The 57,671-nt window shown below is 56.5% G+C and carries 53 protein-coding genes and 2 tRNA genes (2 of these 55 only partly in view); 30 read left to right on the top strand and 25 right to left on the bottom strand.

The window, feature by feature from the left end; all coding sequences use genetic code 11:
* The 3 genes from ACAM27_RS10280 to ACAM27_RS10270 form a co-directional block, all read right to left on the bottom strand.
* On the bottom strand, positions 1-1,220 hold the 5' portion of the coding sequence (locus tag ACAM27_RS10280; protein WP_222533642.1) for an HD-GYP domain-containing protein. The gene continues 88 nt to the left of window position 1, outside the view; 1,220 of the gene's 1,308 nt are visible here — the first part of the coding sequence; the start codon lies at positions 1,218-1,220; its stop codon lies off the left edge, out of view.
* A 177-nt stretch (positions 1,221-1,397) separates the two neighbouring features.
* A complete protein-coding gene (locus ACAM27_RS10275) occupies positions 1,398-1,994 on the bottom strand; it encodes a hypothetical protein (RefSeq protein WP_222533641.1) in 597 nt (198 codons plus the stop codon).
* Positions 1,995-2,056: 62 nt separating this feature from the next.
* Positions 2,057-2,335: a PilZ domain-containing protein gene (locus ACAM27_RS10270; protein ID WP_011784602.1), complete on the bottom strand. Its 279-nt coding sequence runs from the start codon at positions 2,333-2,335 to the stop codon at positions 2,057-2,059.
* A gap of 194 nt (positions 2,336-2,529) precedes the next feature.
* On the opposite strand from ACAM27_RS10270, the gene ACAM27_RS10265 reads away from it, so the two are divergent.
* On the top strand, positions 2,530-3,543 hold the full coding sequence (locus tag ACAM27_RS10265) for a Fe(3+) ABC transporter substrate-binding protein (RefSeq protein WP_014421765.1): 1,014 nt from the start codon (positions 2,530-2,532) through the stop codon (positions 3,541-3,543).
* A 150-nt stretch (positions 3,544-3,693) separates the two neighbouring features.
* Positions 3,694-5,382 (top strand): iron ABC transporter permease, encoded by a 1,689-nt coding sequence (locus ACAM27_RS10260; protein ID WP_121206343.1) that lies wholly within the window; start codon positions 3,694-3,696, stop codon positions 5,380-5,382.
* Positions 5,383-5,466: 84 nt separating this feature from the next.
* Here the strand turns inward: ACAM27_RS10260 and ACAM27_RS10255 are convergent, their stop codons facing one another.
* On the bottom strand, positions 5,467-7,134 hold the full coding sequence (locus ACAM27_RS10255) for an AMP-binding protein (protein ID WP_369611905.1): 1,668 nt from the start codon (positions 7,132-7,134) through the stop codon (positions 5,467-5,469).
* Positions 7,135-7,402: 268 nt separating this feature from the next.
* On the opposite strand from ACAM27_RS10255, the gene ACAM27_RS10250 reads away from it, so the two are divergent.
* From ACAM27_RS10250 to ACAM27_RS10240, 3 genes are all read left to right on the top strand, one after another.
* Positions 7,403-8,377, top strand: a complete 975-nt coding sequence (locus ACAM27_RS10250; protein ID WP_014421768.1) for an ABC transporter substrate-binding protein — start codon at positions 7,403-7,405, stop codon at positions 8,375-8,377.
* 66 nt (positions 8,378-8,443) lie between these two features.
* Positions 8,444-9,346, top strand: coding sequence for an ABC transporter permease (locus ACAM27_RS10245; protein ID WP_014421769.1), 903 nt, complete (start codon positions 8,444-8,446; stop codon positions 9,344-9,346).
* 9 nt (positions 9,347-9,355) lie between these two features.
* A complete protein-coding gene (locus ACAM27_RS10240; protein ID WP_011784596.1) occupies positions 9,356-10,150 on the top strand; it encodes an ABC transporter ATP-binding protein in 795 nt (264 codons plus the stop codon).
* A 48-nt stretch (positions 10,151-10,198) separates the two neighbouring features.
* Here the strand turns inward: ACAM27_RS10240 and ACAM27_RS10235 are convergent, their stop codons facing one another.
* Together ACAM27_RS10235 and ACAM27_RS10230 are read right to left on the bottom strand one after the other, a co-directional pair.
* Complete coding sequence (locus tag ACAM27_RS10235; protein WP_222533640.1) at positions 10,199-11,014, bottom strand: DUF6160 family protein; 816 nt, start codon at positions 11,012-11,014, stop codon at positions 10,199-10,201.
* Between the two features lie 64 nt (positions 11,015-11,078).
* Entirely contained in the window at positions 11,079-11,285 is a 207-nt protein-coding gene (locus ACAM27_RS10230) for a hypothetical protein (protein WP_222533639.1), read from the bottom strand.
* Between the two features lie 286 nt (positions 11,286-11,571).
* Here ACAM27_RS10230 and ACAM27_RS10225 point away from each other — a divergent pair, with 286 nt between their 5' ends.
* From ACAM27_RS10225 to ACAM27_RS10190, 8 genes are all read left to right on the top strand, one after another.
* A complete protein-coding gene (locus tag ACAM27_RS10225) occupies positions 11,572-13,710 on the top strand; it encodes an adenosylcobalamin-dependent ribonucleoside-diphosphate reductase (protein WP_222533638.1) in 2,139 nt (712 codons plus the stop codon).
* Between the two features lie 30 nt (positions 13,711-13,740).
* Positions 13,741-14,439 (top strand): NrdJb, encoded by a 699-nt coding sequence (locus ACAM27_RS10220; RefSeq protein WP_022992522.1) that lies wholly within the window; start codon positions 13,741-13,743, stop codon positions 14,437-14,439.
* A 389-nt stretch (positions 14,440-14,828) separates the two neighbouring features.
* Positions 14,829-15,383: a hypothetical protein gene (locus ACAM27_RS10215; protein ID WP_022992524.1), complete on the top strand. Its 555-nt coding sequence runs from the start codon at positions 14,829-14,831 to the stop codon at positions 15,381-15,383.
* A gap of 52 nt (positions 15,384-15,435) precedes the next feature.
* The gene (locus ACAM27_RS10210) at positions 15,436-16,338 is read left to right on the top strand and encodes a glycosyltransferase (protein ID WP_226538108.1); all 903 of its coding nucleotides are present in this window, start codon (positions 15,436-15,438) and stop codon (positions 16,336-16,338) included.
* Positions 16,339-16,383: 45 nt separating this feature from the next.
* Complete coding sequence (locus tag ACAM27_RS10205; protein ID WP_022992526.1) at positions 16,384-16,920, top strand: zf-TFIIB domain-containing protein; 537 nt, start codon at positions 16,384-16,386, stop codon at positions 16,918-16,920.
* A gap of 46 nt (positions 16,921-16,966) precedes the next feature.
* Complete coding sequence (locus ACAM27_RS10200) at positions 16,967-17,773, top strand: tetratricopeptide repeat protein (protein WP_022992527.1); 807 nt, start codon at positions 16,967-16,969, stop codon at positions 17,771-17,773.
* 131 nt (positions 17,774-17,904) lie between these two features.
* Complete coding sequence (locus ACAM27_RS10195; protein ID WP_222533637.1) at positions 17,905-18,399, top strand: hypothetical protein; 495 nt, start codon at positions 17,905-17,907, stop codon at positions 18,397-18,399.
* A 60-nt stretch (positions 18,400-18,459) separates the two neighbouring features.
* Positions 18,460-18,867 (top strand): hypothetical protein, encoded by a 408-nt coding sequence (locus tag ACAM27_RS10190; protein WP_369611904.1) that lies wholly within the window; start codon positions 18,460-18,462, stop codon positions 18,865-18,867.
* Between the two features lie 38 nt (positions 18,868-18,905).
* Here ACAM27_RS10190 and ACAM27_RS10185 read toward each other — a convergent pair whose 3' ends face one another.
* Both ACAM27_RS10185 and ACAM27_RS10180 read right to left on the bottom strand, forming a co-directional pair.
* Complete coding sequence (locus tag ACAM27_RS10185) at positions 18,906-19,067, bottom strand: CCGSCS motif protein (protein WP_022992530.1); 162 nt, start codon at positions 19,065-19,067, stop codon at positions 18,906-18,908.
* A 223-nt stretch (positions 19,068-19,290) separates the two neighbouring features.
* Positions 19,291-20,441, bottom strand: a protein-coding gene (locus tag ACAM27_RS10180; protein WP_374730284.1) for an IS3 family transposase whose coding sequence is annotated in 2 segments (ribosomal slippage) — positions 19,291-20,204 and positions 20,204-20,441 — 1,152 coding nt in all. Because the reading frame shifts where the segments join, the coding sequence is not laid out codon by codon here.
* Positions 20,442-20,558: 117 nt separating this feature from the next.
* Between ACAM27_RS10180 and ACAM27_RS10175 the strand changes: the two genes are divergently transcribed.
* The 3 genes from ACAM27_RS10175 to ACAM27_RS10165 all read left to right on the top strand — a co-directional run bounded on the left by ACAM27_RS10175 (position 20,559) and on the right by ACAM27_RS10165 (position 22,145).
* Entirely contained in the window at positions 20,559-21,248 is a 690-nt protein-coding gene (locus ACAM27_RS10175; RefSeq protein WP_369611903.1) for an aspartate/glutamate racemase family protein, read from the top strand.
* A gap of 72 nt (positions 21,249-21,320) precedes the next feature.
* Complete coding sequence (locus ACAM27_RS10170; RefSeq protein ID WP_041656235.1) at positions 21,321-21,653, top strand: SMR family transporter; 333 nt, start codon at positions 21,321-21,323, stop codon at positions 21,651-21,653.
* A gap of 6 nt (positions 21,654-21,659) precedes the next feature.
* Positions 21,660-22,145: a GNAT family N-acetyltransferase gene (locus tag ACAM27_RS10165; protein WP_014421789.1), complete on the top strand. Its 486-nt coding sequence runs from the start codon at positions 21,660-21,662 to the stop codon at positions 22,143-22,145.
* A gap of 7 nt (positions 22,146-22,152) precedes the next feature.
* Here the strand turns inward: ACAM27_RS10165 and ACAM27_RS10160 are convergent, their stop codons facing one another.
* Complete coding sequence (locus tag ACAM27_RS10160) at positions 22,153-24,195, bottom strand: dehydrogenase (protein ID WP_369611902.1); 2,043 nt, start codon at positions 24,193-24,195, stop codon at positions 22,153-22,155.
* A gap of 150 nt (positions 24,196-24,345) precedes the next feature.
* Here ACAM27_RS10160 and ACAM27_RS10155 point away from each other — a divergent pair, with 150 nt between their 5' ends.
* A complete protein-coding gene (locus tag ACAM27_RS10155) occupies positions 24,346-25,365 on the top strand; it encodes a class I fructose-bisphosphate aldolase (RefSeq protein ID WP_369611901.1) in 1,020 nt (339 codons plus the stop codon).
* On the opposite strand, the gene ACAM27_RS10150 is transcribed toward ACAM27_RS10155, so the two are convergent.
* The 7 genes from ACAM27_RS10150 to ACAM27_RS10120 form a co-directional block, all read right to left on the bottom strand.
* Complete coding sequence (locus ACAM27_RS10150; RefSeq protein WP_369611900.1) at positions 25,362-26,339, bottom strand: tRNA dihydrouridine synthase; 978 nt, start codon at positions 26,337-26,339, stop codon at positions 25,362-25,364. The genes ACAM27_RS10155 and ACAM27_RS10150 overlap by 4 nt on opposite strands.
* Before the next feature lie 135 nt (positions 26,340-26,474).
* The gene (gene katG / locus ACAM27_RS10145; protein ID WP_369611899.1) at positions 26,475-28,646 is read right to left on the bottom strand and encodes a catalase/peroxidase HPI; all 2,172 of its coding nucleotides are present in this window, start codon (positions 28,644-28,646) and stop codon (positions 26,475-26,477) included.
* A gap of 349 nt (positions 28,647-28,995) precedes the next feature.
* Positions 28,996-29,214, bottom strand: coding sequence for a DUF2835 domain-containing protein (locus ACAM27_RS10140; protein ID WP_014421794.1), 219 nt, complete (start codon positions 29,212-29,214; stop codon positions 28,996-28,998).
* Positions 29,215-29,227: 13 nt separating this feature from the next.
* A complete protein-coding gene (gene htpG / locus ACAM27_RS10135) occupies positions 29,228-31,120 on the bottom strand; it encodes a molecular chaperone HtpG (protein WP_369611898.1) in 1,893 nt (630 codons plus the stop codon).
* Between the two features lie 101 nt (positions 31,121-31,221).
* The gene (locus ACAM27_RS10130) at positions 31,222-31,656 is read right to left on the bottom strand and encodes a PaaI family thioesterase (RefSeq protein ID WP_369611897.1); all 435 of its coding nucleotides are present in this window, start codon (positions 31,654-31,656) and stop codon (positions 31,222-31,224) included.
* A complete protein-coding gene (locus ACAM27_RS10125; RefSeq protein ID WP_369611896.1) occupies positions 31,653-32,123 on the bottom strand; it encodes a PaaI family thioesterase in 471 nt (156 codons plus the stop codon). The genes ACAM27_RS10130 and ACAM27_RS10125 overlap by 4 nt, the downstream gene beginning before the upstream one ends.
* A gap of 18 nt (positions 32,124-32,141) precedes the next feature.
* On the bottom strand, positions 32,142-32,882 hold the full coding sequence (locus ACAM27_RS10120; RefSeq protein WP_014421798.1) for a DUF599 domain-containing protein: 741 nt from the start codon (positions 32,880-32,882) through the stop codon (positions 32,142-32,144).
* A 167-nt stretch (positions 32,883-33,049) separates the two neighbouring features.
* Between ACAM27_RS10120 and ACAM27_RS10115 the strand changes: the two genes are divergently transcribed.
* The 4 genes from ACAM27_RS10115 to ACAM27_RS10100 all read left to right on the top strand — a co-directional run bounded on the left by ACAM27_RS10115 (position 33,050) and on the right by ACAM27_RS10100 (position 37,161).
* Positions 33,050-34,324, top strand: a complete 1,275-nt coding sequence (locus tag ACAM27_RS10115; RefSeq protein ID WP_041654787.1) for a M48 family metalloprotease — start codon at positions 33,050-33,052, stop codon at positions 34,322-34,324.
* A 159-nt stretch (positions 34,325-34,483) separates the two neighbouring features.
* Positions 34,484-35,029, top strand: a complete 546-nt coding sequence (locus ACAM27_RS10110) for a hypothetical protein (RefSeq protein WP_014421800.1) — start codon at positions 34,484-34,486, stop codon at positions 35,027-35,029.
* The gene (locus ACAM27_RS10105) at positions 35,029-36,216 is read left to right on the top strand and encodes an iron-containing alcohol dehydrogenase (protein WP_199451798.1); all 1,188 of its coding nucleotides are present in this window, start codon (positions 35,029-35,031) and stop codon (positions 36,214-36,216) included. Before ACAM27_RS10110 ends, ACAM27_RS10105 begins: the two co-directional genes overlap by 1 nt.
* Before the next feature lie 174 nt (positions 36,217-36,390).
* Positions 36,391-37,161 carry an ABC transporter substrate-binding protein gene (locus ACAM27_RS10100; RefSeq protein WP_011784557.1) on the top strand — a complete coding sequence of 257 codons (771 nt, stop codon included), beginning with the start codon at positions 36,391-36,393 and terminating at the stop codon, positions 37,159-37,161.
* A 7-nt stretch (positions 37,162-37,168) separates the two neighbouring features.
* Here ACAM27_RS10100 and ACAM27_RS10095 read toward each other — a convergent pair whose 3' ends face one another.
* Both ACAM27_RS10095 and ACAM27_RS10090 read right to left on the bottom strand, forming a co-directional pair.
* Positions 37,169-39,655 (bottom strand): ABC transporter permease, encoded by a 2,487-nt coding sequence (locus tag ACAM27_RS10095; RefSeq protein WP_369611895.1) that lies wholly within the window; start codon positions 39,653-39,655, stop codon positions 37,169-37,171.
* A complete protein-coding gene (locus ACAM27_RS10090; protein ID WP_369612875.1) occupies positions 39,655-40,374 on the bottom strand; it encodes an ABC transporter ATP-binding protein in 720 nt (239 codons plus the stop codon). Before ACAM27_RS10090 ends, ACAM27_RS10095 begins: the two co-directional genes overlap by 1 nt.
* Positions 40,375-40,435: 61 nt before the next feature.
* On the opposite strand from ACAM27_RS10090, the gene ACAM27_RS10085 reads away from it, so the two are divergent.
* Positions 40,436-41,077, top strand: coding sequence for an arylesterase (locus ACAM27_RS10085; protein WP_369611894.1), 642 nt, complete (start codon positions 40,436-40,438; stop codon positions 41,075-41,077).
* 4 nt (positions 41,078-41,081) lie between these two features.
* Here the strand turns inward: ACAM27_RS10085 and ACAM27_RS10080 are convergent, their stop codons facing one another.
* Entirely contained in the window at positions 41,082-42,047 is a 966-nt protein-coding gene (locus ACAM27_RS10080) for a YheT family hydrolase (protein WP_369611893.1), read from the bottom strand.
* A 73-nt stretch (positions 42,048-42,120) separates the two neighbouring features.
* Here ACAM27_RS10080 and ACAM27_RS10075 point away from each other — a divergent pair.
* Positions 42,121-42,196, top strand: a tRNA-Asn gene (locus ACAM27_RS10075).
* Between the two features lie 51 nt (positions 42,197-42,247).
* Here the strand turns inward: ACAM27_RS10075 and ACAM27_RS10070 are convergent.
* On the bottom strand, positions 42,248-43,537 hold the full coding sequence (locus ACAM27_RS10070; RefSeq protein ID WP_369611892.1) for a M18 family aminopeptidase: 1,290 nt from the start codon (positions 43,535-43,537) through the stop codon (positions 42,248-42,250).
* Positions 43,538-43,651: 114 nt separating this feature from the next.
* Between ACAM27_RS10070 and ACAM27_RS10065 the strand changes: the two genes are divergently transcribed.
* Positions 43,652-44,134 (top strand): hypothetical protein, encoded by a 483-nt coding sequence (locus ACAM27_RS10065; protein WP_369611891.1) that lies wholly within the window; start codon positions 43,652-43,654, stop codon positions 44,132-44,134.
* Positions 44,135-44,241: 107 nt separating this feature from the next.
* A complete protein-coding gene (locus ACAM27_RS10060; protein WP_369611890.1) occupies positions 44,242-44,844 on the top strand; it encodes an outer membrane beta-barrel protein in 603 nt (200 codons plus the stop codon).
* On the opposite strand, the gene rlmKL is transcribed toward ACAM27_RS10060, so the two are convergent.
* Positions 44,832-47,012 carry a bifunctional 23S rRNA (guanine(2069)-N(7))-methyltransferase RlmK/23S rRNA (guanine(2445)-N(2))-methyltransferase RlmL gene (rlmKL, locus tag ACAM27_RS10055; RefSeq protein ID WP_374730306.1) on the bottom strand — a complete coding sequence of 727 codons (2,181 nt, stop codon included), beginning with the start codon at positions 47,010-47,012 and terminating at the stop codon, positions 44,832-44,834. The genes ACAM27_RS10060 and rlmKL overlap by 13 nt on opposite strands.
* Positions 47,013-47,330: 318 nt before the next feature.
* Here rlmKL and rmf point away from each other — a divergent pair, with 318 nt between their 5' ends.
* Positions 47,331-47,543 (top strand): ribosome modulation factor, encoded by a 213-nt coding sequence (rmf, locus tag ACAM27_RS10050; RefSeq protein ID WP_011784548.1) that lies wholly within the window; start codon positions 47,331-47,333, stop codon positions 47,541-47,543.
* A 173-nt stretch (positions 47,544-47,716) separates the two neighbouring features.
* Here rmf and ACAM27_RS10045 read toward each other — a convergent pair whose 3' ends face one another.
* Positions 47,717-48,739: a quinone-dependent dihydroorotate dehydrogenase gene (locus ACAM27_RS10045; protein WP_014421811.1), complete on the bottom strand. Its 1,023-nt coding sequence runs from the start codon at positions 48,737-48,739 to the stop codon at positions 47,717-47,719.
* Positions 48,740-49,143: 404 nt separating this feature from the next.
* Between ACAM27_RS10045 and ACAM27_RS10040 the strand changes: the two genes are divergently transcribed.
* Positions 49,144-50,307: a cation diffusion facilitator family transporter gene (locus tag ACAM27_RS10040; protein ID WP_022992551.1), complete on the top strand. Its 1,164-nt coding sequence runs from the start codon at positions 49,144-49,146 to the stop codon at positions 50,305-50,307.
* Between the two features lie 9 nt (positions 50,308-50,316).
* Here the strand turns inward: ACAM27_RS10040 and ACAM27_RS10035 are convergent, their stop codons facing one another.
* Positions 50,317-51,816: a RimK family protein gene (locus ACAM27_RS10035; RefSeq protein ID WP_369611888.1), complete on the bottom strand. Its 1,500-nt coding sequence runs from the start codon at positions 51,814-51,816 to the stop codon at positions 50,317-50,319.
* A gap of 202 nt (positions 51,817-52,018) precedes the next feature.
* On the opposite strand from ACAM27_RS10035, the gene rimI reads away from it, so the two are divergent.
* A complete protein-coding gene (gene rimI, locus ACAM27_RS10030; RefSeq protein ID WP_031211292.1) occupies positions 52,019-53,134 on the top strand; it encodes a ribosomal protein S18-alanine N-acetyltransferase in 1,116 nt (371 codons plus the stop codon).
* On the opposite strand, the gene uvrB is transcribed toward rimI, so the two are convergent.
* Positions 53,135-55,192, bottom strand: a complete 2,058-nt coding sequence (uvrB, locus tag ACAM27_RS10025) for an excinuclease ABC subunit UvrB (RefSeq protein ID WP_369611887.1) — start codon at positions 55,190-55,192, stop codon at positions 53,135-53,137.
* Between the two features lie 193 nt (positions 55,193-55,385).
* On the opposite strand from uvrB, the gene ACAM27_RS10020 reads away from it, so the two are divergent.
* Entirely contained in the window at positions 55,386-56,570 is a 1,185-nt protein-coding gene (locus ACAM27_RS10020; RefSeq protein WP_023008149.1) for a pyridoxal phosphate-dependent aminotransferase, read from the top strand.
* Positions 56,571-56,640: 70 nt separating this feature from the next.
* A tRNA-Asn gene (locus ACAM27_RS10015) sits at positions 56,641-56,716 on the top strand.
* 510 nt (positions 56,717-57,226) lie between these two features.
* Here ACAM27_RS10015 and pyrF read toward each other — a convergent pair.
* Positions 57,227-57,671 carry the 3' portion of an orotidine-5'-phosphate decarboxylase gene (gene pyrF / locus ACAM27_RS10010; protein ID WP_014421818.1) on the bottom strand. Its footprint extends 266 nt past the window's final position, so the window shows 445 of its 711 coding nt (coding positions 267-711); its start codon lies beyond the right edge, outside the window; it ends in the stop codon at positions 57,227-57,229.

Genomic DNA, 57,671 nt, shown 5'->3' with positions numbered 1-57,671 from the left:
GGCAAACACTCGCGCACGGTCAGTAACTCCGAGGCGCCTCGGGACTCATTGTGCCGGGCCAGATCAACAATCTTTGCGGATTTCAGCGGCCGATGCTCGGCGTCCTGCATGACCATCACGCTGGGCCATAGCCTCCTTCCCGGTGAGTGGGATACCACAATGCCACGCTGGCCATCAGAAAGCTCCACCAGAGTACCGGTCGGATACACGCCCACACCCTGGATAAAAGCCTCAACAAGATCTTCCTGAAATTCGATATTGCGCATATCGTACAACAGCGATACCGCTTTTGCCGGTGTCATGGGATCCTGATCATCCCTGGGCGCAATCAAAGACTCAAAGTATTCTGCAATACCTGCAACTTTTGCCAGCAGCGGGATACGGTCGCCACGAATTCCCTGTGGAAAGCCGGAACCATTGTGCCGCTCGCGGTGCCCCTGAACCACGCTCATAACGGCTCTGGAGAGACCCGCGCCTTCCAGCATCTGACAACCACGTTCCACATAGGTGCGATAAGTCGCGTATTCTTCAGTGGATAGACGGTGCTCTCGGGCCAGCATCTCTTTAGGCAATGCGGTCTTACCCACCTGCGACAAAAGACACCCCACTCCCAGATGGTTCAGGAGCCCTTCGTTCAATCCTAGCTGCCGGCCACACACCAGAGCCCATACTGCGGTATTCAGGGCATGCCGATACACAAAATCATCATACTGGCGGGTGCGGCTCAGCCACAAAAGCGCATTCGGCTGGCGAACAACGCTCTCTACCATGCGACGGGTGACCTCCGCAGCCGGACGCAGATCCGGCACCTGATCTTCCTGAACCGTCTCAAACATCCGGCTTAACGCCAATTCCGCATCGTTGAGAAGCTTGCGGGATACTTTAAGTTCCTTTCGGAGGGGGACATCGTTCTTGTAAACAACCGGTTCACGAATACTCAGTGGCGCCAGCTGCAACTCCTCCCGGCCACCCGAACGGGCATTGGAACGTCGAGCAAAAGGGCGAACCTTGTCCGTCCCGAGGGTGATTTCCTCGCGGGTTTCAGCAACATCGATCATCACCCACTTACAGTGGGAAACAACGGCTTTCAGGTCGTTTTCAGAACGGAGGTAAAAACCCTGGATGGGAAACGGTGTTTGGTGCCAGGGGCGATCAAGATCCGACACGAACATGCCGATCTCAAGATCATGTACCGCGATTTTTTTCTGACGAACGCCCACTAAACACCTCGGGAACATAGATTCTTTGACTGTTCCCAGTTTGCCACGTTGGCGGCAAGACTCCATTACGATTTGGTAGCCAAGCGTCACCAAACCGCAACAAGCCGTAACTCAGATTTTCATTCGGCAACGGAATGTATCACTGTGACCAAGCTCACAGGGAAAAGCAGACAGGCTTCAATCTTCCAGACACTGATTCTCGTCAAAATCCGGCAGACGCGCATTCAGAGAGCCCCGGGGCACCTTCCTGGCGTAAACCGTATAGGCGACTGCAGACGGGCGGATGTAATCTACATTCACCTCTTCCCCGTCCTTCATCAGGGTCGGCTTTGCAGGCTGGCAGGAAACCAGAAGCTCAAAGCGGCTGCCGACATCGGCAACCCGGCTTTTCCCTTGAGGCATTTTCACCGTCAAACAGGCAGCCTGCTCTGTGGCCGGCGCACCGGTTGCCGCCAGAACGTCCAGCGACGGATCTCCACAAGCACGAATGCCATCACCACAATCACCAGCACTGTCATGGCTGCTGTCGGCAATACGCCAGACCCGTTCACTGCACTGGGTTTCCAGTTTCATGGTGGTAGCCTGATTACTGCCTGGCCACCACTCTGGATATTCCGCGCTTTGCCAGTTCACTCGCACCTGCCGGGTTTCACCCGCAGAGTTCTCCGCAGGGAACATCGCATAGTGGGTATAGTAGCTGGCACAGCCCGATAGCATTACCACCGGCACAGCAAGCACCGAGGCCATCAATCTCAGGTAAGTGGGTGAACTCATCAGGCAAGACCTTTTCTTTTAACTGCGTCCATTATCGCCATCATGGAATCCACTTCCGCCAACTATTCGGCAGTATCGGCAAACTGCAACCCAAAGCCATCAATAGTACGGCGCACCACCACCATATCCAGAATGGGTGCCGGCACAGGAAGCCCCTGCACCTGAACGGTCACGCAATCGCCTATGGAGGGCTCAAACACCTGTTCCCCCAACACAATGAACACACCGCCATCTGAGATGTCACGGGTAGAGAAAACGAATTCTCCCAGCTGCTCATGGACCAACTTCACTTTTGCACTCATTGCCGTGCGGCTATGCTCTCTGCGATCACTACCGACCATGCTCGGAAACCCTGCCATTTGCTGCTTTCTTATAGTGTTATGAAGCATAACACTATTTTCTGAAAAATATCCCCGAAGGGTTATTGACTCATTCGCGGTTAGCAATGAGAATAGTTGTCGTTTTTAACTGCCTGTCACATTCGATTACAGGCGTACGTTCACCTTTTAGCAACGCGACAGAAAGGATCACCACTATGCGAATGAAACTTGCCGCAACTGCCGCCATCGCTCTGGCCGCCATGCCGCTGTCCGCCTCTGCCGACGGCGAGGTCAACATCTACTCCTACCGTCAGGCTTACCTGCTGGAACCGCTGCTCAACGCCTTCACCGAAGAAACCGGCATTGAAGCGAACGTTGTCTTTGCCAAGCAGGGTCTGGCCGAGCGCCTTGAGCGTGAAGGCCGCAACAGCCCGGCAGACGTGGTGATGACGGTCGACATTTCACGCATCAACGAACTGGTTGAGAAAGACCTCGTTGCCGGCGTTGAGACCGACACGCTGCAGGAGAACATTCCGGAGAACCTGCGCCACCCGGAAGGTAAGTGGTACGCCCTGACCACTCGTGGTCGCCTGATCTTCGCATCCAAAGATCGCGTTGAAGAGGGTGAGATCACCACATACGAGCAACTGGCTGATGACAAGTGGGAAGGCCGCATCTGTACCCGCAGCGGCAAGCACCCGTACAACATCGCCCTGATCTCCTCCATGATCGCCCACCACGGTGAAGAAAAGACCGAAGAGTGGCTGCAAGGCGTCAAAGAAAACCTGGCACGCAAACCCCAGGGTGGCGATCGCGACCAGATCAAAGCCATCGCTGAAGGCGTCTGCGACATTTCCATTGGCAACAGCTACTACTACGGCAACATGCTGATGGACGAAAACCAGCGCCCGATCGCCGAACAGGTTAACCTGGTATTCCCGAATGCCGAAGGTCGTGGCACTCACGTAAACATCAGTGGCATTTCCCTCACCAAGAGCGCGCCGAACAAGGACAATGCCATCAAGCTGATGGAATTCCTGTCCTCACCGGAAGCCCAGCGCATCTACGCGGAAGCCAACACCGAGTACCCGGCGAACCCGGAAGTGAAGCCTTCTGGCCTGGTAGCCGAGTGGGGTGAGATCAACCCGGACGATCTGTCACTGCAGGAAATCGCCAACAACCGCGAAGCGGCTGTGAAGCTGGTTGACCGCGTTGACTATGACGGCTGATCAGCCTCACACCAACCGGTAAACCGAAGGGTGTCCTGTCCAGGGCACCCTTTTTTGTTGGCCACAAACATGACCGCAGTCATTGCAGGGAAGCAACGCACTATCTAAAATCGCAACACTTCTCATCACCACTACGCTAACAGGATCACCATGACCGAGGTCGTTTCCAGTGCAAACCCGGGGCTCTCGCAACCGCTACTGGCAAAACGCACCTCAAAACGGTGGCTGATCAGCGCCGTCCTTACCACCGCTATTGTCGCGCTTCCAGTACTGTCGGTGATCTTCCTGGCCCTGTTCCCGGACGAGAACATCTGGCCTCATCTGATTGAAACCACCCTGCCCCGCTACCTGACCACCACCATCAAGTTGATGATCGGTGTGGGCGCACTAACCCTGTTGATCGGACTGGCCACCGCCTGGGCCGTGACCATGTGCGAGTTCCCGGGCCGGAAATTCTTTGAATGGGCCCTGCTGCTACCTTTTGCCGTACCGGCCTACGTGATTGCCTATGTCTACACCAGCCTGCTGGATTACGCCGGCCCCGTGCAGCGAGGCCTGCGTGAGTGGTTTGGCTGGCAGAACGCCAGCGATTACTGGTTTCCGGAAATCCGCAGCCTAGAAGGCGCCATCCTGATGATCGGCCTGGTACTCTACCCCTATGTGTACCTGCTGGGGCGAGCTGCCTTTCTTGAACAATCACCCTCACTGTTTGCCGTCAGCCGCAGCCTGGGTCATTCCGCACTGAGCACTTTCTTTCGGGTGGTTCTGCCCATTGCCCGGCCAGCCATTGCCGTGGGCCTGTCCCTGGTGCTGATGGAAACCCTGAACGATTTCGGCACCGTCGATTTCTTTGCCGTGCAAACCCTCACTCGCGGCCTGTTCGATACCTGGATGAACCTGGGTAATCTGGGCGGCGCGGCCCAGATCGCGACCACCATGCTCATTTTCGTGGTGATCCTGGTAACCCTGGAACGTTATTCACGGCGCCGCCAGCAACAATACGCGGCCCGCGACAACCGCGACCCGATTCATCGCTTCACCATGTCTTTCCCGCGCCAGATGATCTGTGTCGTCGTCTGCGCCGTGCCACTGATATTTGGCTTCATAATCCCCGGAGCCACCCTGGGCTATTACGCCTGGGAATACTTTGATGTCAGCTGGAACCCGGATTTTATTCAGAACACTTTTAACAGCCTGTTCCTGTCCAGCGCGGCAGCGCTCACCACCCTGATCATCGGCGTTACGCTGGCCTATAGCCGCCGTCTGCACAACACCCGTGGCATGCAGATCCTGATGCGCCTATCCAGTCTCGGTTACGCCATGCCCGGCGCAGTGCTGGCCGTGGGCGTCATCGTACCGCTGGCCGGCTTCGACAACTGGCTGGATTCCCTGATGCGGGATTATCTTGGCGTGAGTACCGGCCTGCTGCTGAGTGGAACGGCCTTTGCGCTGATTTTTGCCTACACCGTGCGTTTTCTGGCGGTATCTGCCGGCAGCGTGGAAAGTGCCCTTCAGAAAATCACCCCCAGCATGGACATGGCCTCCCGCTCCCTGGGCCACACTCCGGGCAAAACCCTGATCAACGTACACCTGCCGATGCTGCGTGGAACCCTGGTCACCGCTGCCCTGGTAGTGTTTGTCGACTGCATGAAGGAACTGCCGGCCACCCTGATTCTTCGGCCCTTTAATTACGAGACCCTGGCCACCTACGTGTACCAGTTTGCCTCAGACGAACAGCTCTATCACAGCGCCCTTCCCGCCCTGATCATTGTGGTCGCCGGTATCATCCCCATCATTCTGATGAACCGGTCCATCTCCAATTCCAGAACCATGGCCTGACGGCCAGAAATATCGGAATGCCAGAAACAAGAAGGCCCGGCAGTTTGCCGGGCCTTCTTGTCCTTACCGTGTAAGCCGTCGCCTTTACTGCCAGATAACCGGCTGCTTCTTGGCGTACCAGCTGTCCACTTTCGCCTGATAGGCGTCTTCCACCACGTTACGCTTAAGCTTGAGCGTCGGCGTCAGGAAGCTGTTCTCGATGGACCACTCATCGCTGACCACCGTAATGAAAGCCAACTGTTCGTGGGGATCTACAGTTTTGTTTACGTCCTGAATCAGCTGCCTGAAGCTTTCTTCCAACTCCTTGCGGAAGCTCTCGTCAGCAGCTTTCGGGCGAATCTCCTCACCCAGAACCACCAACGCGTGGGGCTGGGTCTGGTTGGCACCAGACACACACACCATTTCGATAGCATCGTGAGACATCAGGCGATTCTCGATCGGCGCCGGCGCAATGTACTTGCCCTTGCTGGTCTTGAAGATCTCCTTGATTCGGCCGGTCAGCTTGAGGCGGCCCATCTCGTCAATCTCGCCCTTGTCACCCGTACGCAGGAAGCCGTCCTCGGTGAAAGCTTCAGCGGTTTTCTCCTCGTCCTTGTAATACCCCATCATGGTAGCGGGGCTCTTGACCAATACCTCTCCCTGTTCGCTGATCTTCACCTCAACACCCGGCAGGGCTTCACCGACATAACCGGTACGGGTACGGCCCGGTTTGTTCATGTGAGAGTAGGCAAAGTTCTCGGACATGCCATAACCTTCCAGCAGTTCCAGGCCGAGATTGCGGTACCAGTCCAATACATCGTTGGACAACGGTGCGGAACCGGAACCGGCCAGCTTCACCTTGTCCAGGCCCAGGCCTTTCAGCACCTTCTTCTTGATCAGCTTGCTCACTACCGGAATCTTCAGCAGGCGATCCAGCTTCTGCTTGGGCACTTTCTGCAAAACACCATGCTGGAACTTCACCCACAGGCGCGGAACCGAGAGGAAGAGCGTTGGCCGTGCCCGCTGAAGATCCTGAACGAAGGTGTCCAGAGACTCTGCAAAATAAAGCTGGAAGCCGGAATACAAAGAGCCCAGCTCCACAAAGGTGCGCTCAAATACATGAGCCAGCGGCAGGTAGGACAACATGCGCTCACCTGGCCCTACGCCCAGAGTCTCGATACCGCCAACAGCGGCGAACGCCATGTTATTGAAGCTGAGCATAACGCCTTTCGGTCGACCGGTACTGCCAGAGGTATACACGATGGTGGCCAGCTCTTCCGGATCACGCCTGGTTTTGCCTTCCAGTGGCGGGTACTTGGCAACAATGTCGTCCCAGGTCTCGAAATCGTTGGGCGGGCTCAGCGGATAGGAAATGCAGCGAACCGATTCCGGCACACCGGATTTCATACTGTCCCAGTCATCCAGTTTACCCACGAACAACACGTCGCACTCGGCGTGGTTGAGGATGTAGTTCACGGTATCGGCGTTCAGGGTGGGATACAGCGGCACGGAAATGTGCCCGGCCATCCAGATGGCCCAGTCTGTCATTACCCACTGGGCGCAGTTCTTGGAAATCAGACCAATCCGGCTTTTCTCCGGCAGGTTCAGGGATTTCAGGTACGCCGCCATCCGGCGTGCCTCATCCACGGCACGGCCCCAGGTGTACTCAACCACCTTACCGTCGCCAATGGGCTGCGTCATATAAAGGGAATTAGGGCTGGTGGCCTCCCAGTGGTAGACCATATCCAGGGGGAGCTTTTTCGTTGTGTCCATGGACCTTCCTGATTTGTCGTTATAGTTTCGGATTCGCTTTTTCGCGTTCTCGTATTATTAGACTTTAGTAGCCTATTTCAACACACCAGAGCCCGTCAAAACGTGATCCGTGCAAAATAATTTGCATCTGCAACCACTCAAACGATCGTCGCAACAAACTGCGCCTTCCCCTACACCGATTGTCGCATGGCTGTGTTAAACTTGCGCACCTTGAATTTTTGCCCCCGGTTTCACGGGAAAAAACAGTAACTGACTCGGAGATGGGCATATGGCCAAGAAATCCCTGCGCACGCTGATCGGCGCCTCGCTGCTTGCCGCAGCAAGCCTGGTTCAAGCGGACGACCCCCGTGTTGTTGCCATCACACAGATTGTTGAACACCCGGCACTGGATGCCGTACATGAGGGCGTTAAGGACGAACTGGCCGAGCGCGGCTATCGCGAAGGCGAAAACCTGCGCCTGATGCACGAAAGTGCCCAGGGCAACTCAGCCATTGCCTCTCAGATTGCCCGCAAGTTTGTGGGTGAAAACCCGGATGTAATCGTGGCCATTGCCACACCGTCCGCACAAACCGTTGCCGCTGCAGCCCGTAACGTGCCCGTGGTCTTCTCTGCCGTGACCGATCCGGTTGCCGCCAAACTGGTACAAAGCTGGGAAGCCCCTGGTGCCAACATCACCGGGGTAAGCGATATGCTGCCCATCGAGAAGCACCTGGACATGCTGCAGCGTGCAATGCCCGACGCCAAGCGCATCGGTACCGTTTACAACCCTGGCGAAGCCAACGCCGCCGCGCTGATTGAACTGCTGGAAGAACGCCTGCAGGCCCGCGGTCTGGAGCTGGTTAAAGGTGCGGCCACCAAGACTTCGGAAGTGCTGGGCGCAGCCCGCTCCCTGGTAGGCAAGGCCGACGCCATCTACCTGACCACCGATAACACCGTGATCAGTGCCGCCGAAGCGGTTATTTCCGTTGGCGAACGGGCCAAGATCCCGGTTTTTGCTGCCGACACTGCCACCGTTGAGCGTGGCGCGGTAGCCGCTTTGGGCTTCAACTATTACAACCACGGCCGCCAGACCGGCGCCATGGTCGCACGCGTACTGGAAGGTGCCGGCACAGCCGACATGCCGGTTGAAACCATGGAAGAACTGGATCTGTACGTGAACCCCGAGGCCGCCGAACGCATGGGCGTCACTCTGCCCGAAGACCTCATCCAGGAAGCCGTCAAAGTCGTCAAAAACGACAAGTAACGCCTGACCAACACGGGCGGACCCCAAAAGGGCCCGCCCGTTTTCTTTCACGGTGAAAAACTACCCATGCTCAGTGAAATCGCATTCTACGGTGCTCTCGAAACCGGCCTGATCTACGGCCTGGTTGCCTTTGGTATCTATCTCTCTTTCCGTGTTCTCGACTTCCCCGACCTGACGGTGGATGGCAGCTTCCCCCTGGGCGCCGCCGTTGCCGCCATGTTGATTATTGAAGGCTGGAATCCCTGGCTGGCAACTGGCTGTGCGGTACTGGCCGGCATGGCCGCCGGTGCCGTAACCGCCATCCTGAATGTCAAACTCAACATTCTGAACCTGCTGGCCTCCATCCTTACCATGATCGCGCTCTACTCCGTGAACCTGCGCATCATGGGCCGGCCGAACGTGGCCTTGCTCACAGAAGAAACGGTACTGACTCCCTGGTACGACCTGGGCCTGGCTTTCCATCAGGTGCCGGTGTTGCTGTTTACCCTGGTCGCTATTGTGTCCCTGATTCTGTTATGGCGTTTCATGAAATCCGAGACTGGCCTGGCCATGCGCGCCACTGGCGCCAACGCCCGCATGGCTCGCGCCCAGGGCATTGCGACCGGCGGCATGATCATACTGGGGGTTGCTCTGTCCAACGGTCTGGTGGGTCTGGCCGGTGCTCTGTTTGCCCAGAGCCAGGGCGCAGCAGACGTCACCATGGGTGTAGGCGTAATCGTGATCGGCCTCGCCTCACTGATTGGCGGTGAAGCCGTTATCACCCCCTCCACCGTGGTACGCGCCCTGTTGGCGTGTGTGGTGGGCGCCATCATCTACCGACTGGCCATTGCCTTTGCCCTGAATGCCGATGTCCTCGGCCTGCAGGCACAGGATCTGAATCTGATTACCGCGGTTCTGGTTACCCTGGCCATCGTACTGCCTGGCGTTCGCACCAAGATCGCCAGTCGTTTCACCAGCAAAAAGGCCTGAGGAGGCACTATGATCAGCGCAACCGATCTGCGGCTTACCTTTGGCAAAGGCACCCCGCTGGAAAACCCGGCCCTTCGGGGCATGAGCCTGACGGTAAACCAGGGCGAATTCGTGACGGTCATCGGCAGCAACGGCGCCGGAAAATCCACCTTCCTGAACGCCCTCGCCGGCGAAGTCATGGTGGACAGCGGCCAGATTATCGTCGACAACCTGGACGTTACCCGGCTGCCCACCCATAAACGGGCGGCGCGGGTTGCCCGGGTGTTCCAGGACCCCTTGGCCGGCACCTGCGAAAACCTGTCCATTGAAGAAAACTTGGCACTGGCCATCAAACGTGGCCAAAGCCGAGGTCTGACCAGTGCGGTGAAAAAGCAGTATCTCGGGCAGTTCCGGGAAAGCCTTGCCACGCTGAAACTGGGCCTGGAAAACCGCCTGGGTGACAAAATGGGCCTGCTTTCGGGCGGCCAGCGCCAGGCCGTCAGCCTGCTGATGGCCAGCCTGACGCCCTCCAGCATACTGCTGCTGGATGAGCACACTGCCGCACTGGACCCGAAAACCGCCAACTTCGTGCTGGAACTCACCCAGCAGATCATCGAGGAGCAGAAGCTCACCGCCCTGATGGTCACTCACAGCATGAAACAGGCACTGGAAGTCGGCAGCCGTACGGTGATGCTGCACCAGGGCCAGGTGGTATTCGATATTGCCGGCAAAGACCGGGATGGACTGGAGGTGAAGGACCTGCTGGGCCTATTCGAGAAACAACGCGGCCTGGAAGTGGACGACGACAGCCTGCTGTTGGGGTGAGAAAGAACAGCGGGAGCATACTGCTCCCGCTTTTTACTATACTTGGTGTCAGTGTCCGTAGATCCGCATGGCGGTATTGTTTACCGCCAGATCGTCCATGAATACCTGTCCAATTGAATGCTGGCCCACAATCACCTCTTCAATTCCAACATCCGCCCGAAACACCGGCATATCGATAGCAAGCGCATCGCCACCGCCAGCTTGCCGAGTATCCTTGTAGACATCGAGTTCCACTTCTGCAAAAAGATCCAGAGGGCTTGGACGGCGAAGGTCATAGTCTGCGCCGGTAATCTGAAGCCCTCTTATCCCGATGGCCAGGAAGGGCACATCAAAGTCCATCACTTCAATAGCAAAAGCACCCCGGAAATTCAGGACATCGGTGGCCGCATCGATTTCGATTGACGAACGCCCTATAACACCCTCAGCGAAGAAGTTGTCCATCAAGGTGGTTTGGTTGTTACTGCCATCACTGCTCAGCAATTCCCAGCTGCCAGTGGTAACACGAAAATCCACAGCGGCGAACTGAATGGGTAATAGATTGATCACCGCGTCACCATCAGAGTAAACGTCGATATCAATCTTGATGTTATCCAGACGGTCGCTAGCAGTATTACCAGCTAAACCATTGTAACCGAAGAAATCAGTACGCTCGGCACCGCCAATACTGATATCACTGATGGCCAGTGAGCCTTCATCAGTATAGGTAAAACGGCCGATATCAACTTTAGTCTCCAGCTCAATGGTCACACCCGCCTGGCCGGTGATGTTTCCCATTGTGGTTTCGTCCAACGGTTGAAACGCCAGGGCCGCAGAGGGCACCCCGGCAATACACAGCGCAAGAACGGTAGGTTTCAGGCCTTTCATTGTTCTTTTCCTTTTATAGTCGTTATCACTTCCTGTGGGCCACTGCAGTATTACGACGCCACTCTCATACTCTACCGACACGTCGTTTTTGGATACGTGCAGAAGTCACAAAAACCTGCATTCCGAAACTTTTAAGGCGCACACTTTTTAACCACAACATGTAGTAATCTGCAGAGAAACCGGCAATGGCGCGGCTTCCCGCAGATTCAAGAACTTTTCCATTGATTTTCTTTGCCCACAGGCGCCAATCAATAGTTGCTCTCTTATTCACAGAACACTATATCCTGTTATACTTCCCAACAAATAAGCCCATATATAGGGTCAGCTAAGCCAACACCTACTGAATGTCAAGCAGTAGAAATGCCAGCAGACACAAGGCTGGCAGCAGTGATCAACACAAAATTCCGGTTATGGAAGGCAGCCTTCCCGGCCAGGCACGAACACCATATATAGTGATTCTGCTGGCGCGATAACCAATGCAGTACCAGAAACACACAGGGGTAAGGCGCTGAGGACGGCGTCTTCAAAAAGAGACATACTGAAAACCGAGGGTGGCAATGAACGCTAAGGCACAGGCAGTGATCACAACGATTCCCATGCAGGAAGCTTCGCTGGATATCTGGAGCAGCAAGTACCAGCTCAAGACCAAGACCGGCGAGCCTGTCGACAAAGACATCAACGCAACCTACGAGCGCGTGGCCAAGGCCCTGGCCGAGGTTGAGAAAAAGAATGTACGCGACAAGTACATGAAGGAATTCCTGTGGGCACTGCAAAATGGTGCTATCCCCGCCGGCCGTATTACCTCCAACGCCGGTGCCGAAGCCCACAAGCCGGCCACCTCCACCATTAACTGCACCGTATCCGGCACCATCCAGGATTCCATGAACGACATCCTGGAGAAAAACCACGAAGCGGGCCTCACCCTCAAGGCCGGCTGTGGTATCGGTTACGAATTCTCGACCCTGCGCCCGCGCGGTGCCTATGTTGCCGGCGCTGGTGCCACCACCTCTGGCCCGCTGTCGTTCATGGATATCTTCGACCGGATGTGCTTCACCGTGTCCTCTGCCGGTGGCCGCCGCGGTGCACAGATGGCCACCTTCGACGTACACCACCCGGACGTGATCGAATTCATCCAGGCCAAGCGTGAAGACGGCCGCCTGCGCCAATTCAACCTGTCCCTGCTGATCACCGAAGATTTCATCGAAGCCGTGCGCAACGGCGACGACTGGCACCTGTCCTTCCCGGTCACACAGAAAGAAGCCGACGACGAAGGCCTGGACCTGACCGACGCCAGCCAATTCGTATACCGTGACTTCCCGGTACAGGAAGGCTACGTGGTAAACAACGAAGGCAAAGTCGCCTGCCGCATCTATAAAACGGTGAAAGCCCAGTTCATCTGGGACACCATCATGACCAGCACCTACGACTACGCCGAGCCAGGTTTCATCCTGATCGACAAGGTCAACCAGATGAACAACAACTGGTTCTGCGAAGACATCCGCGCCACCAATCCCTGTGGCGAGCAGCCCCTGCCCCCGTACGGTAGCTGCCTGCTGGGCTCCGTGAACCTCACCAAATTCGTTGAGTACCCGTTCACCGAGAAAGCCAGCTTCAACTACGAGAAGTACCGCAAAGTGGTTGGCACCTTCACCCGCATGCTGGACAACGTAGTCGAAATCAACGGCCTGCCCCTGGGCGAACAGCGCCACGAAATCACCTACAAGCGCCGCCACGGCATGGGCATCCTGGGCCTGGGCTCCACCCTCGCCATGCTGCGCATGCCATACGGCTCTGACGAATCCGTGAAGTTCACCGAAGAAGTGGTTCGTGAAATGGCGGTGGAAGGCTGGCGCCAGTCCCTGGCCCTGGCCGAAGAGAAGGGCCCGGCGCCGATCATGGACGACGAGTTTGAAGTAACGCCGAAGATGATGACCAAGTGCCCGAAACTGGCCGAAGACGGCATCAAAGTGGGCGACAAGGTCAAAGGCAAGGTACTGCACGCCAAGTACAGCGCCTACATGGGCCGCATTGCCGAAGTAGAGCCGGAGCTGGTGGCCAAGCTGGCCGAGAAAGGTGGCCGTTTCACCCACCACACCTCCATTGCCCCGACCGGCACCATCAGCCTGTCGCTGGCCAACAACGCCAGTAACGGTATTGAGCCGAGCTTCTCGCACCACTACGCCCGGAACATTATCCGTGAAGGCCGTAAAACCAAAGAGAAGGTAGACGTATTCAGCTTCGAACTGCTGGCCTACCGCCACCTGGTAAACCCGGGCGCCATGCCGTTCTCCGATGAAGAAGACAAGAAGCTGCCCAGCTACTTCACCACCTCCGACGATGTAACGCCCACGCAACACGTAGATATCCAGGCCGCGGCACAGAAGTGGGTAGATTCCTCCATTTCCAAAACCGCCAACGTTCCAACAGAATTCCCGTACCAGGATTTCAAGGACATCTACCTGTACGCCTACGACAAGGGTCTGAAAGGCTGCACCACCTTCCGCTTCAACCCGGAAGCGTTCCAGGGCGTACTGGTGAAAGAGAAAGACCTTGAGAACACTCTGTACGAATTCACCCTGGACGACGGCAGCAAAGTGACCCTGCGCGGCAACGAACAGGTAGAGTACGACGGCGAAATTCACACCGCCGCCAATCTCTTCGACGCGCTGAAAGAAGGCACTTACGGCAAGTATTAATCCGGGAACCGACAGACAGGAACTACGAACATGACAGTGAAAATCAGCAACAAGATCGTCGGCTACCGGGTAAAGAAAGCCGACACCGAGACCACGGGTGAGCACCAGGCGCCGGTGAAAGCCGACACCAAACCAGTGGAGATGAACGAAAACATCGAACGCCCGGATTTCCTGCTGGGCACCACCTACAAGATCAAGCCGCCGGTGGCCGAGCACGCGATGTACATTACCATCAATGACATCCTGCTGAACGAAGACACCGACCACGAAAGCCGGCAGCCGTATGAAGTGTTCATCAACTCCAAATCCATGGAGCACTTCCAGTGGGTTATCGCCCTCACCCGCGTAATCTCAGCGGTATTCCGCAAAGGTGGTGACGTCACTTTCCTGGTGGAAGAGCTGCGCAGCGTGTACGACCCCAACGGCGGGTACTTCAAGAAGGGCGGCGTGTTCATGCCCTCACTGGTAGCCGAGATCGGCGCCGTGATCGAGAAGCACCTGAAGGCCATCGGCCTGCTGGAAAGCGACGAGCTGAGCGAGACCACCAAGCGCATCCTCGCTGAAAAGCGCGCAGAGTTTGAGGCCAGCCAGAACAAGGCCACCAACGACGACAGCGCCAGCGAGTACCCTGCCAACGCCACTATGTGCGGCAAATGCAGCACCAAGGCCGTAATCGTGATGGACGGCTGCGCCACCTGCCTGTCCTGCGGCGACAGCAAATGCGGTTGAGGTGATTGACCGCTGAGTGATGAAAAGGCCCGGTTGCGGAAGCTTCCGGGCCTTGCTGTTTAAAGGCAGCACACACAAGGAATGTTCATAGATCATGGCAAGGAATCAAGGCCGAGGTGGGCCGATTGAATCACGGCTAATCAGCTTATTGGCATCGTTGTTTTTCTCTATCCCAACAGCAGCCCTCATTTGGCTCTGGGTCAATTTGGAGTTAGCCATTTACTGGGATTCCTTTCTCAGTAGTGGTTACCTTGTCGCCTGTATTATTGTCTTTGCTGTGTTGGCCATACTGCTCCCGCAATTGTTTCCATCCATTCTCGGGTCCATTTGGCGGGGTTACTTGTTTGATGCAGTCAGCGCGCGCTTTGATCAGTTTTAATAGGGACGTTATGAAGGAAATTCTTGTTGTTGGTTGTGTCTTGTTTTTGGCGGCTTGTAAATCAAGCAATTCAGATAATGACCAGCCAGATGTTGCCGCCGAAACAATCGCTCCTGAGGTAGGAAGCTGGATCAGGGCCTGCTCCCCAATTGATGACGTGATCACAGCATCAATATTTGGCGACGCCGAATTCTTGCCCGTTTGGTGGGTAGAACGACTCGACATTACAGAGAACGCTATTGCGGTTTCTCGATCCGTTTACGTTGATGAGATGTGCGAGACGCCTCTGTCCTACGAGGACGGACCCGAAATTGTACTTCAGTGTTTCGGCGAAACTCGTGAAAGAGTGCTGGTACAAGGCGTATACGAGGTGCTGAGCTTTCCCTACATAGATGACCGGTACAATCCCCAGGTTCCCGGAAGTTGTGATTTGGCATCAGAGCCGGGTATGAACGTTTATCCGGTGGGTGATGTGCTGTACAGGGCTTACTATACGGACGCGATGAGCAGTGAACCCTCGGAACTGGTGGTCGATTTCAATCAGGTTTTTGAAAGGGTCCAGTGATCTGAATCGACCTTTTTCACCGGAAAGGGAACAATCTTTGGAAAGGAAAACCGTGCCTGCGTCAGCCCCTCTGGTCAGCATTATCACCCCCACCTTCAACCGTGAGCGCACCATCACGCAAGCGGTCGAGTCTGTCCTGGCCCAATCCTATCCCCACTGGGAGCTGATCATCGTTGATGATGGCTCCCGGGATAGCACCCGCGAGAAGCTGGCCAGTTACCTGGACGATGAACGCATCCACTACCATTTTCAGGAGAACCAGGGCCAGAGCATTGCCCGGAACCTGGCGCTTCAATATGCCCGGGGCGAATTTCTGTGTTTTCTGGATTCCGATGACCTGTGGGTGCCTGAAAAGCTGGAGAAGCAAGTGGCGCTTATGGAGGCTCACCCGGAGGTGGATGTCCTTCACAGTGATGAAATCATGATCGATGAACAGGGCCGGGAGTTGTCCCGCAAGAATATGCGCCGGTACTCGGGCCAGATTGCTCGCCAGATGTTGGTGGACAACAGCGTGAGCATCAACACGGTAATGGCGCGGCGGGAATGTTTCGATGCCATGGGCGGGTTTTCCGGCCGCTACGGCGTTGCCGACGACTACGACATCTGGCTGCGTTTTTCAGCCCGTTTCACCTTCCTGTATGTGCCCGAGTATTGGGGCTATTACCGGGTGATGGCAGACCAGATTTCCAGCGACAAGAAACGCCGATTTGCCGCCAACGAAGCGATCATTCGTGATTTTATCGAGGAATACGGAAGTACACTCCAACCCGGTGACATCCGCTGGGGCCTGGCCCGCTTCTACTGCCGGAAAGCCCGTCATTTTGCATCAGCAGGAGACTCCGCGACTGCCTGGGGCGCGGTTGCTCAGGCGTTGCGGTATGCTCCCCTGGATTCAGTGGTATGGCGCGCCGTTTATCGGGTGATCTTTCCCCGCAGCGGGAGCTTACAAGATTAACATTGGTAGCCTGTCAGACTGGTTTTCATCAAGAAAGGAATGGCCATGAAATGCCCGAAATGCAGAAACACGGACCTGAAACCCACCAAGATTGAGGATGGCCTCCCGGTTATGGGTTGCCCGGACTGTGAGGGTGCCTCGCTGTCATTGCTCTACTATCGAGACTGGGCAGAACGAAATCCGCCCGTCGAGCAGAGCGAAGCCGTAGACGCAGATGTAACGGTCGAAAAGGATGCCAAAACCGCCCTCTCCTGCCCCAAGTGCAGCAAACTGATGACCAAGTACTCGGTATCCAGCGAGCACAAGAACCGTATTGATCTCTGCGGATTCTGTGATGAGGCCTGGCTCGATGGCAGCGAATGGACGTTACTCAAGTCCCTGGAACTGGCACACAAACTTCCCAAGGTTTTCACCGACCAATGGCAGCGGAAGGTTCGGGATGAAAAGATGGAGAGCAAGAAAGTCGAGCGCCTGAAAAAACTGGTTGGAGAAACCGATACCACCAAGGCCGTTAAAATCAAGGATTGGCTGAAGAATCACAACAGAAAGGCCGCTATCGTTCAGTTTATTGCCTCGGAGTGAGCGCCCTTTCCCGGGGTGCAGGCTAATTAACCAGGAGTTGTTTCTCATGAAGGGAATCAAAAGCGCCTGCGCGCTAATCGTCCTCACCTTATTCTCCGCTCTGACTCAAGCTGCCACCGCCGTCGAAATGGCCAGGCAGGCGTATTTCTTGATTGAGCGTGACCCTCTCGATCTTGATCAACGCAATGAAGCGAGTTACCTGGTTCAGCGAGCCAACTCGTTGGACGGCGACGAACCATGGGTAGCGGTTGCCCAATCACGCCTGACTCTGGTGAGCGGCTACAAGGTTGGGCAGCGACACGATCGTCGCGCCTATGAGGAGACCGCCGTCAGCACGGCAAGGCAACAGGCTGAACGCGCGGTTCGTAATGGGCCGAACCTCGCCATGGCACACGTTCAGTTGGCTATGGTGCTCATTATTCAAGGCGAACTGCGTACGGCCTGGGATCATTTGAATACCGCAGACTCACTGGATGAACAGAGCTTCTACCCCTGGTACCTGCGGACGGTTATCGCGATACACCACAAAGACGAAAAATTCGCCGCAGAGGGTTTCAAAGAAATCGAGAGCAGAGCATCCCAGAAGTATCAGAAACGGCTTTTGCTTCAGGAGCGCATGCGGTTGGCCAAGGCTACTAAAAACCTTGTGGAGCGAGATAGGCTGTATCGGGAAATGATCGATCTGGACCCGGACTATGCCTACGCCTGGGGCAATTACGGTTCATTTCTATTGGGCCAGAAGCGTTACCGGGAAGCCGTTCATAACCTGGAGCGAGCCGTAGAGTTGAAACCCTACGGGCTCGCGGTGAGCCAGTTAGCGGAGGCACGCAGGAAGCTGAATCAGGCGTTCTGATTCGTGGCCAGTATGCTTGCAAACGATGCGTGCTAATGTGCAGGCCTTCCAATCGGCTGGCGTAACTTGCGGCGGAACTTAAAACAGAATAGCTTGAACACCTCTGGTTAAACCTTGAATGGAGCGCAATCATGCAAAGGATCGCATCACCCAAATTCGGTTTGCTCGGCCTTACAATGCTGTGCCTGCTTCCCGGCATTGCCCAAGCCGGCGGCCCGTCTCCCGAACACTACCTCAAAAACAGCCCGATGGTATTGGAGGTTCGCTATTGCGAATGCCAGGCCACAGAGCCAGGCAACGCTCCCACCGAATTACGCCCGGCGTTTCTGGAACAATCGCGCCTTCTGAAAGTTGGCGTAGACCCTGACGGCACGGGATTTGTGTCGTCACCTGAAATGACACTGGACTTTAAACTAAGAGCCCTGCCGAAATCCCCCGGGGATTTCATGTTTAGCTTTGCCGGCAATTATGTGGCCGGCCAGCAAAATAGCACCAGCACCGGAGAGGTATTGCTAAAGGACGATCAGTGGCTGAATCTGTTCAGCTCCGAGCATGTAAGAGAGAACAGCACGCAATATCGCGATGTTGCGGTAAGGCTTGTTTCCGGAGACTCGCAAGCCAAGTAGTCGTGATACACTTACAGCCCGCCATTAAAGCCCATTTTGAACTGGTTCCACGAGACGCTCATGGTTAAATCGATCGCTTTGGCGGCGCTTCTTGCCCTGCTTCTGGCTCTGATTGTTTTTCAGTACGCCATAACCTCGGTGCCCAGTCTGCCCCCCCCCATCACCGTGAGTGATGCCCGGCAAGTAGATGACAACAACTCCTTACTGGTGTCGCTCACCGGAAGCGATGGACAACGTTTTACTCTGGGGCTGCGGGGCGATATTGAAGGGAAACCAGAGGAAACCGCGCTGTTTTTCATCAGCCGCCCGAATCTTGTGCCCTACGTGTACTGGCCTGGATTCCGCAGTAATGACGAAAAGCGGGTTCTGAATTTGCTGGCTTCTTGGGAAAAAAACCGAAAGGCGCCTTCTGAAGAGTCAGAACACGCGGCGTATCAGATTTATTCAGTATTAAAGGATCGAAACTAACCCCGGGCTTCAGCCCGGGGTTAACTTCAAGCTCCGGTTTACGAACAGGACCCGCAGCAGGTACCGCCCTCGCCGTGCCCACCCTTTTTTGGCTCGTCGTTCTGCGTCTCCGCAATACCACTTGCCTCGACGTGTTCAACGCCATTGCTTTCAGTTTCTGCGTCTTCTTTCTTGAAAATATTCACGAATGACAGGGCCATCTGGATACCTCGGTTTGCTACTGGATTTAACATTCATTTTTTATGAATGTTATTGGGTGGACATCTATTTGGTCAAGCGATTTACACCTCAGGTAACGTCAAATTTGATTCCGGTGCCGGAGCCTCTATACAGCGTTATGTGTAAAACAATACCATCGGGGTTTCCCCTAGACTCAGGGAACTCGACGGAAGCCGCACGGATTCCTGGCAAGCCCCCGATATCCTAGACACCTGATAGCTTTGTGAAATACCGCTTTTCGAAGTCCACGGGGGATAGCCCACCGTTATTTCCGTGCCGGCGAACCGGGTTATAAAACATCTCAATGTAATCGAAGATATCCTGCCGGGCTGTTTCCCGATCCTTGTATATTTTCCGTTTCACTCGTTCACTCTTGAGCAATGAGAAGAAGCTTTCGGCAACCGCATTGTCGTGACAGTTTCCGCGACGGCTCATGCTGGGTTTCAATCGGTGGTCCTTCAGGAAGTCTCTCCATTCACGGCTGGTGTACTGCGAGCCTTGGTCTGAGTGAATCAGAACCTCCTGTTTCGGTCTCCGCCTCCAGGAAGCCATCAGCAAGGCGTCCATAACCAGGTCCGTCGACATCCGTGGCTTCATGGACCAGCCCACAATTTGCCGAGAGAACAAGTCCAGAACGGTGGCGAGATACAAGAAGCCCTCGTGAGTTCGAATGTAGGTAATATCAGTCACCCATCGCTCGTTCGGCTTCTGAGCCTCAAAATCGCGATCCAGATGATTGGGCGCGACATGAGCAGGTTCTCCGCCGTAATAGCCTTTGTGGCGCTTGTAGCCGCGCTGAGCACGGATACCTTCCGTCTTCATCAATCGGTACACCCGATTTTTGCTGCACCTCTCACCGAGGTCCTTGAGATCCAGGGTGATATTTCGGTAGCCGTACACGCCACCACTTTCGAGCCAGGCCTGCTTGATCAATCCCACCAAGCGACGGTTGGCCTTAGTGCGAGAGCTTTCCGGTTCATGCAGCCAGGCATAAAAACCGCTGAAGTGGACTCCCAGCACTCGGCACATCACACGGACTTGAAATTCACTCTTGTGAGCCCTGATGAAGCGATACTTTACTTGGACTCTTTGGCAAAGAACGCTGCGGCCTTTTTTAGTATGTCACGCTCCTCACTGACCCGGCGCAACTCCGCTCTCAGTTTGCGCAGCTCATCCTGCTGCTCACTGATCTGTTGATGTTGACTGCCCGCATCACCGTAAAGCTTGATCCATTTGTGCAGACTGGCCGAGGTAATCCCTAGCCTCCGACACACATCGGTCACTTTGTAGCCCCGCTCAGTGACCTGTTTGACCGCCTCGATTTTAAATTCTTCGGAGTAACGCTTTCCGCTCATTGCCAACACCTGTAGATTTGCGTTTAGTGTAACGCTATCAGGCGTCTACTGTATCGGGGGCTTGCCATCCAGGCAGGCTTGCCTGGTTCAATTATTTCAAAGGAAGAAGCCACTACTATGAAAACCATAGGTCTCATCGGTGGAATGAGCTGGGAATCCAGCCAAACCTACTATCAGTTGATCAACCAGAGAGTGCGAGACGAGCTGGGCGGGCTGCACTCAGCGCGACTGGTTCTCTACAGTGTGGATTTTGCCGAGATCGAAGCCCTGCAACATCAGGGGGACTGGGCGGCGACCGGGGAAATTCTTGGTGCGGTCGGAAAGGCGTTGGCCGCGGCAGGGGCCGATTTCATTGTGTTGTGCACGAACACCATGCACAAAGTGGCAGATAGTATTGAGAAGGCTTCTGGCCTGCCCATGCTTCACATCGCCGATGCGACAGCTGATGCGCTTCATCGCGATGGGATCGATTGTGTCGGCCTTCTCGGCACAAAATTCACCATGGAACAGGCGTTCTACAAGGAGCGTCTGGAGAACCGTGGCATCCGGGTTTTAGTGCCGGGTGACGCGCAGAGGGAATTCGTGCATACCGTCATTTATGACGAGCTATGCCGTGGTATTATCCGCCAGCCTTCAAAACAGGGCTATCTGCAGGTGCTGGACTCACTGGCCGCACGGGGAGCGCAAAGCGTAATACTGGGTTGTACCGAAATTGGCTTATTGGTGCAGCAGGCTGATACTGCCATTTCGCTTTACGACACCACCCGCATCCACGCGGAGCAAGCCGTGGCGCACGCGTTAGCGTGACCAGCAAAGCCGTTTCAGCCACCACAGTTTATTTAGCTCCTCATTCACTTGGTGATGGTTTTAACACGTTCTATGAAAAGCTGGCTGCTTCTTGGTCTGGCCATTGTGGCCGAAGTGATTGCTACCTCGGCACTGAAATCCAGCGAAGGATTTACCCGGTTGTTGCCGAGCATTGTAGTGGTAATCGGTTACAGTGTGGCCTTCTATTTTCTGGCACTGGCTATCAAGGTGATCCCTGTGGGGATAGCCTATGCCGTCTGGGCCGGGCTGGGCATTGTATTAATTTCGCTCATTGGTTGGTTACTGCTCGGGCAAAAGCTGGATTTTCCTGCGGTTGTCGGTATGCTGCTGATTGTAGCCGGCGTTTTGGTTATCAACCTGCTTTCCAACACAGGTGCACACTGAACCGACATGAGTACCGTAACTTCGATCACTATTCGTAAATACCGGATTCAGGATCTGAGCCCGGTGGTTCGCCTGTTCACCGATTCCGTGCACGAGCTCACGGCAGGTGCCTACGACGAAACCCAGCGTTATGCCTGGGCTTCACGGACGCCACATCTGGATACCTGGCGCGAACGGCTGGAGTCTCTGGAAACCCTGGTGGCAGAAGAAGGCTCGGATCTCGCCGGTTTCATTTCCTATGAAAAAGACGGCCACATCGACCTCGTGTTTACTGCCCCGAATTATGCTCGTCGCGGTATTGCTTCTGCCCTTTATCACGAGGCAGAGCAGCAGCTCAAAGAGCTGGGCGTAACAGAACTCAAGACCGAGGCCAGCGTGGTCGCTCGGCCCTTCTTCGAGCGCCACGGTTTTGAGGTGGTGGATGAACAGCGTGTCACGGTCCGTGGCGCCCAGTTTCTGCGTTATCTGATGCGCAAAAAACTCGACGCCTGACCTGGATTCAAGCGGGCTCTTCGGCCAGAGTCCGCACCCGCTCAAAGTCCTCCTCGGTAAACACACCATTCACGCCAGATATGGCGGCCAGCTCCATGCCGTGCTTGAGCCCGAGCTTGTAGATCTCCCGCACCTTCTCCCATTCAATATTTCGGCCGAGAGTGAAGTTCTCGAATCTTGCTTCCAGCGCCAGCACAATCGTCTCCGCCAGACAGGCGTAAGCGATGCCCCGGGGCAAGCCGATGTCCTTCATGCGCACGTCTCCCGGTAGCTGGATTTCCCCGGATTCGATTACCAGCACATCCGGCCGCTTCGCCACATCTTCCGCCGGGATATCCAATGGCCGCGCCACATCGGTGATCACGCAGCCGGGTTTCACCTGCATGATGTCCAGAATGCGTTTACCGGCCCCGGACGTAGCGGTGACCACCATATCCATTTCTGAAAGATCTCGATCCGTGGTGGCAGAGACGTGAACGATGGCCCCAGGAGTTTCCAGTTCGATACTTTCCTTCAGCGCCAGCAACTTGGCTGCCTCCGGGGCCACCATGTAGATTTCATCCACGGCTTTTGCCAGCAGGCGCGCGCACACGGAACCAATGGCGCCTGTGGCCCCGACCACCATCGCCTTACCCGCCATTTTGCCGCTCTTGCCAATACTCCGGCCGACTTTTTTGGCTGCGTCGTGGGCGGCCCAGAGCGCGCCGGAGGCACTGTAGCTGTTACCCGTGGTGATTGGTAACGGTGCTCGTTTGGCCACGGTAATGCCGGCGTCACCCACCACTTTGGTGAAGGCACCCAGTCCCATAATCTGGGCCCCAAGTTTCTTGGCCAGTTTTGCCGCCGCCAACAACCGGCTGTAAGTAAACTCCGGGCCGTGGGCCATGATTTCCCTGGGGGTGCCACCTACGGTGATCAACCAACCCTCGGCTTCGTCTCCGGTGGGGGATTTGATGCCGCTCACCTTGGAATAAATGAAAGGCGGGGTGTAAGCCACGGCCTTTTCCACCAGGTTCATCACGGTGGGCGGAGAAACATTGGCAATCCAGTCCAGCGGCGGAGTTTTGGTCAGATACTGCTGAGACAACGGATGAATCACGAAGGCAAAGCGGTTTACCCGCCGATAGCCGTTGGGGTACAGAATCCGCGGCTCAATTCCCAGGGTTTGAATAACGTCCAGGAAGTCATCTGCGCCCAGCTGCTCCGGCGTGCGGGACAATGCCGCACTAATCATCGCCTCCATCACATTCACGCCCACGGGCCGACCTTCCAGCCAGGGACTGTAGTCCACTACCATGGCGACTTTCCGGGAACGGAACCAGTCCAGGGCAGACTCCGTGACCCGGGACGTGATCACGGTTTTACCGTCCAGCTCCTTTTCCGAGAAAGCTTCCAGATCTCCCATGGCACCTACAATCACATGGGAATCCTTCACCGACTCATGTAAAGAGCCGCGAATGAGCTTTTCACCCATGCGGTAAATTGGTGTTTTGTGCAGAGCTTCAATGAGCTTGACCGCCGCAGGACGAAAAGTCACCGGAGCGGTCAGCGATGTATAGGTTTCGAGTTGGCGCAGGGAAGTCAGCAGTCTCGGTACACCGAAATCCAGATAGGGGTCGGCAAAAAACAGGTTATCGGTGTGTTCAGACAACGCCTTGGCAATTCGGTAGCCAGCCTGGCCATTCAGAAACAGTACCCGGGCGTTGTCAAAAAAGTGCCCCAGCTCAGTCTGCGTATGGCGTACCGCCCATTCCTGCAAGATACCCCGGAGGCCTGCACCGGTCGTCACCGGTTTGTCCGGAATACAGGCCTCAAGGCGAGCCGTATCGGGATGTTCCAGCTGTTCACGGCCCACCTGGTAGTGATCATGAATCATGCTCAGGCCAATGGCATCGGCCTCCCCGCGAACCGAATCCAGCACGGCTTCGGCACGTTCCAGGTTGCCATCCGTGCCCACCCGAATAATCCGGAACGGCTGTTCCAGGAACGTGGTTTCCAGTTCGTAATCGTATTCCGATGATCCCTGGCTGACACTAACGACCGTTTTCATGGCGGGCATCCTTGTTGTTTTGTTATGCAATCAGTTTAGAAGATGGTGCGCTCGGCTGCTTTAGCTCAGATCAAATAGCGGGCACAAAATAACCGGCTAAACTCATGCTGTATCGAATCCTCAAACCCCAGTCCGATTCAGGGAGACTCCATGACCATTCAGGAAGAACTTAACGCCACCATTGCCGATCTCGTGCAACCGGGCAAAGGCATTCTGGCCGCAGATGAAAGCTCCCCGACCATTGCCAAACGCTTCAAAGCCGTAGGCGTTGAATCCACGGAAGCCACGCGGCGCGAATACCGCAGCATTATTTTCTCCACGCCCGGACTTGGCGAGCACATCAGTGGCGTGATTCTTTTCGAAGAGACCCTGGAACAGCTGAGCCTGGAAGACATTGCTATCCCCAAGCTCCTTGCCAGCCAGGGCATCGTGCCCGGCATCAAGGTCGATCAGGGCAAAGGCCCGCTGGTGAATGCCCCGGGGGACGAGATTACCTACGGACTGGATGGCCTGGCAGCCCGGCTTGAACACTACAAGGCCATGGGTGCCCGCTTCGCCAAGTGGCGGGATGTGTTCCATATCTCGGACACTCTGCCCTCGTTCCAGGCCATCAAGTCCAACGCCGAGGTGCTGGCCCGCTACGCCGCCGTGTGCCAGTCGATGGGTATTGTGCCGATTGTTGAGCCGGAGGTACTGATTGACGGAAATCACACTATCGAGCGGGCTGCAGAGGTGAGCGAAGACGTATTGCTGGAAGTGTTCAAGGCCCTGCACCGGCACCGGGTGAACCTGGAATGCATGGTACTGAAGCCCAGCATGGTGACACCGGGCAAGGAATCCGGCAAAGCCACACCTGAACAGGTTGCCGAAGCAACACTGAGCGTCTTCCGGCGAGTGGTGCCGGCGGCCGTCCCCGGGATATTTTTTCTCTCCGGAGGCCAGACACCTGAAGAATCCACCGAGAACCTCAATGCTCTGAACAGCATGGGCTACCATCCCTGGGAGCTGAGTTTCTCCTATGGCCGGGCTCTCCAGGAACCTGCCCAGAAAGCCTGGGCCGGAAAGCTGGAGAATGCCGGGTCGGCACAGGCGGCCATGAAAAAACGGGCCAGACTCAATGGCCTGGCCCGTTCCGGTGATTATCTAGGCTCAATGGAAGCTGATAATTAGGCTGCGCTGGTGTGGCGCTGCGGAAGGTCTAATGGCTGATCCAGGCAGGCCAGCATGGGCGCAACTTCCCGGATTTTACGAGCCTGGGGCCAAAGGGCCTCGGCTTCGGCAAAGCCCTGGCGCAGGTAATTGAGCCATTGCTTGATCCGGCCGGTCACATATTTGTCTTCCAGGCGGGTTTGCAGGGCGGCCGCGTATTCCCGCACCAGCACGACAGCCTCTGCCCAGCTCATGGGGTCCCGTGTTTCACCGCTCTGGGAGGCCTTGATCTGGGCCGCCAGGTCTGGCCTGGCGATCAGGCCACGGCCGATCATTACATCGTCGCAGCCGGAGACTTTCCGGCAGCGCCAGTAGTCTTCCACGGTCCAGATTTCGCCATTGGCAATCACATGGCTGTTCACGGCTTCGCGTACCCTGGCGATTTCTTCCCAGTAGGCGGGCGGCTTGTAGCCATCTACCTTGCTGCGGGCATGAATAACAATTTCGGAGGCGCCCGCCGCTTCCAACGCCTGGCCACAGGCCACGCCCATGGAGCGGTCGTCATAGCCCAGTCGCATCTTGGCGGTTACCGGAATATCCGCAGGCACGGCTTTACGAACGGCCGCGGTGATTTCATACATCAGCTCCGGCTCCCGCATCAGCACACAACCACCTTTGTGCTTGTTCACGGTTTTGGCGGGGCAGCCGAAATTGATGTCCACCTGCCCTGCTCCCAGCTCGGCTGCCTTGGCACCATGGCGGCCCATCATGTCGGCATTGGAACCCAGCAGTTGAACGGCTACGGGTGTGCCCACTTCGGTCAGCGCATTGTTATGCAGTTCCGGAGCGTACTTGTAGAAAATCCGGGGCGGCAACATGCCGTGGGTCACGCGAATGAATTCCGTCACGCACCGGTCAATCCCGCCGACCTTGGTCAGGGTTTCACGAATGGGTGCGTCGACCAGCCCTTCCATCGGGGCAAGGATGATTCGCATGAAGGCTCCAGAAACTGAGAGAAGTGAATCAGAATACGGCTGATCAAAAATCAGGCGGAGCGGATTGTAAGGAATTCGGGGGGAAATAGGTAGCCGGGCATCCCGAAACAGGACGCCCGGCTAATCACTGCAGGTTTACTTCTTCACGTCGAAGCGGTCGTTGTTCATCACCTTGGTCCAGGCGGCAACGAAGTCGTTCACGAACTTCTCCTGATTGTCGTCCTGAGCGTACACCTCGGCGTATGAACGCAGGATGGAGTTAGAGCCAAACACCAGGTCTACACGGGAAGCCGTCCACTTGGTGCTACCACTCTTGCGATCCACGATGTCGTAGACATTGCCGCCCTTCGGCACCCAACGGTACGCCATGTCGGTCAGGTTCACGAAGAAGTCGTTGGTGAGCTGGCCTTCGCGATCGGTGAACACACCGTGCTTGGTGCCACCATGGTTGGTACCCAGTACGCGCATACCACCGACCAGTACCGTCATTTCCGGTGCGGTCAGGCCCATCAGCTGCGCCCGATCCAGCAGCATTTCTTCCGGTTTGACCACGTATTCCTTCTTCTGCCAGTTACGGAAGCCATCCGCCAGCGGCTCCAGCGGCTCAAAAGATTCCGCATCCGTCATCTCATCGGTGGCATCGCCACGACCTTTCAGGAATGGCACGTGTACCGGATAACCTGCCGCTCTGGCAGCCTTTTCGATACCCAGATTACCGCCAAGCACAATGACATCGGCAATGCTGGCACCGGTATCAGCGGAGATCTTTTCGTAAACCTTCAGCACCTTGGCCAGACGCTGGGGCTCGTTGCCTTCCCAGTCTTTCTGGGGGGCCAGGCGAATACGGGCACCATTGGCACCACCGCGCATGTCAGAGCCACGGAAAGTACGGGCGCTGTCCCAGGCCGTTGTGATCAGCTCGTTAAGGGTCAGGCCGGCTTCGTCAATCTTCTCTTTAACCACTTCCTCGATATAGTTGGTCTCTCCCTGGGGAATAGGATCCTGCCAGATCAGATCTTCGGCCGGCACATCCGGGCCGATGTAACGGGACTTCGGCCCCATATCCCGGTGGGTCAGCTTGAACCAGGCGCGGGCGAAGCAGTCCTTGAAGTACTCCGGGTCCTTCATGAACTTTTCACAGATCGGCCGGAAAGTCGGGTGCATCTTCATGGCCATATCCGCATCGGTCATGATCGGATTGTGGCGTTTGGAAGGATCCGTGGCGTCTACCGGCTTGTGCTCTTCCTTGATATCAATCGGTTCCCACTGATTGGCACCGGCCGGGCTCTTTCTCAGCTCCCACTCATAGCCAAACAGCAACTCGAAATAACCCATGTCAAACTGGGTTGGGTTCGTGGTCCAGGCACCTTCAATGCCCGACGTGATGGCGTTAGCCGCTTTTCCACCCATATTCGGGTTGTGCCAGCCAAGGCCCTGCTCGTGCACGTCGGCACCTTCAGGCTCGGGGCCAAGTGCCTCGGCGTCACCATTACCGTGGGTTTTACCAACGGTGTGCCCGCCTGCCGTCAGGGCGGCGGTTTCTTCCGCATTCATCGCCATACGGGCGAACGTTTCCAGCACCTGGTCGCCGGATTTGATCGGATCGGATACGCCGTTAACGCCCTCGGGGTTTACGTAAATCAGACCCATCTGTACCGCTGCCAGCGGGTTTTCCATGGTGTCTGGCTTCTCTACGTTCTCATAACGTTCGTCGGACGGTGCCAGCCACTCTTTCTCTGCACCCCAGTAGATATCTTTCTCCGGATGCCAGATGTCTGCCCGGCCGTACGAGAAACCGAAAGTCTTGAAGCCCATGGATTCATAGGCAATGTTGCCAGCCAGGATAAACAGATCGGCCCAGCTCACCTTGTTTCCATACTTCTTCTTCAAGGGCCAAAGAAGTCTGCGGGCCTTGTCGAGGTTGCCGTTATCAGGCCAGGAATTCAGAGGAGCGAAGCGCTGGTTACCGGTACCACCGCCGCCACGACCATCGGCCAGTCGGTAGGTACCCGCTGCGTGCCAGGCAAGCCGGATCATCAAACCACCGTAATGCCCCCAGTCTGCCGGCCACCAATCCTGGCTGTTGGTCATCAAATCGTGCATGTCCTTTTCGAGGGCTTCGTAGTCGAGCTTTTTGACCTCTTCGCGATAATCGAAGTCTTCCCCCATGGGGTTGGTCTTGTGGTCGTGCTGGTGCAGGATGTCCAGGTTCAGGGCCTCGGGCCACCAATTGGTATTGTCCTGAGCGTGGGCGGTACTGCCGCCGTGCATAACCGGGCACTTACCACCAGAATTGGTCTCACTCATCGTACTCTCCTGCTTCTGCGTCATTGGCAAAAAGGCGATTCTTATTCAAGAGCAACTATCAATATAGATCATCCACGGTTGGCTGCTTGAATGTTTCCTACCGCCAGAATAGTTAAGGGCTATCGTTTTTCCCGCTGCACTGGGAACCTGTAACTCACTGGGCAATCGCATAATTCCCGCAGTAATCGGCCAGAATTCCCAGGAAGTCACGCCACGCAACCGGTGTGAGATAGGACAACGCTGACATTGGGTAACTCCTGCGTTAACGAGAACACCATTACCTTACCGCCGACGCTATTAAGAGGAACAATTAATTAAAAATAAATTTGCGAGAGTTTTTGTTTATCGATTAAAGGCGCTCGATAGAGGTGAACTTTCCGGCATCGTCAAACAGGATGCGAAAGCTGCCGCGTACGCCGTCATTGAGGAAGAAACGGGAGAGAATACGGGCCGGGAACCGGACAGAACGTCCGTCCCGGGCCCTGGTGTGAACATCGGTGGCCACGCCCTGATAGAGCTTGATCCACTCATCAGGGCTGATACTGATGTCCACAATGATCTGCTGCATTGGCGCGTCTGTCTCAGTTGGCCAGTTCAAGCAACAGTCGGTTCAGGCGGCTAACATAGGCGCCAGGGTCTTTCAGCTGTTCACCACTGGCCAGGGTGGCCTGGTCGAACAGAACGGCAGACAGCTCCCTGAAGCGCTCTTCGCCCTGCTCGGCTTCGAGTCGCTGAACCAGCGGATGATCCACGTTGATTTCAAAGATCGGCTTGCTCTCCGGCACTTTCTGGCCGGCGGCTTCCATGATCTTCTTCATCTGGGCGCCCATATCGAACTGCCCCACCACCAGGCATGCCGGTGAATCGGTCAGGCGATTGGTTACCCGTACTTCCTGCACCTGGTCTTCCAGAGCGGTCTTGATGCGCTCCAGCAGGTCCTTGTGCTCTTTTGCAGCTTCTTCCTGGTGCTTCTTGTCTTCCTCGGTTTCCACTTCACCCAGGTCGAGATCACCACGGGCCACGTCCTGGAACTGCTTGCCGTCGTATTCGTTCAGGTAGCCCATCATCCACTCGTCGATGCGATCGGAGAGGATAAGCACTTCGATGCCTTTCTTGCGGAATACTTCCAGGTGCGGACTACTCTTGGCCGCAGCAAAATTGTCACCGGTGATGTAGTAGATCTTGTTCTGGCCTTCCTTCATCCGGCTGATGTAATCATCCAGAGACACGTTCTGGGTGGCTTCACCGGTATGGGTAGTGGCAAAACGCAGCAGGCCGGCAATCTTTTCGCGATTGCTGAAGTCTTCTGCCGGGCCTTCTTTCAGCACAGTGCCGAACTCATCCCAGAAGCCCTGGTACTCATCGCTGTCTTTCTTGGCCAGCTTGGACAGCATGTCCAGCACCCGCTTGGTCATGGCGGTGCGGATGCTCTCCACGGTGCTGTCGTTCTGCAGGATTTCCCGCGATACGTTCAGGGACAGATCGTTGGAATCGATCACGCCCTTGGCGAACCGCAGGTACAGCGGCAGGAACTGCTCGGCGTCGTCCATGATGAACACGCGCTGCACGTACAGTTTCAGGCCACGGGGCGCTTCCCGGTTGTACAGGTCGAACGGCGCGCGCTTGGGGATGTACAGCAGGCTGGTGTAGTCCAGCTTGCCTTCTACCTTATTGTGGGACCAGGTCAGCGGGTCTTCAAAATCGTGGGCGATGTGTTTGTAGAACTCCTTGTACTCTTCGTCTTTGATCTCAGTACGAGGCAATGTCCACAGGGCGGTGGCATCGTTTACCGTCTCTTCTTCGCCCTTCTTGTCCTCTTCTTCCGATTCGGACTTCATTACCACCGGGAATGAGATGTGGTCAGAGTACTTCTTCACCAGGCTGCGCAGCTTCCAGCCATCGGCAAACTCTTTATCCTCGGATTTCAGGTGCAGCACGATTTCGGTACCACGCTGCTCACGAGTCGCCGGCTCGATGGTGAACTCGCCATCGCCCTTGGATTCCCAGTGCACGCCGTTGTCGGCAGGCTCGCCCGCCTTGCGGGTGAATACTTCCACTTTGTCCGCCACGATGAACGCGGAGTAGAAACCAACACCGAACTGACCGATCAGCTTGCTGTCTTTTTTCTCGTCGCCAGACAGTTGCTTGAGGAACTCGGCGGTGCCGGACTTGGCGATGGTGCCCAGGTTGGCGATCACATCGTCACGGGTCATACCGATCCCGTTGTCGGCGATGGTGATGGTGCCGGCATCTTTATCGTAATCCAGGCGAATCTTGAGATCCGAATCGCCTTCAAACAGCTTGTCGTCTTTCAGGGCAGCGAAGCGCAGTTTGTCTTCGGCGTCTGAGGCGTTAGAGATAAGCTCACGAAGGAAGATCTCTTTGTTCGAGTACAGAGAGTGGATCATCAGGTGAAGCAGTTGCTTCACTTCAGTCTGGAATCCCAGGGTCTCTTTGTTGGCTTCTACCGTCATGGCTGGTTTGGTCTCCTGCTGTGTCACAAATAAAGAAACAGTTTTATGAGCAAGAGAGTGGGGGTTGGCCGGAGTATTTCAACCCCGGCGAGCACCCAAAATCAGTCTTCGAGCAGGAAGTGAGCGCGGGCGGTAGCGATGGGCTGGGAGCGAGACTTCTGCCAGGCGGAGATCATCACATTGGCCACGCGGTTACCCTGGCGGGTAAGCCGGCACTCGGCGTACGTTTCCCGGTTCAGGCCGGCCCGAAGATAGTCGAGGGAGAAATCGACAATTCGGGGCATGCGGAAGGTGTCCTGGGACATAATCAGATAAATAGCCGCAGACATTTCCATAAAACCACCAATCACACCGCCATGAATGGCAGGCAGGATCGGATTGCCCAGGTTCTCTTCCTTTGCGGGCAGGCGGAAGATCAGGTCATCACCAAATCGGTCGCACTGCAGGCCAATCCAGCTGGCGTACGGGATACTCTCCGTCATGCGCGAGAAGTCGCCGGTTTCCTGGGTGTAGCGCAGAATTTCCGGGTCGGTCATTCCTCACCTCCGGTGATCAGGTCGCGATAGGATTTCGGCGTGGCTTCTTTGCCAATGCGCATGAAGGTGCCCACGCAATTGGCGATGGTTTCACCCTCCTCCTGATAGGCCTCGCAGCGCGTAAAGATGATGTTACGGGTGATCTTGTAGGTCTCTGCCCTCGCGTACACCGGCTTCCGGGGCTCCGCCGGGCGCATGTAATCCACTCTGAGATCCAGGGTCGGACACAGCTCAAATTCGTCCAGACCACAGATCATTACCGAGCCGGAGGCGGTGTCCATCAGGGTCGTGATAGCGCCACCATGGATAACTCCAGTGTCCGGGTTGCCAATAATCCTGTCGCTGTAAGGCAGCTCCATAACCAGATAGCCTTCACCCGCCTCCGTTGCGTTCAGACCCAGTTCCCTTGCCTGGTTGAGCGTACTGATAAACCGGTTAACCCGGTTTATTCGGGTTTCATCATTCATTCAGGACTGTCCTGCAGATCAGTTCTTGGATTTTACGTCCGCATCGGCACGGGCGGGTATGGCTTCTTCGAAGACCTTGCCGTCGCGCAGGGCGGATAATGCATCTGAGTGGAATTCCCGGCGGTAGAGTACGTACACCACCAGGGTTGAGGCAGCCATAAAGGCCACCGGATGAATGAACCAGGCCACCACAGCCAGGGCATAGTAGTAAGAACGCAAGCCAAGGTTAAACGCGTCGCCGGCCAGGTTACAGATGTTGCCGGCGCTGCGGGCAAAGGCCTCTCGCGCTGCCGGACTGGTCTTGCTGTCGTCTGGTAGCGGCGCACTGCCAATCATGACGGCCACGAAATTGTACATTCTCATGGACCAGGTGAACTTGAAAAACGCGTAAATAAAGACCACCAGCAACACCACCAATCGCAATTCCCAGATTTCACGACTGGGCACAGCGGAAAATGGCATGGTGGCAAAAATTTCCATAGCCTCGCTGGTGTAGCCGAGGGCGGTGATAATACCGGCGAGAATCAGCAGACAGCTGGACGCAAAAAACGCTCCGTTGCGTTCCAGGTTACCGACAACCGAGGCGTCTGAAATACGGTTTTCACGCTTGAGCATGACCCGCATCCAGTCTTCGCGGTATAAATCCAGGGTGTTCGACAGACACGAGCGAGAGTTGGCGCGATTGCGCGAATACCAGGTGTACCCTCCCCAGCAGACAAAAAACCAGATCAGTGCCAGAAATTCCAGATAGTAGCTCATTGGGTGGTTAAAAAGCCTGGATTGGGGAGATAAATAGGGCGAAAACTTCCGTTATGATACGCCAAGGGGAGCGCGCCGACCACTGTCTGTCGGGCGGTGCCGACGTCGGAAACCGGTCTGTGCTATAAACTTACCCCAACGTTAAGGAGACATAAGTGAGACCCGGAATGTTGACCAGATATATCGCGATAGCGGCAATCGCCCTCACACTGACAGGGCTGGGTGGGTGTTCTGTGAACCCGGTAACCGGAGAGAAGCAGCTGTCTCTGATTTCAGAGAACCAGGAGCTGGCACTGGGAGCGGAACAGTACACACCCACACAACAGACCCAGGGCGGCCGCTTCTACATCGACCCGGAACTTTCCATTTATGTGCGTGATGTGGGCCAGAAGCTGGCGCGCGTGAGTGACCGGCCAGACCTTCCTTATGAATTTGTCGTGCTCAATAACAGCGTGCCCAATGCCTGGGCCCTGCCCGGCGGCAAGATCGCCATCAACCGCGGCCTGCTGGTGGAGCTGGAGGATGAAGCCCAGTTGGCATCGGTGCTGGGCCACGAGATTGTTCATGCAGCAGCCCGCCACAGCGTGCAGCGGATGCAGCAGGGCATGTTGATCAGCGCCGGGGTGGCCGGACTGGGCTTCGCCCTTTCCGATAATGAATGGGCCGGGTTGATCATGGGTGGTGCAGCTCTGGGTGCACAGCTGGCGCTGGCCCAGTACAGCCAGGGAGACGAACTGGAATCCGATGCCTACGGTATCCGATACATGAAAGAAGCCGGCTATGATCCACAAGCCGCCGTAGAGCTCCAACAGCTGTTTCTGAAGCTATCGGAAGGCCGTCAGAGCGGATGGCTGGATGGCCTGTTCGCCACTCACCCTCCCTCTGCCAAGCGGGTTCAGGAAAACCAGGAGCTGGTTCAGAAGATCGGTGCCGGCGGTTATCGCGGCCGGGACGTTTACCAGCGCCGTATCGCCAAGCTCAAGGAACTTCAGCCAGCCTACGATGCTCACGATGAAGCCATGAAGCTGGCCTCAGAAGGCAAGTATGAAGCGGCTCTCGATCAGGTAAACAAGGCCATCAAGCTGGAACCGCGAGAAGCCATGTTCTTTGCGCTGCGCGGCCGAATCTATCGGGGCATGGAACAACCGGAGAAGGCCAAAGCCGATTTCGACAAGGCCGTGTCACTCTATCCGGAGATGTTCCAGTATCAGCTGTACAGCGGTTTGAACGAACTGGAGCTGAACAACCTTGGCAAGGCAAAAAGCCATCTGGAGAAAGCCAATCAGGTGGTACCCACTTCCATTGCCTATCTCCGACTAGGTGATATCGCGCGGCAACAGGGCCAACGCAGGGAGGCAGCAGCCTATTACTCCACCGCCGCTGAGGCCGGTGGTGATGTGGGGGCTGAAGCTCAGCGCAAGCTGGCCGAACTCAACGAATAGCTGTTTGCAGTGTCAAAAAAAGCCGGGCGCCAATACGCCCGGTTTTTTTATGGTTGTCACATTTGCTGACCTGACACAAAAACCGCGTCAACGATTGCATTGACTTCTAGAGCAATAACTCTAAAAATCAGATTAACCAACAACAATCGGATGGCGACCATGATCGTAAAACGACTTCAGCCAATGATGTCCCACGCACGACGCAGCTATGTTGAGCTGATGTTCCAGGTGATGGGGCGCGCACTGCAGGCAATCAGCGAGGTGGATGAAGCCACCCGAAACGAAACCTGCGAACTGCCGGAGGGCTTCCTGTTCGAGATGCAGGTTATGCCCAACGGGCCAAAACTCATCGTTGAGCACACCGGCAACGGTAAATTGCTCTTCCACGGGGATGAGGCTCCACGCCCCGTTGACCTCTCGATCCAGTTCAAGCATATCGCCCATGCCTTCCTGGTACTGTCGTTTCAGGAGAAGACCTCCGTTGCCTTTGCCAACGACCGCATGCTGGTGGATGGGGATGTGAGTTACGCGGTGCGGATGACCCGGGTTCTCAACCGACTGGAATCATTCATCCTGCCCCGACTAATTGCCGAAAGGGCGGTCAAAGAATATCCGGCAACCATCAAACTGCCTGAAAAACTCATCAGTGCCGCCCGCATTTATCTGAAAGTCGCCACCCAATTCGTCGAGACAGTGAGAGCATAATGACCAACAAATACTACGAGTTCTTCTGCCCGGTAAAAGTGATTGCCGGTAAAGCCGCGCTGGAACACATTCCCTATGAACTGACTGGCCTGGCAGCCAAACGGCCTATGATTGTCACGGATAAAGGGGTGCGCGCGGCCGGCTTGCTCGATCCGGTAATTGCCGCCTGCGAAGAAAGCGGGCTGGAGATTGTATCCATTTACGATGATGTGCCACCGGATTCCTCCACGTCGGTGGTGAAAGACATTGCCAGCGTTTACCGCAAGGAAAAATGCGACTCGATCATTGCGGTGGGCGGCGGCTCCGCCATTGATACCGGCAAGGCGGTCAATATTCTGGTATCCGAAGGCGGCGATAATATCGCCAAATACAGTGGCGCCGGTGTTCTCAAGCACCCGCTCAAGCCGTTCTTTGTTGTGCCCACCACGGCGGGTACCGGTTCCGAGGTAACCTCGGTGGCGGTCATCACCGATGAGAAAAAAGGCGTAAAACTTCCGTTTACCTCATCATTCCTGCTGCCTAACGCCGCCATCATCGACCCGCGTATGACCCTGACCCTGCCGCCCCACATTACGGCGGCCACCGCTATGGACGCGCTCACCCATGCTACGGAAGCGTTCACCTGCATGGCCAAAAACCCCCTGAGCGACGCGTACGCCACGGCAGCAGTCAAGAAGGTGAGCCAATCCCTGCTTTCAGTCATGGATAATCCGAAAGACAGTGATGGCCGACTGGAACTGGCTCAGGCGTCAACCATGGCGGGCATTGCCTTTTCCAACTCCATGGTGGGCCTGGTCCACTCTCTGGGACATGCTACCGGAGCCATCTGCCACCTGCCCCACGGACTGTGCATGAGCCTGTACCTGCCCTATGTGCTTGAGTTCAACCTTGAGAGCATTCGGGAGCCTTTGGGCGAGTTGCTGCTGTACCTGGAAGGTCCGGACGTCTACTCCGCCACCCCTGCGAGCCGACGTGCCGAGGCCAGTATTTCAGCCATTCGAAAACTGCGGGATGCCCTCTACAAGCGCTGCGAACTGCCCCGGACGTTGAAAGAAACCGGCAAAGTACTGGAGAATCAGCTGGAAAGCATTGCCAAGCTGGCCCTGGACGACGGCTCGATCATGTTCAACCCCCGGGAAGTGAGCCACGAAGATGCCATGGCGGTGCTTCGTCGCGCCTGGGCCTGATACCTCGGAGGCATATCTCTCCCCGGCCCTCTCTGGCCGGGGTTAGCCTAAAGTCAGATTCACAATGATTGAAATAAAATAGTAAGAAGGTAATATTTAGCGGGCATTCTGGCAGGGAGTTGGCCGGGTATCGATCTAACCAGCGTATGGGCCTGTCCTATCCAGAGTTCCGCCATGAAGAAACTCCTTTTCAAGCTCTCCTTTACCGCGATCCTGTTGAGCCTGCTAACCACTTTCAGTGGCAATGCCGCTGCCGAAGTGGACAATCAGGAGCGGGTGTTCCGCTTCAACATCTCTCCTAACGGGTACCCACCTTATCTGATCGTTGATGGCAGCAAGCCCTCCGGTATTATGTGGGACGTTGTAAACCTGATTGTCCCCCGCCTGGGCTACGACGTGGAACCGGTAAAAATCCCCAGAAAACGGGTAGACCCTATGCTTGCCGACGGCTACATTGACGGCACGCCAAGGGCCATAGAGTGGACGGAAGAGCCGGAGAAGTTCCTGTTTACCGACCCGGTCGTTCACGTGGAGGAAGTATTCTTCTTCCCGAAGAGCTCTGAGCTTGAATACAAACACCCCGCAGACCTCTACGGCAAGACGATTGTCACGCCACTGGGATACTACTATCCCTTTCTCGAGCCCTATTTCAAAGATCATCGCATTAAGCGATTTGACGTCTCCAGAGATCGGGAGATTTTCACCTTTGTGCTGCATGGCGAGCAGTTTCACGCAGCGCTTGCCGATCGGTTGGTCGGGCAATGGATTCTCAGGAACGAAGGACTGACCGAGCACTTTCGCTCTTCTGTGGAAGGAATCAGCCAGTTCGGCTTCCGGATCATGCTGCGTAAAGACTGGAAAGCGTTTGCCGAGGCCTTCAACCAGGAGCTGGCAAATATCCAGGAGAATGGCGAACTCGACGCCATTCTCTCAAACTATCGCTAAAACCCGATCACTCGAGGCGACGAAGCAGTAGCATCGGCGATACGCTAAGCACTGGTCGTAATTGCCAGCGGCCAAACAGCGCCAACAGAATGGCTGCAATCAGTGGTACTGGCAGCACCACCTGCCAGTGCCAGCGGAAAGTGCCCTCGAACATTCCGGCCTGGAGCGCATATACCGCCCCTTCCGCCGCAATCACACCGAGCGTACCGGCAAAGAACCCCAACAGTGCGAATTCCAGCATAGTACTGCGTGCCAACAACGACTGCTGGCCGCCCAGGGTTCGCAGCAACGCTCCTTCCCTCTGACGATCCCGCAGGGTGGCACTGACAACCGCTGCCATCACCACAAGAGCGGCCGCGAGAATCAGCGCCAGGATTGCCTCAATGGCCTGAGTTACCTGCTGCACAATCTGCTGGATGCGATCAATGATATGGTCTATCTCCAGCACCGAGACCGTCGGGAACTGGCGCGAGAAGTCGTTCAGAGCCAGTTTATTGTCCGGGTTCAGATAGAACGCGGTAATCCAGGTGGCGGGCATGTCAGTCAGACCGCCGTCGGGCGGGAAGGCCATGTAGAAATTGGGTTTCATGCTGTCCCACTGCACAGTACGAATACTCGTTACCGGCTCGGTCACCTTGCTGGAGCCGATGGTGAAGGTCAGCCGATCACCTAGCTGCAAACCGAGTTTCTCCGCCAGCTCAGCTTCTACCGAAACCCCCTCGGTTTCGCCCGGCCCGAACCACTGGCCATCCACAATCCGGTTGTCTTCCGGCAGCTCCGGCATCCAGGTCAGATTCAGCTCCCGGTTCAGCGCACCAACCCGCTCATCCTTGCTGACCGCTTCTTTCACCGGCTCGCCGTTGAGTTCGGTCAGGCGACCGCGAACCATCGGATAAAGCGTCTCCAGGGGCGCGCCGTGAGTGGCCCAGAATTCCTCAACATCATCCACCGCATCAGGGGCAATGTTGATCAGGAAATGGTTTGGCGCGTCGTCCGGCAGTTGGGCCTGCCAGTCGTCCAGCAGCGAGGAACGCACCAACACCAGCGTAGCCGCCAGCATCAGGGTCATGGCAAAGACCGCCATCTGCGCCATACTGGCACGACGGTGCCGATATAAGCCCACCAGGGCCAGGCGCCAGGAGTTGCCGCCACCCTTCACTCTGCGCAATAGGGCGACCATGCCCCACCCCAGCAGACCGAGCACACCCAGCAGCAGTACCAGCCCACCCAACAGTGCGACCACCAGCATCAGCTCGCCGGCGTACATCCATACCAACCCGAACACGGCGACCACCGCCAGCAGGATATCCGGAATGGCTTCCCGGCCAGTCTCTCCGGGCTGGGAACGTAATACCCGCATGGCGGGAACGTTGCGCAGACGGCGAATGGGCGGATAGGCAAACGCAAACAGGGAAACCAGTGCCGTCAGCAAGGCGGGCGTTAATGCCGCCGGATCCAGATAAAAATCCACCGGCCGTTCCAGCACGTCACTGAGCAAGCGCACCAGCAGCCAGAACAACGGCAACGCCACCGCCAGACCGCCCAACACACCGACGACACCCCACAGAGTGAGGCGCCGCAGGTAGAGCTCACCAATGCCCCGGGTGGATAATCCAAGGGTTTTCAGCAATGCCACCGTGTCCCTCTGAGACAGAGCGTATTGCCGGCTGGCTACGGCAACGGCTACCGCCGCCAGCAACACCGCAAGACTGCCGCCCAGCAGCAGAAAGCGTTCGGCCCGCTCCAGGGAGCGCGAGAAGGTTTCACCGTCTCTGACCCCTTCCCACTCGTGACTGGGCTCCAGCTGTGGTTCCAGCCACTGGTAGTAGTCATCAAGCACACCTTCGTCACCGGCAAACAGGTAGACGTATTCCACCCGGCTACCTTCCTGGACCACACCGGTGGCGGCAACATCATCCACATGCATCATCACCCGTGGCGCCAATGATGAGAGCCGGAAGCCCCCATCCGGCTCGCGGATCAGCAAGCGAGTAATTTCCAGCTTCAGATTGCCGACTTCCAGAGTATCGCCGATGTCCAGTTCGAGCAGACGCAGCAACCGTGGATTCACCCACACCTGGCCGGGGCCGGGGCCCTGACTGACAATCTGTCTCGGCTCTTCAGCACCGGGCTGGATCTCGATTTCGCCGCGCAACGGATATTCGTCACTCACCGCCTTGACCGAGACCAGCTGAAATCCGCTTTGTCCGAAGACCATGGTGGAGAACTCCACCATGCGCCCGGTTTCCAGGCCTCGGGACTGGGCATTCTCTAACCATTCCTGTGGGATCGGACGGCCGTTCTCGGCTTCCAGTTGCCGGTCTGCCGCCAGAAAAGAACTGGCAGACGATACCAGGGTTCGCTGCAGCTGACTGGCGAACAGCGCAATCGTGGCCACGGTGGCAACAGCAATAATCAGCGCAACCAGCACCACACGAACGTCGCGTTCGCGCCAGTCACGGCTCACAGACATGAGTTTTTTTGAGGCTCCCATCAGTGTGCCGGCTCCCCGGCCAGATCCGGCTCAGTCAGCATGCCCGCCTCGATGTGCAGCTGCCGGCCGCAACGTTCGGCAAGGTGTTCATCATGGGTAACCATCACCAGTGTGGTGCCCTGCTCCCGGTTCAGATCCATCAGCAGGTCAGACACCGCCTGCCCGGTCCGGTTATCCAGATTGCCCGTCGGCTCATCGGCAAACAGAATGGCGGGGTCGGATGCAAAGGCACGCGCAATCGCGACCCGCTGCTGCTCGCCACCGGACAACTGACGAGGGGTATGGTTCAGCCGTTCCCCCAAACCTACCCGATCAAGCAATTCTCTGGCCCGCTGCTCCGGTGCCTCCGTGCCGCCCAGTTCCAGCGGCAGCATCACATTTTCCAGCGCGGTCAACGCCGGCAGCAACTGGAACGACTGGAACACAAACCCGACCCGACGGGCCCGGAGCTTGGCACGCTCATCTTCACTCAGCTTGCTGATGACCGCACCATCCAGTTCAACGGTGCCTTCCGTGGGTGTATCCAGGCCCGCAAGCAAGCCAAGCAAAGTCGTTTTGCCGGAACCGGAGCGACCAACGATGGCTACGGACTCTCCCCGATTGATTTCCAGACTGACCCCCTGCAAGATCGTGAGCGTATCGGTTTCCAGGCTGACCCGATGGGTCAGATCAGACACCCGCAACATCGGGCTGCTATCGGTTTTACTGAGATCCGTCATCTGGTTCACGGTTGCTCCGTTGTCTGTATTGTTGAATCTGTAAAGGGTATATGAATTTACTATGCATACGATATCGCTGTACGTCAGATCAATCGTACTCTCGGCTCTGCTCTTGCTCACCTTGCCTGCGCTGGCCAGCCAGAACACAGTGCTGGTGGTGGGTGACAGCCTGAGTGCCGCCTATGGCGTACCCTCGGAAACCGCGTGGGTAGAGCTGCTGCGGGATCGCATCGAGAGCCAGGATCTGGACTGGACCGTGGTGAATGCCAGCATCAGCGGTGAAACCACCGACGGTGGCCTGCGGCGCCTGCCAGGCCTGCTGGAAGCCCACGACCCAACCATTGTCGTCATTGAGCTGGGCGGCAATGATGGTTTGCGAGGCTTCCCTCCCAACGTAATCGAATCCAACCTGGCGAACATGATCGAACAGGTGCGTGATACCGGCGCCACCCCTTTGCTGGTGGGCATGCAGATCCCGCCTAACTACGGCCAGCGCTACACCACCATGTTCGCCGATATCTTTCCGACCCTGTCAGACCGCTACAATACGGTTCTGGTTCCCTTCTTCCTGGACGGTATCTACGATCAGGACGAGTTGATGCAGGGTGATGGCATTCACCCGACGGAAAAAGCGCAACCCCAGCTGCTGGATAACATCTGGCCGAAGCTGGAACCGCTGCTGAACAACCAGGCCAGCAGCTAGCCATTCAGATCACCTGGCGTACGAATCCCAGGGCCCGGCGCTCAGACCAGTAGTAGCCATCCCGGGCATGCTGGACAAACCCCACATGCCCGCCCCACTTCGGAATTTCCATCTGGACGTAATGCCCCAGTATTTGGCGATTGTCTGGAAAACAGCGGGCCGAGAGGAACGGGTCGTCCGCCGCATTCACCACCAGTGTCGGCACCCGGATATCGCTCAGCCGGAACAAGGCCGAACACCGAGCCCAATAATCTGCCGCATCCTGGAACCCATGCAGCGGTGCCGTGTAACGATTATCGAATTCGTGAAAACTCCGGATATTTTCAAAACCGCTAACGTCTATCAGATCAGGGAACTTTTCAGCTTTTTCCCGCATTTTTACCTGTAGATCGGTTAAAAATCGCTGCATGTAGATACGCCGGCTGGGCAGTGCGAGCACGTCCGCGCTGCCCGCCAGGTCCAGAGGCACGGAGTAGGTCACCGCACCGCTGATCCGGCTGTCCACACGCTCGCCCTGCTCGCCCAGGTAAAGTAGCGTGAGGTTGCCGCCCATACTGAAACCGGAAAGGAACAGGTTCTGATACCGCCGCCCCAGCGCATGACTGACGACGGCATGCAGATCCGAAGTGGCGCCACTGTGGTAGAAGCGCGGCTGATGGTTCATCACCCCGCCGCAAGACCGAAAGTTCCATGCCAGCACGTCCCAGCCATCAGCCATCAACGCCCTGGCCAGGCCAAGCACGTATGGCCTACGGCTGTGGCCTTCCAGCCCGTGGGATATCACCGCCAGCCGGTCACTTCCCTGGCGATACCAGTCCAGATACAGTTCATCGTCATCATCGGTGGCGAGTATGTCGGTTTCCGGTTCCGGCAAGGTCACTTTCCGGAACAGGGTCGGCCACACAGACTGGACATGGCCGTTACGCAACCACACCGGCGGACGATAGGGTTCAAGCTTAGCCTTGTGCAAATTTTGACCTTTCATTTCAGGGGGTTGACGAACCTGATTAAAGTACTTAATATGCGCGCCACATTGATGCTGTTCCCCGATAGCTCAGTTGGTAGAGCAACGGACTGTTAATCCGTTTGTCGCTGGTTCGAGCCCAGCTCGGGGAGCCACTTATTCCGAAAGGCCGCTGATCAGATATCAGCGGCCTTTTCTTTTGGGCCTCAGAAAACCTCAGCCCGCTGCATGAACTCCCGCAACACCTGGAACAGCGTATAACCATCCCGTGTACCGATCATTTCACGAATCGAGTGCATGGCAAACTGGGGCACGCCGATATCCAGCGCGGTCACTCCAAGATTTCCCGCGGTCAACGGCCCGATCGTGCTGCCACACCCCATGTCACTACGCACTACAAATGTCTGGTGCGGCAACCCCAGTTCATCGCTGATGTGGCGATACAGGGCGGCGGAACGACTGTTGGTGGCGTAACGCTGATTGTGGTTGACCTTGATGACCGGCCCTTGATTCAACAACGGCCCATGATTCTCATCATGACGGTCCGCGTAGTTTGGATGAATACCGTGGGCGTTGTCCGCAGAAATCATCATGGAACGAGCAATGGCGCGGCTTTTCCCGGCGCCACACCAGCGGTCCAGCACTGCCGTGAGGAACGGCCCTTGGGCACCTTCGGCGGACATACTGCCCACTTCCTCATGGTCATTACACACCAGTAGTGCCGGTTCGTCACCGGAGGTTTCCAGCAGGGCCTGCAGGCCGATGTAACAACTGAGCAGATTATCGAGCCGTGCGGAGGCCAGGAACTCTTCACGCAGCCCCACCAGAGCCGCACCCTGTGCATCATAAAAACTCAGCTCATAGCCCAGAATCTTGCTGGCCTGCAGCCCGGACTCGTTGGCAATCTGTTGTTTCAGCAACTCTGCAAAGGTGGTGGTATCGGTTTCCGGTACCTGCATCACCACCGGCGGAAGATCAGTCTGGGCATTAACGGTGCGACTGCTATTCGCCTCCCGGTCCAGATGGATGGCCAGGCTCGGAATGATCGCCACTGGCTTGCGGAAATTCACCAGGGTGTCCCGTACTTTGCCGTTGTCGTCCAATACCGTCACACGGCCGGCCAAAGAAAGATCCCGGTCAAACCAGGGGTTCAGCAATACGCCCCCATACACTTCCACACCCAACTGGAAAAAGCCCTTGCGGCGAATCTCAGGGTTCGGTTTGACCTTCAGGCAGGGGCTGTCGGTATGGGCTCCCACCATCCGGATGCCGGAACTGACCACATCCTTTGCGCCGGTACGAAAGGCAACAATAGACGAGCCATTACGGGTTACGTAGTAGCCCCGCCCTGGCTGCAACGACCATTCTTCGCGCTCGTCCAGCGGTTGAAATCCCGCTGCTTCAAGACGCGTTTTCATGGTATTGACCGCATGCCACGGAGTCGGCGAGGCATTCAAAAACTCAATCAAGTCTTTATTGAATTCAGTGTGTTCCATGATCTTCCTGATTGCATGATAATGGCGGCTATAGTATGGCATGAAGCCGCGCCGGCTCCTACCGGGTACGCTGCGCGCCGCCATAAGCACTCACCGAAGATTCCGGAGTTCACTGTGTCACTACCCCGCTTTCTGGATATCGAATACTGCCAGACCGACGACGCCCTGTTTCCCACGGCCATCGCCTGGTCCCTTGCAGACGGCCAGATGAAAACCGTGGTAATTGCACCGGAGGATGCCTGGTTGCCCGAAGATGGCGATCTCGGCGACGTCGACCTGCAGTACCTGGAAGAACAAGGGGTACCCTTGCTGGAACTGGCCAGGGAACTACACGAAGACCTGCCAGACCAGACCGTATACGTGGACGGGCTGGACCCGGACGAGATCCTGGTAGACCTGATTTTCAGTGCGGTTCGCCAGGAAGCCCCGTTTGAAATCGCGCCTATTTCCGAGCTGATTACCGGCCTGGACAGCGAAACACTGGAAGACCGCCGCCGGCAGCTGCTCTTCGATGAAGGGCTTGAACCACAGCTACCGGAAAACGGCGTATATTCCCTGCTGTTGCTGGCCCGGGAGGAAGGCTACCTGGACGATTAATGTCCCGCCCTTGATCACGGGGAACTGTGACACGAGTCTGCGTAACATTGCGTTACACAAGGCAGAATCGGGCGTCAGTACCGTCACTGACAGGAAGCCCGATAATAATGAACAAGGTCACACCCCGTTTCCTCACATCCAGCCTGATTGCGCTTGGCCTGTTTTCTTCCGCCACCTTTGGCCAGGAGACGCCTCGCTCCGATAAACACTATGTCGGACTGTTGGCGACAGCCATTGAACACCGGTCGATCGGTTCATCCGACGAGGATGGCTGGGGGCAAGCCGCAACACTGGTGATTGGCGGCCATCTGAGCGACCTGATTCATGCCGAAGTGCGGCTGGGCGGAGGCCTGGCAGACGCAGAGATTTCCCGTGGCGATCTGAGCCTGGCAGTCGACTACTTCGGCAGTTGGTACATGGGCCTGCACTACCCTATTGGTGAGCTTGGCAATGTCTATGCCCAGGCTGGCTTTACCCATGTCAGCGGAGAGGCAACCCTCGACAACCGGGATGCCGACGCCAATGCCCAGTTTCGGGATACCGAGGGCGATTACCCGAGCAGCAGCTTCAGCTTCAGCTGGCTGGCCGGCCTGGACCTGGAACTGATGCATAACACCTACCTGGTTTTCGAGGGCGGCAAATTGTTTGAAGACACGGACACCAGCGCCAATGCCTTCCAGTTCTCCTCGGGTATCCGTTACGAATTCTGATGCCGGATATGCCAGCACCGGTGGATTTTCGAATTGCGCTGAAAATCCTTGTCCAGAGTGCTGGCACTCACCTCTTTCACTTCAAACTCTGACTCCAGCGCCTCATCCAGTCTGAACTTGCGGAAGTTATTGGAGAAAATCAGCAGACCATCACTGGACAGTCGTGCCATGCACTGCCGCACCAGATCGGCATGATCGCGCTGAATATCGAGAACGCCAGCCATCCGGGCTGAGTTTGAGAAGGTGGGCGGGTCCATGAAAATCAGATCAAAGGTCTGATTCGCGGTTTTTCGGTCTGCCAGCCAGGCCAGACAGTCTGCCTGTTCGACGACATGCTTGCGCGGATCTGCCGAGTTGAGAGCCAGGTTATCCTGAGCCCAGCTGACGTAGGTTTTGGACATGTCCAGGCTCAGGGTGCGGCTGGCTCCGCCAACCGCTGCGTGCACGGTCGCTGCGCCGGTATAACAGAACAGGTTCAGAAAACGCTTGCCCCTGGCATGTTGCTGGATCCAGTAACGTACCGGGCGATGATCCAGGAACAGGCCGGTATCCAGATAGTCTTTCAGGTTCACCTTCAGGGCGCAGCCGTGCTCGTGCACGTTAAAGTACTCGCCGGTCGCCGCCTGTTTTTCATATTGCCGGGTACCGGTCTGGCGCTGACGTTGCTTGCACACCAGATCCTCCGGCGCGACCTCAAGCACTTCCGGGATCACCGCCATGGCTTCGGCAAGGCGCTCTCTGGCTGCCTTTTCGTCAACGGATTTCGGGGCCAGGTATTCCTGAACATGTACCCGCCCCTCGTAGATATCGATCGCCAGGGCATATTCCGGCATATCGGCATCGTATAGGCGGTAACAGCCAATGTTCTGCTTCCTGGCCCACTGGCCAATCGTTTTCAGATTCTTCTTGAGACGGTTACGCAGCATGTCTGCCCGTTCGGCGTTGGCGATGCGAGGCATAATCTGCCCCGGCGCGGCCGGATCACGGGGCGTGCGGGCATTCTCCGGCTGTACTTCGAACAGCAACAGCTGCGCCGGCAGCTTGCCATTGAACAACTTGTACTGCTTGAAGCTTCGCAAACCGAGGGATTTTCCGAACTCCGGCGCACCGGTGAACACCCCCAGGCGCCATCCGGTGAGCTCCCGAGCCACAACCTCTCCAAGGCTCTGGTACAGGGCCGCCAGCTCCTTGCGCTCACTCAACCGCTCACCGTAGGGCGGGTTGGTCAGCGCCAGCCCAGTATCGCTCCAGTCATTCTTGCGAGTGAATTCGGAGATCGGCCTGGCTTCTACACGAACGATACCTTCCAGGCCAGCTCGCAGGATGTTCTTCTCCGCAGTCGCAATCACGCGACAATCCTGATCAAAACCATAAAAAGTGGGAATGCGCCCCTGCTTGCCCTCATGGGCCCGACGCTCCGCTTCCTGGCGCAGCGACAGCCAGAGCTCGGACTGGTGTCCTGGCCACTTTTCGAACCCGAACCGCTCCTGCTTCCGCCCCGGCGCAATGTCCAGCGCCATCAACGCAGCTTCAACCACCAGCGTACCGGAACCGCACATCGGGTCCACAAAGTCACCACCGTTAGCGGCAATCTCTGGCCACCCTGCCCGCAGCAGCAAAGCCGCTGCAAGGTTTTCTTTCAAGGGCGCGATACCCTTTTCAGTTCGGTAGCCCCGCATATGAAGGCTGTGGCCACTCAGATCAATCCCCAACGACAAGCGGCCTCGGTTCAACCGCGCCGATACCGTGACATCCGGGTCTTTCGGCGCAACCGAGGGCCTGGGTGCACCGGCACCCCGAATGCTGTCAACAATGCCATCTTTCACTTTCTGGGCGCCAAACTGAGTGTTCCGGATGGCTTCGTTCTGGCCAAGAAACGTTACCCGGAAGCTCCCCCCCGCGGGTATATGGGCCTGCCAGTCAAGATCCACGACACCGGCATATAGTTCGTCGGCGCTCCGGGCATCCACATCCGCCACATTCAGAATCACCCTGTTCGCCAAACGGGACCACAGACAGGCCCGATAGCCGCTCTCCAGCTCGCCCTCAACCCAGACACCGGCGGGTGCATTCCGCACAAGGTTCAGGCCGAATTCTTTCAATTCATCGGCCAGGAGGTACTCGACGCCTTTGGGGCAGGTTACGAAAAAGACATGCTTGGACAAGATCAACTCCTGGTTTTCTGAATAGGGCCGGTAAGTTTCCGGAATGGCAGTAAAAGCCTTTTAGCGACTGTCATCGTTATTTCACAAAAATATAAAAGAAGCGCCATATAGATGAAATAAATAGTGTACACCGGCGCGAGATTCGTCTTACCTTGTAGTTGACGCGTCGTTCCGGAGGCCGAATAAAAGTCTCCGTTAACAGGATCCTGACTGCTCTGACCGGAGCTGGCAATAGTGGGTTGTCCCGGAGAGGCTCCCGACTGCCAAGGTCACTGCAGATGTGTACACGCTTGTTCTGTTAATCCATCAGTGAGGAACGGCATGAAAAGACAGAAGAGAGACATGTACGCTCGTGCATTCAAGCGGGGTTATCTCGCTGGCGTGTCCGGCAAATCCAAAGACAGCTGCCCATTAGAACAACCGGAAGTCCGCCAGGAATGGCTGAACGGGTGGCGAGAAGGCCGCACAGATAACTGGGAGGGCATGACCGGCGTCTCCGGCATCCATAAACTGGCCAACGTAACCGCAACATAATGGCCAACCCCGTTTAACCCTGATCTGTTTTTTTCAATTTTTACACACAAATCACAATCAGAGCAGTAACCAGAGCAACCCAAACGGGGCCTCCCGCCCCGTACCATGCGAAGAAGCGCTACGGGGTTTATTCCCCGCAAGGGCCCGCTCAGCGGGCCCACCTTCTTTCTACCTCAGCTGATTTCTTTCCGGATCGCTTCCACTGCTTCGTTGATCAATGACGGGCCACGATAAATAAACCCGGTATAGATCTGCACCAGCTTTGCGCCTGCGCGAATCTTCTCTGCCGCACTGTCGCCATCCGTGATGCCGCCCACGCCAATAATCGGCAGCCGATCGCCCAGCTCAGCATACAGCCCCTGAATCACTTTCACAGACGCTTCCCGTACCGGTGCACCGCTGAGACCGCCCGCCTCCTGCTCGTGAGCGTGCCCCTTCACCGCCTCCCGGCTGATCGTGGTGTTGGTGGCAATCACACCATCCAGGCCAGCTTCGAGCAATGCTGCAGCCACAAAGCGAATGCCCTGCTCGTCCATATCCGGGGCGATCTTTACAGCCACCGGCACATAGCGGCCATGCTTTTGCTCACACGCTGCCTGCTCTTCCTTTATGGCGTGCAAAAGCTGCTTGAGCGAATCGCCAAACTGCAGATCCCGGAGGCCCGGCGTATTGGGAGAAGATACATTAACGGTGATGTAGTCGGCATAGGGGTAAACAGCCGCTATTCCTTTACGGTAGTCCTGTTCAGACTGCTCATTCGGGGTGTCTTTGTTCTTGCCGACATTAATGCCCAGTACGCCCCGGTAACGACGGTGGCGGACATTGGTAATGAGGTGCTCCAGGCCTTCATTATTGAACCCCATGCGGTTAATGATGGCCTGGTGCTCCGGCAACCGGAACATTCGGGGTTTTGGATTACCGGGCTGTGCCAGAGGCGTAACAGTGCCCACTTCGATAAACCCGAAACCAAGAGCACCAAGAGCATCAATGTGGTCGGCGTTTTTGTCCAGCCCAGCAGCCAATCCAACCGGATTCGGGAATTCCAGGCCCATCACGTTTACCGGGCAAGGCTCCGGCTGTCGGGTAAATGTATTCAGGATGCCCAGTTTTTGAGCAACATCCAGGCTGCCAAGGGCAACATTATGGGCCCGCTCCGGTGGCAATCGGAACAGCAGGTTTCTCAGAAGGCCGTACATCGTCAAACTCCTTTCTCCGGGTGGCAGGAGTATACCGAAAGTTTTCCACACCATCTTGTGTAAACCCCAATTAGTCCCGAAAACCCCGCCCTGTATAGCCTCCCGACGCTTTTCCACGGAATCTGTGGATAACCCTGTTGAAAATTGCCGAGCAAGCGCCCCGACCCCTTGATAACTGCGCCAGCCTACAAATTGATCATTTTTTGATCAGTTATTTTCCCTTTATTTATCAATAGCTTAAATAGATAAAATTAACATTTGACGGCTTTGGTAACAAAATGCTAACGGGTAACCAATTCGTCATGATGTGCATAAATCGATCACAGCCAGGCCATTAATTCCACCCATTTCTACGTTTAATCCCGTTATACTGCCCTCATCGCGAAAAGCCCGGAGTGAATCCAATGGAACAGCCTGATCAACCCAGCCAGCAGCGCCAGAATAATCTCGAATCCGAGAAGCATGCGGCGACCCGGGTCACGATCATTGGCATGATTCTCGATGCCGTTCTGGGCATCATAAAAGTCATTGGCGGCACTCTTTTTAATTCCCAGGCGCTACTGGTGGATGGTATCCATTCATTTACCGATGTGGCATCGGATTGGGTGGTTCTGGCGGTCATGCGTCTGTCCCGTAAGGAGCCAGATGCGGACCATCCTTACGGACACCAGCGAATCGAAACCCTCGGCACTCTGGTACTGGGCAGCATTCTTATTGCCGTGGGCGCGGCCCTGGCCTGGGAGAACATTCTCAGGCTCCTGTCCGGTGAAGCGCAGCTGGTTCCGGGCTGGCCAGTGCTGGTAGCGGCCGCGGCCTCGGTAGCAGGCAAGGAATGGATCTACCGTTATACTCGCCATGTTGGCATGAAAATCCGCTCAGACCTGATCATTGCCAACGCCTGGCACAGCCGTACCGATGCATTTTCGTCAGTGGTCGTTCTGGTATCTACCATCGGTGCCATGCTGGGTTTCGTCTGGCTCGACGTGGTAGCCGCCGTCCTCATTGCAGCCATCATTGTGCACATCGGCTGGAAATTCACCTGGGACAGCGTGAAAGAACTGGTCGATACAGGTCTGTCCGAAGATGATACCCGGATGTTGAAAACCATTGCCCTGGAAACGGATGGCGTGCGAAATGTTCATGAACTGCGCAGCCGGCGGATGGGGCACGACATCCTGCTGGACGTACACCTGGTAGTTCGCCCGGAAATCAGCGTTTCCGAAGGGCATCAGATTGGTATGAAGGTGGTCACGGGCATGCGGGATGCCCTGGACAACATTCGGGACATCAACTTCCATATCGACGCCGAGAACGATGAGAAAGTGCCCCACGCCACCGACCCGGGGCTACCCGATCGCGAAGCACTTCGTCGCCTGCTGACGGAGAAGCTGGGAGAGCTACCACCACAAAGCCGGCTCCGGCTTCATTACCTCAAGAATCGCATCCACCTGGAAATCTTCCTGGTTGAAAACCATTCCGGGCCACACCTGACCACGGAACAGGTTCGAGCGGTTCTGGCAGACTACCCCTGGTTTGGCAGCGTCCGGGTCTGGGTCGCTGCCAACTGACGCGCCGGTTTAACGGCGCCGGTTCTCCTCCATGCGCGACAGGAATTCCTGCATCACCAGGGTATACAGCTCTCCGCCCAGGAACTTGTCTTCCACACCCGAGTCGATACTCGGGTTGTCATTCACTTCAATCACCGCCACCCGATTCCCGGCTTGTTTGATGTCGACACCGTAAAGCCCATTACCGATCAACCGGGTCGAATTCAATGCCGCCTGGATGACATTGCGAGGCACCTCGTAGGTGGGCATGGTTTCAAAACCGCCACTTTCCACTGTGGCACCACCGTGCTGGTAAATCTGCCAGTGACCTTTCACCATCAGATATTTACAGGCATAGATGGCCCGGCCGCCAAGCACACCAATGCGCCAATCGTAATCCGTGTAGAAGTACTCCTGAGCCAATACCAACGCAGACTGTTTGAACAGGTCTTTCAGCCCTGCCCGAAGTTCCTTTTCGTCCTTGGCTTTGATCACACCACGGGAAAAGGCGCCATCCGGAATTTTTATGACCACAGGAAAGCCCAGTTCATTACTCACCTGCTGTACCGCATCCTTCTGATCCTTTGAAAGGATCAGCGTTTTCGGTGTTGGCACCTTGTTGTTTTTAAGCAGGTCCGCCAGAAACACCTTGTTGGTGCAACGCAGAATCGACACCGGGTCGTCAATTACCACCATCCCCTCGGCCTCTGCCTTGCGAGCAAACCGATAGGTGTGGTGATCAATAGCGGTGGTTTCACGAATAAACAGACCATCATATTCCGGCAGGCGCATGTAATCCCGGCGGGTAACGCGCTCCACGTTAATTCCCAGCTTTCTGCCAGCACGCTCAAAACGCTTCAGGGCCATCTCATCGCTCGGAGGCAACTCTTCCTCCGGGTTCACCAGCATAGCCAGATCAAAACGGTAGCGGCGACGGGTGCGGGGTTTGCGCCAGATCATGCTGCTGAAGCGATCCAGGGCGGCCGCGAACAAATCCTGCTCGCGCTCGTCAAGATCCGCCGGTGCCGCCGGCTTCATGGTTTCGATCTGCCATTGTTTGCGGTGACGGAACACCACTTCCAGAATCGGGCACGGAAACCGCTCGAACAGGGCACGGGCCACGGGCTTCAGGTCCGGATGTTCGGCCTGGCCAAAATAGGTTCGGATTCGTACTTCATGGGTAGCGTCCCGGTCATCGGTGGCGGGATCGATTTCGGAGGCTGATTTTTCCAGCCACTGGATGACACTGCTGTCCAGCTCTTCGAGTTCAAGCGAAAACAGTCCCTTACGGCTCAGGTCGTTAAGTGTCATAACCGATGGCACCACGTGGTGCCCGCGCGCCTCGGCCAGCAACGAACAGTAATAGCCCCTGCTCAGATACCTGGCACTCTGGCACAGGTTTATCACCCGCACGCGGCTGTTAGCCGGGGCGGTGAACTGAAGGTATTGATCGAAAGTAAGCACGTCTTCGCTGGGGTAGTACGGTGCCCAGTCTTTGGCGCGATCTACAACGATGAGCAATCGGGACATAAAGCGGCATTCCTCCCTGAAGGTAGAGCCTGATAATTCCGGCAACAATACGCCCCATCACCTTGCCAGACAATCGCCTGAAGATGCGTGCTTTTACGCATCATCCGCTGCTATGACGGGATGGCATCTGTCTACCATAATAGCGGCAATGAGCGTGCCCGCCAGGCGCTACCTTTTTCTCGTTGACCGGGTTTACCAGACCATGACCGATGTAATGCTCCGCCAAGCCCATGCCAGTGATCTGGATGCCCTCGTTCAGCTGGAGAACCGCTGTTTTACCGAGGACAGAATATCCCGGCGCAGCTTCCGCCGCTTTCTGGAGATGCCCAGGGACCGACTGGTTATCGCCGAATTGAACGGCGAACTGGTGGGCTACTGCCTGGTGCTGATGAATGCAGCCACCCGGCTGGCTCGGATTTACTCGATTGCAGTCTCACCCGTTGCCCGCGGCCGCGGTGTGGGTGAAAGACTGGTCCGTGAGGCGGAGAAGGAAGCGGTTGAGGCTGATCGCATCATCATGCGGCTGGAAGTGCGTGAAGACAACACCGGGGCCATTTCCCTGTATCGTCGGCTGGGATATCGGCAGTTTGGCACCTACCGGGACTACTACGAAGATCACGGCGATGCCTTGCGGTTCGAGCGACGGATTCTCTACTACGAGCCCTCTCGCGAATTTCTTCCGGTGCCCTATTACCCCCAGACCACCGAGTTCACCTGCGGTCCGTCTGCATTAATCATGGCGATGGCGGCCCTTGACGAACAGCAACCAGTAAGCACGCTGGAGGAGCTGAAAATCTGGCGTGAAGCCACCACCATCTTCATGCTGGCCGGGCATGGCGGTTGTGGCCCCCATGGGCTTGCGCTATCTGCCTGGCACCGGGGCTTCGAGGCCAGTGCCTGGATCAGCCAGGAAGGCGCGCTGTTCAAAGATACGGTCCGCAACGAAGATAAAAAGCGGGTACTGGAACTGGTGCACGAGGGGTTCCTGCACGATATCGGGCAGACTGAAATCCAGCTGCATCACGACCCGCTAACCCTGGAGGCAATGGAGAAGGCCCTGCATGACGGGCGCATCCCTGTCATCCTGATCAGCACCTGGCAACTGAACCGGAGCCGGGTGCCGCACTGGGTAACCGTATGTGCCATCGACGAGGATTTCGTGTACCTGCATGACCCGGAAATCGATACCGAGGAAGGGGAAACCGTGGCCGACAAGCAATACCTGCCCATCGACCGACGGGTATTCGACAAGATGTCGCGCTATGGCCGCAACCAGCCCCTGCAGGCGGCAGTGATTGTCGGCCCCAAACGCCACTGATCAGCCGGTCCGCAGGGCCGCTTCCTTCAGTTCCGAAATCTGATCCCGCAGGCGCGCCGCGGTCTCGAAATCCAGATCCGCGGCGGCTTTGTACATCTCGTCTTCCAGTTTCGCCACTTCCTTGAGGACATCTTCCGGCGAGCGATTGCCTACCTTTACGCGATAATCCTCGGCTTCTTCAGCAGCCTTCTGCCCGGGACGCTCCGCTTTGCGCCGGCCACGACCACCGCCGCCCGCGGCACCCTCCATAATATCCGCGATCTTCTTGTTAAGACCGGTGGGGGTAATACCATGCTCCTCGTTGTGTGCCATCTGCTTGGCACGACGACGCTCGGTCTCATCAATGGCGCGCTGCATGGAACCGGTGATCCTGTCGCCATACAGAATGGCCTTGCCGTTCACGTTACGGGCGGCCCGACCAATGGTCTGTATGAGCGAACGCTCTGAGCGCAGGAAGCCTTCTTTATCCGCATCCAGTATTGCCACCAGTGACACCTCCGGCATATCCAGCCCCTCCCGGAGCAGGTTAATGCCCACCAGCACATCGAACTCACCCCGCCGCAGATCCCGAATAATCTCAACTCGCTCCACGGTATCGATATCTGAATGCAGATAACGCACTCGGATGTCGTGCTCCATCAGGAAGTCGGTCAGATCCTCGGCCATGCGCTTGGTAAGCGTTGTGACCAGCACCCGCTCATTCACCCCGACGCGCTGGTGAATCTCAGACAGCAGATCATCCACCTGGGTAGACGCGGGCCGAACCACAATCTCCGGGTCCAGCAGCCCGGTCGGTCGTACCACCTGCTCCACCACCTGGCCAGCATGCTCGGCCTCATAATTCCCCGGGGTGGCCGAAACAAAGATCATCTGGGGCGCAATTCGCTCCCACTCCTCAAACCGCATGGGGCGGTTGTCCAGTGCTGATGGCAGACGGAAACCGTACTCCACCAGGGTTTCCTTACGGGACCGGTCCCCTTTGTACATGGCGCCAATCTGCGGAATGGTCACGTGGGACTCGTCCACTACCAGCAAAGCGTTGGGTGGCAGGTAGTCAAACAGCGTGGGTGGCGCTTCACCGGGATTCCGCCCGGAGAGATAGCGGGAGTAGTTCTCGATACCATTGCAGTAACCGAGCTCCAGCATCATCTCGATGTCGTAGCGGGTACGCTCCTCCAGCCGCTGAGCTTCCACCAGCCGGTTGTTATCCCTCAGCTGCTGCAGCCGAACATCAAGCTCCTGCTTGATGTGCTCGACCGCATCCAGCACGGTCTGCCGGGGGGTGACATAGTGGGACTTCGGGTAAATGGTCACGCGCGGCACCCGCCTGAGCACCTCTCCGGTAAGCGGGTCAAAATAGCTCAGGTTCTCCACTTCATCATCGAACAGTTCGATGCGAATGGCTTCCTTCTCGGATTCTGCCGGGAAGACATCAATGACATCGCCCCGCACCCGATAATTGGCGCGATGGAACTCGATGTCATTGCGGGTGTACTGCAGTTCGGCCAGCCGCCGCAGGATATACCGTTGATCCATCTGGTCACCCCGGTCCAGGTGCAGCATCATTTTCAGATAGGATTGCGGATCACCCAGACCGTAGATGGAAGAAACCGTCGCGACAATGATGGCATCCGGGCGCTCCAGCAAAGCCTTGGTGGCCGACAGCCGCATCTGCTCAATGTGCTCATTGATGGAGGCGTCTTTTTCGATAAAGGTATCGGAAGACGGTACGTAGGCCTCCGGCTGGTAGTAATCGTAGTAGGAGACGAAGTACTCCACTGCGTTATCGGGGAAGAACTCCTTGAACTCGCCATAGAGCTGCGCCGCCAGGGTCTTGTTATGGGCCATGATGATGGTTGGCCGCTGGACCTGCTGAACCACATTGGCAATGGTGAAAGTCTTGCCAGAACCGGTTACCCCGAGCAGGGTTTGATGGGCAAGCCCGGACTCAATGCCGTCAACCAGTCCCGCAATCGCTTTAGGCTGGTCACCAGCAGGTTGGTAGGGCGAATCGACGCGAAAAGCCCCTTCCCTCGCACTGGATGCTTTGTTGACCATATCTGGCGTTTTAACCTCCGGACACCGGAAACGACCGAATATTTGCGTCGCATCCTCAAGAAATTTAGCGTTCTGGCAGCTTCATGATACCATCTGTGCGATCGACGGCTGGGTGAAAAATCAGCCAGTAACTTTGGCTCCAGTTGCCCGGCCGATCGCAGCCCAATAAGACGCAGCTTTAAGGAGCTCAAGTTTGGACCTTCAACTTTCCAGCCGAGTACAGGCGATCAAGCCTTCCCCCACCCTCGCAGTTACCAACAAAGCCGCAGAACTCCGCGCGGCCGGCCAGGATATTATCGGCCTCGGTGCTGGCGAGCCTGACTTCGACACCCCCGATCACATCAAACAGGCGGCTATCGACGCCATCAACAACGGCCAGACCAAGTACACCGCCGTGGATGGTACGCCCGCGCTGAAGAAAGCGATTATTGCGAAGTTCAAACGGGACAACGGCCTGGAATACGAAGCCAACCAGATACTGGTAAGCAGTGGTGGCAAACAGAGCTTTTTCAACCTCGCCCTGGCGACACTGAATGAAGGCGACGAGGCCATCATTCCCGCACCCTACTGGGTTTCCTACCCGGATATGGTGCTGGTGGCCGAAGGCAAACCGGTGATCATCGAAACCACCGCAGAGACTCGCTTCAAGATCACGCCGGAACAGCTGGAAAACGCCATTACTGAGCGCACCCGCCTGTTCGTGATCAACAGCCCGTCCAACCCCAGTGGCATGGCTTACACCATGGAAGAGCTGCAGGCCATCGGTGAGGTGCTTAAAAAGCACCCGAACATCATGATTGCCACCGACGATATGTACGAGCCGATCCTGTGGACTGGCAAGCCGTTCTGCAACATCCTGAACGCTTGCCCGGAGCTGTATGACCGCACCTTCGTACTGAACGGTGTCTCCAAGGCCTACTCCATGACTGGCTGGCGTATCGGCTATGCCGCTGGCCCGGCAAAAATCATCGGTGCCATGAAGAAGATCCAGTCTCAGAGCACCTCCAACCCCTGCTCTATCTCCCAGGCCGCCGCAACAGCCGCTCTGGACGGCGATCAGGCGTGCGTGGGCGAGATGGTCAAGGCTTTCAGGGAACGCCACGACTGGCTGGTAGCGGCCCTGAACAAACTGCCTGGTGTGGACTGCCTGAACGGTGACGGCACCTTTTATGTCTTCCCGAGCTTCCAGGGTGCCATCGATGCCACTGACGGCGTGAGCACCGATGTGGAATTCGCCGAGAAGCTGCTGACCGAAGCCGGCGTGGCTCTGGTTCCGGGCTCTGCGTTTGGCTGCCCGGGGCACATGCGGCTGAGCTTTGCCACCAGCATGGATAACCTGCAGAAGGCTGTCGAGCGTTTGCAGAAGGCTCTTGGCTAAAATTTTAAGCTGAGGGGTTGACGGGGCGGTATGGCCAACATAATATACGCGCCTCGTCACACGACGACGTTCCCCGATAGCTCAGTTGGTAGAGCAACGGACTGTTAATCCGTTTGTCGCTGGTTCGAGCCCAGCTCGGGGAGCCACTATTTCGAAAGCCCGCTAGTTCTCTGAATTAGCGGGCTTTTTCGTGCGTTACGCTATGCTCAAGGCACCGAACCCAGCCTGCTTGTAATAAGCCGTGGCGTGATGGGAAGTCCTTTCCAAAAACCGCTACAAGCACATCCATGTGCGCTTCTCTCCGGCCATCCATGGCCTCCGAAATTTTTGGAAAGGACTTCCCATCACACCAATCAAGCCAAGGCGTAATAGTCAAAAAACTGCGTGCATTAAGTACCTGATAAACACACATCAGAAACCATCGAACTTCAATGCTGAAAAAACAACAGCAAGCTTCTCCGTTCTATTTAGTTAGCGTTACCACTATGGATGATGTGCTATGGATGGTGCTCCCTCCCGAAAATGTCGGAGGCCATGGATGGCCGGAGAGAAGCGCACATGGATGTGCTCGTAGCGGTTTTCGGGAGGGAACACCATCCATGGCGCCCGCACCAAACTAGCAGGCTAGGAATCGATAACTAACCCCAAACCAGACATCAAGATGAAACCACCTCGGCATAGATAGCTTTCAAAGCAGCCAAGGGGTCCGGCGCCTGGGTAATCGGGCGACCAATCACCAGGTAGTCAGATCCAGCCTTAAGGGCATCGGTCGGGGTCATGATGCGTTGCTGGTCCCCTTTGTCTGCGGTCAGCGGTCGAATTCCCGGCGTGATCAGTTGGAAGTCACTGCCCTGCTCCGCTTTCAGACGCGGGGCTTCCTGAGCCGAGCAAACCACGCCGTCCAGGCCGCTGTTTTTGGTCAGGGTTGCCAGACGGGAAACATGGGCTTCTGCCGAACTGGTTATACCGATACCAGCAAGGTCCTCGTCAGACATGCTGGTCAACACGGTAACCGCGATCAGGAGCGGGCGATCATTGCCGAACGATTCCAGGCGCTCTCGGCAGGCTACCATCATCTTCTCGCCCCCTGAGGCATGCACA

It is taken from the genome of Marinobacter sp. RI1 (assembly GCF_041155085.1).
GTDB lineage: Bacteria > Pseudomonadota > Gammaproteobacteria > Pseudomonadales > Oleiphilaceae > Marinobacter > Marinobacter nauticus.
This window is presented reverse-complemented; position numbering and strand designations above follow the sequence as displayed.

Coding starts and splice junctions, on each gene's coding strand:
- ACAM27_RS10170 (WP_041656235.1), top strand. CDS start 21,321: ATGAAAAGCTGGCTGCTTCTTGGTCTGGCCATTGTGGCCGAAGTGATT.
- ACAM27_RS10245 (WP_014421769.1), top strand. CDS start 8,444: ATGCTCAGTGAAATCGCATTCTACGGTGCTCTCGAAACCGGCCTGATC.
- ACAM27_RS10095 (WP_369611895.1), bottom strand. CDS start 39,655: ATGGGAGCCTCAAAAAAACTCATGTCTGTGAGCCGTGACTGGCGCGAA.
- ACAM27_RS10240 (WP_011784596.1), top strand. CDS start 9,356: ATGATCAGCGCAACCGATCTGCGGCTTACCTTTGGCAAAGGCACCCCG.
- ACAM27_RS10120 (WP_014421798.1), bottom strand. CDS start 32,882: ATGAGCTACTATCTGGAATTTCTGGCACTGATCTGGTTTTTTGTCTGC.
- ACAM27_RS10275 (WP_222533641.1), bottom strand. CDS start 1,994: ATGAGTTCACCCACTTACCTGAGATTGATGGCCTCGGTGCTTGCTGTG.
- ACAM27_RS10205 (WP_022992526.1), top strand. CDS start 16,384: ATGAAATGCCCGAAATGCAGAAACACGGACCTGAAACCCACCAAGATT.
- ACAM27_RS10125 (WP_369611896.1), bottom strand. CDS start 32,123: ATGAATGATGAAACCCGAATAAACCGGGTTAACCGGTTTATCAGTACG.
- ACAM27_RS10235 (WP_222533640.1), bottom strand. CDS start 11,014: ATGAAAGGCCTGAAACCTACCGTTCTTGCGCTGTGTATTGCCGGGGTG.
- ACAM27_RS10090 (WP_369612875.1), bottom strand. CDS start 40,374: ATGACGGATCTCAGTAAAACCGATAGCAGCCCGATGTTGCGGGTGTCT.
- ACAM27_RS10070 (WP_369611892.1), bottom strand. CDS start 43,537: ATGGAACACACTGAATTCAATAAAGACTTGATTGAGTTTTTGAATGCC.
- katG (WP_369611899.1), bottom strand. CDS start 28,646: ATGAGTGAGACCAATTCTGGTGGTAAGTGCCCGGTTATGCACGGCGGC.
- ACAM27_RS10155 (WP_369611901.1), top strand. CDS start 24,346: ATGACCATTCAGGAAGAACTTAACGCCACCATTGCCGATCTCGTGCAA.
- rimI (WP_031211292.1), top strand. CDS start 52,019: ATGACCGATGTAATGCTCCGCCAAGCCCATGCCAGTGATCTGGATGCC.
- ACAM27_RS10260 (WP_121206343.1), top strand. CDS start 3,694: ATGACCGAGGTCGTTTCCAGTGCAAACCCGGGGCTCTCGCAACCGCTA.
- ACAM27_RS10220 (WP_022992522.1), top strand. CDS start 13,741: ATGACAGTGAAAATCAGCAACAAGATCGTCGGCTACCGGGTAAAGAAA.
- ACAM27_RS10105 (WP_199451798.1), top strand. CDS start 35,029: ATGACCAACAAATACTACGAGTTCTTCTGCCCGGTAAAAGTGATTGCC.
- ACAM27_RS10060 (WP_369611890.1), top strand. CDS start 44,242: ATGAACAAGGTCACACCCCGTTTCCTCACATCCAGCCTGATTGCGCTT.
- rmf (WP_011784548.1), top strand. CDS start 47,331: ATGAAAAGACAGAAGAGAGACATGTACGCTCGTGCATTCAAGCGGGGT.
- ACAM27_RS10130 (WP_369611897.1), bottom strand. CDS start 31,656: ATGACCGACCCGGAAATTCTGCGCTACACCCAGGAAACCGGCGACTTC.
- ACAM27_RS10200 (WP_022992527.1), top strand. CDS start 16,967: ATGAAGGGAATCAAAAGCGCCTGCGCGCTAATCGTCCTCACCTTATTC.
- htpG (WP_369611898.1), bottom strand. CDS start 31,120: ATGACGGTAGAAGCCAACAAAGAGACCCTGGGATTCCAGACTGAAGTG.
- ACAM27_RS10185 (WP_022992530.1), bottom strand. CDS start 19,067: ATGGCCCTGTCATTCGTGAATATTTTCAAGAAAGAAGACGCAGAAACT.
- ACAM27_RS10110 (WP_014421800.1), top strand. CDS start 34,484: ATGATCGTAAAACGACTTCAGCCAATGATGTCCCACGCACGACGCAGC.
- ACAM27_RS10190 (WP_369611904.1), top strand. CDS start 18,460: ATGGTTAAATCGATCGCTTTGGCGGCGCTTCTTGCCCTGCTTCTGGCT.
- ACAM27_RS10100 (WP_011784557.1), top strand. CDS start 36,391: ATGAAGAAACTCCTTTTCAAGCTCTCCTTTACCGCGATCCTGTTGAGC.
- ACAM27_RS10150 (WP_369611900.1), bottom strand. CDS start 26,339: ATGCGAATCATCCTTGCCCCGATGGAAGGGCTGGTCGACGCACCCATT.
- ACAM27_RS10250 (WP_014421768.1), top strand. CDS start 7,403: ATGGCCAAGAAATCCCTGCGCACGCTGATCGGCGCCTCGCTGCTTGCC.
- ACAM27_RS10035 (WP_369611888.1), bottom strand. CDS start 51,816: ATGTCCCGATTGCTCATCGTTGTAGATCGCGCCAAAGACTGGGCACCG.
- ACAM27_RS10175 (WP_369611903.1), top strand. CDS start 20,559: ATGAAAACCATAGGTCTCATCGGTGGAATGAGCTGGGAATCCAGCCAA.
- ACAM27_RS10265 (WP_014421765.1), top strand. CDS start 2,530: ATGCGAATGAAACTTGCCGCAACTGCCGCCATCGCTCTGGCCGCCATG.
- ACAM27_RS10140 (WP_014421794.1), bottom strand. CDS start 29,214: ATGCAGCAGATCATTGTGGACATCAGTATCAGCCCTGATGAGTGGATC.
- ACAM27_RS10225 (WP_222533638.1), top strand. CDS start 11,572: ATGAACGCTAAGGCACAGGCAGTGATCACAACGATTCCCATGCAGGAA.
- ACAM27_RS10270 (WP_011784602.1), bottom strand. CDS start 2,335: ATGGTCGGTAGTGATCGCAGAGAGCATAGCCGCACGGCAATGAGTGCA.
- ACAM27_RS10195 (WP_222533637.1), top strand. CDS start 17,905: ATGCAAAGGATCGCATCACCCAAATTCGGTTTGCTCGGCCTTACAATG.
- ACAM27_RS10215 (WP_022992524.1), top strand. CDS start 14,829: ATGAAGGAAATTCTTGTTGTTGGTTGTGTCTTGTTTTTGGCGGCTTGT.
- ACAM27_RS10040 (WP_022992551.1), top strand. CDS start 49,144: ATGGAACAGCCTGATCAACCCAGCCAGCAGCGCCAGAATAATCTCGAA.
- ACAM27_RS10255 (WP_369611905.1), bottom strand. CDS start 7,134: ATGGACACAACGAAAAAGCTCCCCCTGGATATGGTCTACCACTGGGAG.
- uvrB (WP_369611887.1), bottom strand. CDS start 55,192: ATGGTCAACAAAGCATCCAGTGCGAGGGAAGGGGCTTTTCGCGTCGAT.
- ACAM27_RS10165 (WP_014421789.1), top strand. CDS start 21,660: ATGAGTACCGTAACTTCGATCACTATTCGTAAATACCGGATTCAGGAT.
- ACAM27_RS10160 (WP_369611902.1), bottom strand. CDS start 24,195: ATGAAAACGGTCGTTAGTGTCAGCCAGGGATCATCGGAATACGATTAC.
- ACAM27_RS10045 (WP_014421811.1), bottom strand. CDS start 48,739: ATGTACGGCCTTCTGAGAAACCTGCTGTTCCGATTGCCACCGGAGCGG.
- ACAM27_RS10115 (WP_041654787.1), top strand. CDS start 33,050: ATGTTGACCAGATATATCGCGATAGCGGCAATCGCCCTCACACTGACA.
- ACAM27_RS10085 (WP_369611894.1), top strand. CDS start 40,436: ATGCATACGATATCGCTGTACGTCAGATCAATCGTACTCTCGGCTCTG.